This is a genomic window from Olsenella intestinalis, from assembly GCF_023276655.1.
GTDB classification, from domain to species: Bacteria; Actinomycetota; Coriobacteriia; order Coriobacteriales; family Atopobiaceae; genus Olsenella_J; species Olsenella_J intestinalis.
Genome location: NZ_JALGRK010000002.1, coordinates 807,400 through 865,070, shown reverse-complemented (window position 1 = coordinate 865,070; position 57,671 = coordinate 807,400). Strand labels below are relative to the sequence as shown.

Sequence of the window (57,671 nt, the reverse complement as noted above, 5' to 3'; positions counted from 1 at the left end):
CGAAGCGCATGGTGAGCACGTTCTTCTCGTCCACGCGCTCGTAGGCGATGTCCTCGGTGACCTTGCGCACGAGCATGAGGCCCATGCCTCCCTGGTCGAGCTCGTCGAACACGAGCTCGTGCCTCTCGCGTGCGAGCGGGTCGAAGGCCGCGCCGTCGTCGGATACCGCGACGGTGAGCGATCCGCCCTCGCGCCTGATGGAGATGCCGACGCCGCTTGCGCCCGAGTAGCTCACCACGTTGGTGAAGATCTCGTCGCAGGCGAGAAGGACCATCTTCGTCTTGGGGCTCTCGCCGCAGATCTCGCGCACGTGGTCGCTGATCTCGTCGAAGGCGTCGAGGCTCGGCTCGACCGTGGCCTCCCAGGTCTCGCTCTCGTCGCCGGTCGCGAAGAGCGCCAGCAGCGTGAGGTCGTCGAACTGCTCGCGACCCTTCGCGAAGACGTCGACGGCGTCGACCGCGGCACGCACGGCCCCCTGGGCCCCCACCTGGTCGCGGACGGCCTCGGCGAGGCGCTGCTCGCCGAAGAAGGAGTCGTCGGCGCTCACGGCCTCGGTCGCGCCGTCGGTGTAGAAGAGGATGCCCTGGCCGGGCTCGAGCGTGACCCTCTGGCACACGATGCCCGCGTCCTCGAAGACGCCGAGGGCGAAGCCGGGGTCGACGTCCACGTACGCGCCGCCCACGATAAGCGGCGGCGTGTGACCCGCGTTGGCGAAGGTGAGCTCGCGCGTGGCGGGGTCAAAGATCGCCGCGACCAGCGTGACGAACATGTTCTCGGGGTTGTTGGCGGCAACGAGGTCGTTCACCTCGTTGAGGGCGACGGCGGGGTCGTCGCAGTCCACGAGCTTCTCGTGCAGCAGCGTCAGCACCATAGCCATGAAGAGCGCCGCGCTCACGCCCTTGCCGGACACGTCCGCGATCATGCACAGCACGCGGCCATCGCCGAGAAGAGCCAGGTCGTAGAAGTCGCCGCCCACGGCGCGCGCGGTCCTCTCGAATGCGAAGGAGTCGAAGCCCTCGCCGGAAAGCTCGCGCACGGGCGGAACGAGGCCGAGCTGGATGCGGCGGGCCACGTTGAGCTCGGCGGCGGCGCGCGACTGCTCGTCGGTCATCTTGCGGATGTGCTCGACGAAGAGCTCGATGTCGTGGGACATCTGGTTGAAGGACGCCTCGATGCCGGCGATCTCGGAGGTCTTGCTGACGGGCTTCTCGTCTCTGGCATGCACGCCGTCCTGGATGAAGCTGCGCATGCGCGCGGAGAGCTTCTTCAGGGGATCTGCCACGTCGCGCTTGATGGCCAGAAGGCCGAAGAGGATGACGAGGCCGATGATGATCGCGAGGGGGATCGCGAAGGCGAGGGCGTAGCCCACGATCTCGGTGCGCTCGTGGTCCGCGTCGAAGAAGACGCCAAGCACGTAGATCTTGTCGCTGCCCTGCAGCTGGATGGGGAAGTACCAGCCAATCGAGGAGCCCAGCGACGACGTGCTTATGAAGTCGGGGTCGTCGGAGAAGCCGTCGCGGGCGGCCGCGAGCATCTGCTCCGGCACGCCCTCCACGTTGCCGCCGTGCGCCCACTCGCCCGGAAGCTCCGCGTCAACCTTCTCGTTGACCGTGGCGCTCTGGACGGTCGAGGCCGTCGTTGCGTCGGGGTTGACGTCGTAGATGGCAAGCACCTCGCCGTCCACGGCGATGCAGAGGTTGCGCAGCTTGCGCTTGAGGAGGGCGAGCGCCTCGTCGTCCAGGTCCGCGGGCTTGCTCGTGGCCGAGCCTCCCGTGCTTGCCACGGCCGTCTCGCCTGAGGCGCTGGAGCCCGAGTCGCCCTCGCCCTCCGCCGATCCGGGAGAGGGAAGGTCGTCGACCTGGCTGCTGACTTCCATGGGAAGCGCCGACCCGCTGCCGTCCGTGTCGGTGGCGAGCAGGAGCATCTGCGCCTCGCGCGCCGTCACCACGGCCTCGGTCTGCTTCCTGTCGATCACGGCGTTGGTGCTGTACATGAGGCTGATGCCGACGGAGGCGGCAATCGCCAGGATGAGCGCGATGGCGCTGAAGCGAACGTAGCGCCTGAGGATCGAGCGGCGCATTGCTTCCTCCTAGGAGATGTTGAGTCGCTTGTCGAAGCCGGCCATGTGCAGGACCGTCATGACGTCGGGCGAGACGCTCTTGATCATGAGCTCGCCGTTCATCTTCTTGTGCGCGCTCACGAGCACGCGCAGGCCGGCCGACGAGATGTACTGAAGCTTTGCGAAGTCGAGCACGAGCCTCTCGCAGGAGTCGTCCAGCTGCCCGATGGCCTCGGCGAGCTCGGGCGCGGTCGAGGTGTCGAGCCATCCGTCCAGCTCGATGGTGGTCGTGGCTCCTTCGGTGGTGGAGGTGATGTCCATTGGTGCCCCTTTCTGAATATGGACACAGTATAGGAGACGCGGAGCGGCCGCAGCCGCGACGTCCGCCCGACGACCTCGTGCGCGCCGCGGGCGCCGGGCACCCGTGTGGGAAGCGGCAGGCCCCGCTGGCGGCCCCCATTGCGCGTACGGCGACCGCACATCGCGCCTGAGCTGGTGCTCTGGTAGCTTTTCATACCAATGCAGCTAATTTGTGGCACAGGGCGCCCGCGCGCCAGACGCCCCGAAGGGACGCATCACATGAGAGGTAACGCGACAAGGTCGCTCGTTTCGCTGCGCTTGCGGCCGCGTGCGCGTCGCTGCTTGCGCTTGCGCTCGTGCTCGCCGCGCGGCGCCTGAGGAGAAGGAGGAGCGAGTGAGCTTCATTGCGCGTCTGAAGGGCGAGGAGCCCGGACTGTTCAGGAAGGTCGTCGTCGCCATGAGGGAGGGGACGGGCGGCCTGGGCGAGTACCTCATCGAGTACGGCATCGAGCACGGCAAGCTGCCGGGGCGCATCGAGGTGTTCCGCAACGTGCTCGTGCCGCGCAAGAAGGGACCGACCGACGAGTCCGAGGTCGACGTCCTGCTCCTCCACGAGACGGGCCTGTACGTGATCGAGTCGAAGAACTACAGCGGGTGGATCTTCGGGTCGGAGGGCCAGCGCCAGTGGACGCAGACGCTCGAGGGAGGCAAGAAGGAGCGCTTCTACAACCCCATCATGCAGAACCGCGCGCACGTGCGCGCCCTCGCGGCGTGTTTGGGGGTCGAACGCGAGCAGATGCGCTCGTACGTGGTCTTCTCGGAGCGTTGCACCTTGAAGAAGGTGCCCGACGACTGCGAGGAGTACGTGGTCTGCCGTCGCCCGCGCCTGCTCGAGCGCCTACGGGCCGACATGGCCTCGCGCGGGACGGTCTTCGACGAGGCTCGGATGGACGAGCTGGTCGAGAAGATCGCCGCCCTGGTCGAGGGATCGACCAAGGCGGCGAAGGATGCTCACGTGGAGCAGGTCAAGCGCTACGTATCGGGGCGCTAGAGCAGCTGGATGCCGGCGTCCTTGCAGGCGGCGACCGTGGCCGCGTCCCACACCGAGGCCTGGACCTCGCCGACGTGCGCCTTGCCGAGGAGCAGCATGCACAGGCGGCTCTGGCCGATGCCGCCGCCGATGGTGCTGGGGAGCTCCCCGGCGAGCAGCATCTTGTGGAAGGGCAGCTCGCGACGGTCGTCGGCGCCGGCGAGGGTGAGCTGGCGGTCGAGCGACTCGGGGCTCACGCGGATGCCCATGCTGCTGGCCTCGAGCGCGCAGCCCAGGACGTCGTCCCAGAAGAGCAGGTCGCCGTTGAGGTCCCAGTCGTCATAGTCGGGGGAGCGGCCGTCGTGGGGCTTGCCGGAGCGGAGCTTGCCGCCGACGCCCTGGACGAAGGTGGTGTGGTGCTCGCGGACGAAGCGCTCCTCGCGCTCCTTCGGCTCGAGCTCGGGGTAGAGGTCCTCGAGCTCCTGGGCGGTCACGAAGGTGATGTCGCGGCTGAGGTCGCACTCGAGCTGCGGGTAGTACCACTTGAGCTCGTCGAGGGTGCCGCAGATGGCCGTTACGATGCGGCCCACGGTGTCGTGCAGGTAGTCGATGGTTCGCTCGTCGTCGGCGATGACCTTCTCCCAGTCCCACTGGTCGACGTAGATGGAGTGCAGGTTGTCGAGCTCCTCGTCGCGGCGGATGGCGTTCATGTCGCAGACGATGCCCTTGCCTACGTGGAGGTCGTAGCGCTTGAGCGCGAAGCGCTTCCACTTTGCGAGGGAGTGCACGACCTCTGCGTCGGCGCCGACGGCGGGCACGTCGAAGCCGACGGGGCGCTCGACGCCGTTGAGGTTGTCGTTCAGGCCGGTCGCGGGATCGACCACGAGGGGTGCGGTCACGCGCACGAGATGGAGGGCGGCGCACAGCTTCGCGAGGAAGACGTGCTTGATGCGCTCGATGGCACGCTGGGTGTCATACTGCGCTAGCTGGGGGGTGTAGCCCGCGGGTATGGTTGTCATATCCTCTCCTTTGGTTGGCCTGACTTAGCGACACACGATAGCGCCGTCCGGGCGCCCGTGGGAGGCTTTGGCCGAAATGGAAGCCAGTCTGCAATCAAACGGCAACGACGGTCGATGTGCGCATCCGAGAGGGCGCCAGTGGCGTATCATTTTGGGACATCAATTGTGCGCGATTCGGGAGGGGGAGCGCACGTGACAAGCTTTGTCATCAACGGGATCATCGTCGCTCTCACGCTGGTCGCCTGGGTCATGCTGCTGTCCGGCGTTGGCTCCGATAACATCGGCGGCGTCGAGGCTCCGCGCAGCCTGAGGCGCTTCGCCGTCCTCTCGAACCTGTTCTCCGCCGTGGTGTCGGTGCTCTACATCGTCTGGACGATCGACAACGCGACCGCGGCCCCGGAGTGGTTGCTCGCCCTCAAGCTCTCGGCGGCGTCCTCGCTTCTGCTCACGCTCGCCGCGTCGGTGACCATCCTGGTGCCCCTCGTGGGCTGGCGCCAGCTCTTCGCCGGCGGGAACCTCCTCACGAGGCTCGTCCTCCCGCTGCTCGCCTGCGCCGACTGCGTGCTGTTCGCGCCCGTGGGGGAGCTTTCGCTTCCGGCCACGCTCGTCTCGATCGTGCCCTGCTCGCTCTACGCGATCTGGTACCTGTTCTGGATCATGCGCCACAGGGACGAGCGCGACCTCTCGCGCTATGACATCTACCTGCTGCTGCGCTGGGGATGGACCAAGGCCCCCGTCGTGACGGGCGGCATCGTGTTCGCCTCGTGGCTGCTTGGCCTCGTGATCTGGGCGCTCAGCGGCCTCTTTGCGATGGGGTGACGCATCGCCGCGTGCCGGCCGCGGGCACGGCCGTGCGCTCCTCTCGCCCGCGCTATGCCTGCCCGGCGGCGGCCATCTCCTCGGCACGCTGCGCGTCCATGGCCGCGGCGGCCTCCTTTGCACGCTCCTCTTCGAGGACGCGGCGGACGATCCTCTCGACGCGCTGCGCCTCGGCCCTGCGCGCGATGAGGGTGCGGCCGACCCAGACGACGGCCTGGATCCCGACGATGGTCACGCCCGCGACGATGAGTGCGCGCTTGCCCAAAAGCTGGTAGTTCTCGGCGATGTTCCTGCCACCCTGGCGCTCGGCGAGCTTGTTGATGTGCTTCACGATCTCCGTCGCGTCGTCGCCGAAGGCCTCGTGCATCGCGTTCTGGACCGCGTTCTTGATCGCGTTGTCCATCTTGTTGTCGAGCATCAAGCCACCCATCGTGACCTCCCGTGAGAGTCGACTGCCGCGCCTCGTGCGCGCGCCCTTCCTACAACCGTGCCGCATTTGGCGTGCGTGGCGGCTGCCCTTTCGGCGGGCGAAGGCAAGGCGGCGGCCGAGAAGAGCGTGCGGCCTCTTGCGCCCGTCCGCCGTGGCGCGCGGGCGCTCGCCCCTAGCGCCTGAGGTACCTCGCGGAGACGGGGAAGTCGAAGTAGGTGTCGGGGTAGGGCTCGTCGGCGAGCGTGAAGTGCCACCACTCGCAGTCGATCGGCTCGAAGCCGTTGCGAAGCATCGCGCCCCTGAGCAGCATCCTGTTGTCGTACTGCTCGTCGGTGATGCCGCGGAAGTCGGGGTGGGACTTCTCGCTGAAGAGGTCGAAGGGGCTGCCCATGTCGAGCTCGCGCCCGGTGGCCATCTCGAGCAGGGTGAGGTCGACGGTGCTGCCCCTGCTGTGGCTCGACCTCGTGGCGATGTAGCCGCGCTCGAAGAGCGTCTCCTTCTTGAGGTCGGGGTAGAAGAAGGGCTTCATGCGCATGTCGAGGTCGTCGAGGCCCCACGTGACGAAGCGCTTGACCGCCGTCGCGGGACGGTAGGCGTCGAAGACCTTGAGGCGATATCCCACGAGCTCCATCTCGCGCGCCACGTCCGTGAGGGCTCGCGCGGCCTCGCGCGTCAGGAGGGCGACGGGCTCCTCGTAGCCGTCGATCCTGTCGCCGATGAAGTTGTAGGTGGAGTGGTAGCGGATCTCTTGGATGATGCCGGGCACCACGTTGCCAAGGACGACGAACCCCGAGGGGTCCCTCTCCGCCATCTTCCTGAAGTTCGTCTCGTCGGCCATGGGGTGCTCCTGGATGTCGTTGGATGATGGGCACATTATACGGAAAGGGCCGGGGCGCACCCCATGGGGTCGCCCCGGCCGCGTGCGACTGGTGCCGGATCCTTGTCGCTAGTTGTCCTTGGCGGTGCCGCCTGACACGGTCAGGATCTGGGCCTGCAGCTCGCTGTCGATCTGCTCGAGCTCCTGGTCGATCCTTTGCGTGCGCTCCTTGATGCCGTCGCGCAGGCTCTGGGGCGCGTCGGTCGCCTCGCCGACCCTGTCGCCGAGCGCCCGGTTGCTATCGCGCGTGATCTCCTCCATGGTGACGATGCTCTCGAGCTGCTGCCTCTTCGTGTCGTTGGCCTGCTCGTTGATGGCGTTGGCGTCGATGCCCGCGGGAGGGCTGATCGCGTAGAGCGAGAAGAGAATGCCGCCGGCGATCGCGACCACCACGCAGACGATGTTCATCGTGGCCGGGCGCACGCGTGCGATCATGCGCTCCATGGCGGGGTAGAGCCACCACGCGATGACCGACGACGCGATGGCAAAGCCGACGGCGTTCTGGAGGCACACCTGGCCCATGAAGTTGAAGGGCATGTTCGAGTAGTCCCAGTTCTCGAGGTGCGCGTTGAACATGAGGCCACCGCAGAACTCGATCAGGGTGCAGACCAGGCCGTTGATGACGAAGCTCATCACGTAGGGGGCGAACTTGCTCTTGAGCTTCTTCTTGAGGAGCTCGAACAGCGGGTTGAGGATGAGCGCGATCAGGATGACGGCGGTGCCGTGCATCGGGTAGGGGTAGAACCAGTCGCGCCAGAGCATCGTGTTCTCGGGGTGGAACTCGCCCGCCACGATGCCGAGCCTGATGAGCTGGCAGAAGGCCGCCTCCATCCAGTGGCCCAGGACCGAGAAGACCACGAAGTAGATGATCAGGTTGCGGATGAAGGGCCAGCCGGTGCGGTCGATGACGAAGTTCTCGTCGGCGTTGCCCTTGTCCTGCGACAGGTCGTTGATCAGGACGGACTTGACGCGCTTCGAGAACGTGAAGTAGAGGATCAGGAAGATGTAGTACGCGTTGCGCCACAGCTGGTCGGCGAAGATCAGGCGGTTGCTGATGATTCCCGACGCTATGTTGCCGACGATGGCGATGGCCGCGATCGCGATGACCAGGGGGCGCGCCAGCTTGTAACGGTTCCAGAAGAAGTAGAACGCAACGCCCTCGAGGATCACGGTGATCCAGTCGATGTAGGTCGCGGAGTTGTAGACGATGGTGTCACGTGACGTCATGACCAGGAGGAATAGGGTCGCGATGATGTGCACCAGAAACATGATCTGGACGAAGCGCATGAAGCCGAGCTTCGTGGGGTCGCTGAACTTGATCGCCTCGTAGGCCTTGCGGGCCGACTTCGTTGCCGAGGCGTGGTCCTCCTTGGCCTTGCGCCTCGCCGCACGCTCTCTCGCCCTCGCGGCGCGTGCCTTCTCGCGGTCGCCCATGCCGGACGCGATGACGGAGATGCGCGCCGCCTCGTCGGCAGCCTCGTCCGACTCGATGGCGACGTCGGCCATCTCCACGGCCTTCTCCGCGTCTGCCTTCGCCTGCCTGGTGACCGCTGCTCGGTCGCCCCGGCCTGTGGTGAAGGCCCTGCCGACCGCACGCTCCGCGGCGTCGATGTCCGTTTGTGCCATGTTTTCACCTCATTGGTTCAGCTCGGGCCGCGCCAGCGGCCGCATGTCGTCAGCCTGTAGCCATTGTACGAGGGGCTTTCCGCCCGTGGGGTGTCGCGGCGGCGAGCGGGGGGCTTGCTTGGGCGCCGTCCGTGGAGAGCGTCGCGGCGTCGGGGCCGCCTCATGCGACAATGTCCCCATGTCATTCGCCCGGACGCGGGAGGGGGTTCGAGATGCTTGGCTCCTGGTATGCCTACGGCGCGGCGTCGGACCCTGACGCCCTTCCGTACGACCTCAGCTTCTGGCGCGCCGGTGCGAGCGTCGTGGGCTCTGCGCTCACGGCGTGGCTCGCGCACCGTCGCTCGAAGGCGGCGCTTCCCGTCGCCGTCGCGACGGCCGTGGGCACGGTCGCGCTCGGTGCCATCAACAGGCGTCGCACGGGGGCCTACGTCACGCGGACCTGGCGGCGCGACTCCGTGCGCGAGGGGGTCTTCAACAGGGCCATGCCCGTCGCCCACGCGGCCGCCTCGGCGGCCCTCGTCGGCCTTGCCGCCTATGCCGAGCGCGACCGCCGCAGTGGCGCGCCGACGCTTGTCGGGCCCCTCGTCGACGTTCCCGTCTGGCCGCTCGCGCGCAAGCTCGGCCTCTACTACATGACCTTCTCGATCCTCGGCCACTGGGTCGAGATCCTCTTCTGCCTGGGCATCAAGCACGGCATCTTCAAGGGTGGCTACGACCGCGGGAACCACATGCTCTGGGACCAGTGGCTCTTCCCGTTCCCGGCCGAGGGCACCGCCGCGGTCCTGGCCGAGCTCACGCTGCTGCCCGTCCGCCGCGCCCTGCATCGCAGGATCGGGCGGCAGAGCGAGATGGGCTACATTGCGGGCCGCTACGTGAAGCCGCTTGCGATTTGCCTGAGCTTCCTGTTCAACCAGGTAGTCTGCACCTCGATCGACTTCGGCACCGGCATGGTCGCCAACCGCAACTACGAGCTCTGGGACTACCGCGACATGAAGTTCCACTTCATGGGGCAGGTCTGCCTGCAGAACTCGCTCTTCTACTCGGTGATTGCCACGTGGGCGACCTGGAGGCTGCTGCCGCGCCTCGACGCCCTCGTCGACGGCGCGAGGGACACCGTGCTCGACGGCACCCTCGTCGGCCTGGGCTCCTTCTTCGTCTTCCTCGAGCTCATATACCATGTCATTCCCAGGAACCGCGCGCTGCCCGCCGACACCGCCGGCGACGCCGGTGCCGGCGCCACTTGTGACAGGGAGGATTCATGAGAGTCAAGTCAAAGGCACTGTCCATAGCGTGGAAGCTCGCTCTTCTCGTCTTCGCGACCTGGGGCCTGCTCGATGGATCGGGCATCCTGGCGGGTCACTACCTGAGCGGCTTCCCGAACATGTTCACCAACGTCTCGAACCTCTTCGCGTGGGGCTACTTCGCCTGCGCCACCGTGTGGCTCGTCGTGCGCCGCGCCGACGACGACGCCGTCACCTTCGCGCCGGCCGTCAAGTACACCGCCATGGTCTCGCTCGTCGTCACGATGCTGATCGCGCACTTCATGCTCTTCGACGCTATGTTCCAGAACGGCCAGCTCGTGCTCCATCTCGTCGTCCTGCACTACGTGGTTCCGATCATGGCGCTGCTCGACTGGCTCCTGTTCGACGAGAAGGGCCGGATGCCCCTCTGGGGACCCCTCGCGTGGATGTCGCTCGTCTTGGCCTACCTCGTCGTCGTCATGGTGCGCGTGGGCCTGCTCGGCCACGACATGGGCGGCGGCACCACCGCCGACGTCACGCGCTACCCCTACACCTTCCTCGATCCCGCCCTCTCCGGCGCCGGTGGCGTCGCGCTGTTCTGCCTCTCGATGCTCGTCGCGTTCGTCGCCCTGGGCTTCGTGATGGTCGGCATCGACCGCCTGCTCGCGCGCCTCGCCCGCCGCTGACCCCGACCAGACGCCATCCGAGAAGAGCCTTCGCCATGATTGACGCTCGTCCCCAGACCCAGGCCCCTGCGGCCCTGACGCTCGAGTTCTGCGCAGAGAACCTCGTCGGCGTGGAGGACGCCATCCGCGCCGGCGCGAGCCGCGTCGAGCTCTGCGACGACCTCTCGGTCGGCGGCGTGACGCCTGCGCGGGACGTCATCGCCCGCGCCGTCTCGCTCGCGCACGGCCTGGGTGCCACCGCGATGGTGATGGTCCGTCCGCGCGGGGGAGACTTCGCCTACGACGAGGGCGAGCTGGCACGCATGGAGCGCACCATCGCGCTCGCCGGCGAGATCGGGGCGGACGGCGTGGTCTTCGGCTGCGTGCGCGACCGCTCCCTCGACGAGGAGGCGACCGCGCGCCTCGCGCACGCCGCGGCCGGGCTCGACATGACCTTCCACATGGCCTTCGACGAGATCTCGCCCGACCGGCAGGCCGCTGCCCTCGCGTGGCTTGCCGACGCGGGCTTCTCGCGCGTGCTGGCCCACGGCGGCGACCTCGCGCGCCTCATCGAGTCGTGCCTGCCACACCTGGAGGGCCTCACCCGCGCCGCCGCCGGCCGCATCTCCGTCATGCCCGGCGGGGGCGTCACCTGGGAGAACGTCGAACGCGTCTGCGAGGCGGTCGGCGCGAGCGAGGCCCATGGCACCCGCATCGTGCGCATCGCGCCCTAGCGACCTCGCGTCCCGGCGCCCTGGCGCGCCGCTCCCGACGCGCTAGGCCTGCGTCTGCCTCCACGCCTCGGCGACGTCGCGCACGTAGGCGCGCTGCGTCAGGAACAGCCTGGCCACGAGCTCGGGGAAGTTCGCGGGCAGCAGGTTCGCGCGCGGCTCGTAGGCGGCGCGGATCTCGTCGTCGAAGCCCTCCAGCACGCCGTCGTCGTACCAGCCCCAGTCCCACGTCGTCTTCAGGTTCGAGAAGACGCCCAGGCACAGCATGAGGGCGAGCTCGGGCGCCTCGCACAGCCACTCGACCGACATCGCGTCGGAGGGGAACCCCAGCGCCCGGTCGAAGTCGAAGGGCCGCGCCCCGCGTCGCGCGCCGGTCTCCACGTTGCGGATGATGCCGTAGTTGCCCTCGTGGAAGTCGGCGAGCATCACCAGGTTCCTCAGGGCCAGGGTGCGCGCCACGTGGGCCGAGGCGTCCCTCACCCCGGATCCCGTGATCGTGCGCTCGAGCACCGACATCGCGTTCGCGCTCTCGCCCTCGCCGCCGACGTCGACGCTGCTCATCCTCCGTAGCCTGCGGCCGCCCACGAGCTCCTCGTCGGGCCCGAGCAGAAGCGGGCTCGCCGAGACCCGCCTGCCGCCCAGCTCACAGACGGCGAGGGCTCCGGTCTCGCTCGGGCCGAACAGCAGGTCGCAGAGACGCGAGGCGAGAAGAGCCCCCTCGAGGTCGACGCCGTCCTCCCTCAGCGGCTCCTTCAGCAGGTAGATGCCATCGCCCTGGCGCCACCACGCCTTGCGTATGTGCCCCGCGCACGTCACGTCGGGCACGTCGGGCGAGCACGAGCGCAGGCGTGCGTAGTCGCCGGTCTCGAGGCAGCGCAGGAAACCGTCGTCCCAGTCGCGCCCGCGAAAGCTCACGTCGGCCCAGCGCACGCCCGAGCCGACCTCGCGGTACCACAGGTGGTCGGTCATCGAGGCGCCGCTTCCGCGCAGCACGAGCTCGAGCCGCCCCTCGGCGCCGAAGCCCTCCAGGATGCGGTCCAGGTCGAGGCGCATCGCCGAGAGGGTGCGCGACCTCACGAGCGCGTTCACGTCGTCCTCGAGCTCGCCCGCGTCGAGCCCCGCCGCCTCAAGCGCGCGGCTGCCCTCCTCGGGCGCGTCCACCACGCGCACCTCGCCTGCGGCGAGGTCGACCTCGAAGTCGAGAAGAGCCTCGTCCTCGAGCATGAGCGTCCTTCTCACCCGCGCCTCCCTCGCGCTCGCGCCTACACGCCCTCGAGGCGCTGGCGCCTCACCAGGTCGGCGAAGGCGCCGTCGGCCTCCATCAGCTCGTCGTAGGTGCCCTCCTCCACGATGTGCCCTCCGTCGAGCATGACGATGCGGTCGGCGAGCCGGATAGTCGACAGGCGGTGCGCCACGACGATGCGCGTGCACTTGAGGCCCGCCAGCGAGTCGCTCACGTGGCGCTGCGTCACGTTGTCGAGCGCGCTCGTGGCCTCGTCGAACATGAGGATGCTGGGCTTGGCGCAGACCGCCCGCGCGATGAGGATCCGCTGGCGCTGCCCGCCCGAGATGCCGCCCGAGCCCTCGCTCACGAGCGTCTGCATGTCCATGGGCATCTGGCGGATGTCGTCGGCCACGCCGGCCAGCTCGGCGGCCTCCCACGCGTCGTCGACGGTGGCGCGCGGGTTGGCCAGCGTGATGTTCGAGAGGATGGTGCCCGCGAAGAGGCTGCCGTTCTGCAGGCATACGCCGATGTTTCGCCTGAGGCTGCGCACGTCGAAGTCGGAGATGTCCTGGCCGCCGTAGTAGATGGCGCCGCGCTCGGGCGTCTCGAAGCCCAGCAGCAGGCGCAGAAGCGTCGACTTGCCCGAGCCCGAGGCGCCCACCACGGCGAGGTACTCCCCGGAGCGGATCCTGAGCGTGAGGTCGCTGAGCACGGGCGGCTGCGACTCCTGGTAGCGGAAGGTCACGCCCGAGAGCTCGATCGAGCCGCCCAGGCTCGTGACCTGGCGCCCCTCCCGATGCGTCTCGGGCGCCGCGTCGAGGATCGGCTGCAGTGCGTCGAAGAGCGACTGGATCCTCGCAAGCTGCCCGCCCGTGCCCGCCAGCGTCACCATGGCCGCCGAGATGGCCCCGTACGCGACGTTGAACGCCATGAAGTTCGCGACGCTGACGCCGCCCGTGCCCGCGAACCAATAGATCGCGACGGCGCCGAAGGCCGCCACGAGCGGCGGCACGCTGTCGGAGACCTTCTGCCACAGCGGCAGGTCGTACTGGGCCGAGAGGTAGCTCGCCTCCGCGTCGGCCCACTTCGCGAACGCGCGCTTCTCGGCGCCCGCGAGCTTGATCTTGCTGATCCCGCCGAGAAGAGCCGGCACCATGCCCGAGACCTCGAGCCCGCGTCTCATGATCTCGCGCTGGCGACTCATGCGGGCGAGCGCGCAGACGATGGCGATCGCGAGCTGGACGCCGACGATGGCGAGCGTGGGTCCGAGCAGCGACGGCGCGTAGACGCTGACCTGCGCGATGTAGACGAGGGAGAAGGCGGCGGTAAGGCCGCTCGTGACGATGAGGCCCGTGAGCAGCTCGACGATGGTCTGCGCGTCTGTGACGCGTCTCGCGATGGAGCCGGCCTCGTGACCCTTGAAGAAGGCGGGCGGCAGCTGCAGGATGCGTGCCATGAGCGCGGCCTGCAGCGTCTGCGAGACCTTGCTCGAGAGGCGCGCGGTCAGCATCGAGCGCGAGACGCCTATGAGGGCCGTCGCGAAGGTCGAGCCGAGCAGCATCGCGAGGATCGGCAGGAGGAGCCCCGGGTCGGAGGAGGGGATGACGTTCTCGAACAGCAGGTTGTTGGCGACCGGCATGATCATGCCCGTGAGCGAGGCCACGAGCGTCGCGAAGGCGACGCGCAGGTAGTCCCCAGCGCCCATCGAGGAGCGCATGAACCTGACCAGGTCCGTGGCCGTGAGGCGCTCGTTGGGGAGCGTGCGATAGAAGCAGAGGGCCTCGGGGAGGATGTCGGTCGCCGTCCGCGCGCTGACGTTGACCTTGCGGCCCGTGACGGGCTCGACGTAGGCGTAGCCGCGAAGGCCCAGCGGGATGATGGCGATGGGCTCGCCCGAGGCAAGCTGTCCGAGGTAGGCGCCAGCGGCGTCCTTCCACCAGGGGCCCTCGAGGCGCACGGGGCGCCGCATGAGGCCGCTCGCGCGGACCTGGTAGTCGATGCGCTCGTCGGCGTCGATGATCGAGGCGGGGATCTCGACGGGGGCCTTCCCGAAGTAGCGCAGGACCGAGGCGAGCGCGCTGTCGGTGGCGGCGATGCTGTCGAGCGTCAGGCGCGGCGCCCTCTTGGCGCCCGCGACGCCACGGGCGATGCGCTCGAACGCGTCGGCGACCTGCTCGTCGTCGAGGCGTCTGCGCGTCTCCAGCTGTTCGTCGAACCAGTTCATGCTCTTCTCGTCCCGTCCCTGTCCCTAGTCGCTTCTGACCAACCTGGCGTAGACGCCGTCTTTTGCCATGAGCTCGTCGTGCGTGCCGCGCTCGGCCACGCGTCCCCCGTCGAGGACGACGATCTGGTCGCAGTCGCGGATCGTCGAGAGCCGGTGCGCGACCACGATGCAGGTGATCTCGCGCCTGCGGATCGCCTCGAGGACGCGCTGCTCGGTCTTTGCGTCGAGCGCGCTCGTGGCCTCGTCGAGGATCGCGATGGTCGGGTCCTGCGCGAGGACGCGCGCAATTTCGAGGCGCTGGAGCTGACCGCCCGAGAAGTTGCGCCCGCCGGGCAGCACGGGCCCGCGGTAGCCGCCCTCGCGCGCGAGGATCTCGTCGTGCATCTCGGCGTCGCGGCAGGCCATGATGACCTCGAAGTCCTCGACGGAGCGGTCCCAGAGCGAGACGTTGTCCCTCACGGTTCCCGAGAAGATCGAGATGTCCTGGTCGACGACGGCGACCGAGCCGCGCAACTGCTCGAGGGGGAGCTCCGAGGCAGGCGTGCCGTCGAAGCGGATCTCGCCGGACCAGGGCTGGTAGAGGCCGCTCACGAGCTTGGCGATCGTGGACTTGCCGCTGCCGGAGCTGCCCACGAGGGCGACCCACTGGCCGGGCTCGACGTGGAGGTCGAGCCCCTCGATCGTGGGTCGCTCGAGCCTGGAGTAGCCGAAGGTGAGGTCGCGTATGTCGATGGCGCCCGTGAGCTTGCGAAGCTCGCCGTCATGCTCGCGGGGCCCGCCCTTCTCGGCCTCGCCGACGTCGGGCCTGTAGTTCAGGACGTCCTGGACGCGCTCCATCTCGGTGCGCGTCTCCTGGACGGTCTGGCCGAGGTTCACGAGGGAGGCGACGGGCGCCATGAAGGCCTGGAGCAGGCCCTGGAAGGCGAGGAGCATGCCGGCCGTGAAGTGGCCGGCCATGATCAGCAGGGCTCCGACGGCGAGCACGAGGACGTTCGCGACCTGCACGAGCAGGCCGGGGATGGCGCCCATGTAGGAGTTGAGGCGGGCGAATTGGCTCAGGCCGTTGCTGACGAGCGCCTGGATGCCGCTCCAGCGCTCGAAGTAGCCCTCCTCGGCGCCGGAGGCCTTGATCGTCTCGATCATGGCGACGCCGGAGACGGTGGAGGCGCTGAGGCGCCCGGTGTCGCGGACCTTCTGGCGCATGACGTTGACGCGCCGCCTGGAGATGTGGCGGGCGACGAGGGTGTTGAGCAGGACGCAGCTGATGCCCACGAGCGCGAGCGGCACGCTGTAGAAGAGCATGACGGCGAGGTAGAGCACGATGAGGACGCAGTTGAGAAGCGCCGGGGCGAGCTGCTGGACGACGGTCATGGCGATCGTCTCGTTGGCGGCCTGCCGCTGCTGGAGGTCGCCGATGTATCGCTGCGCGTAGAACTCGACGGGCAGGTGCAGGAGGTGCCAGAAGAAGCGCGAGGCGGCGACGGCCTCGAACTTGCCGCGCATCTTGAGCAGGTGGACGGCGCTCGTGAAGGACATCGCGGTCTGGAGGAGGGCGAGGATGCCCATGAGGGCGGTGAAGTAGTAGAGGGCGCGCTGGTTGGTGGCGTCGCCCGCAAGGACGCCGTCGAGAAAGACGCGCGCCATCGACGAGTTGAGGATCCCGATGACCGAGACGATGGCGCTCACGAGGGCCACGAAGGCGATGGGGGCCGCCATGCCGCGCATGCTCTCGCGCAGGAAGGCGACGGTCGAGGGGGCGCTGCCGCCGGGCTCGAAGGCCTCGGTGGGGCGCATGAGCATCGCGATGCCGGTGAAGGACTCGTCGAACTGCTCGATCGGAACCTTGATCTGGCCCTTGGAGGGATCGTTGAGGTAGGCCCACCTGCCGTTTCTCGAGAAGCCCGTGAGCACGACGAAGTGGCGGAAGTTCCAGTAGATGATGCAGGGGAGCTGGTCGTTGTCGAGGATGCCCTCGAGGTCGAACATGTAGCCGTCGGCCTCGAGGCCGTATCCGCGCGCGGCGCGCAGGATGTTGGAGGCCTTGCTGCCGTCGCGCGAGACGCCGCAGGCGCCGCGGACCTCCTCGAGGGGAAGCCAGCACCCGTAGTGGGCGAGGATCATGGCAAGGCAGGCGGCGCCGCACTCCGTCGCCTCCATCTGCATGACCTGGGGGACGCCCCTCACGCGGCGTGCCATGCTAGCTGCGCTCCATGCCAAGGAGGAAGGCCATGGGGGTCACCGTGCGCGTCGTCACGGTCACGGGTACGTCGTCCCCCTCGTCCCAGGACCTCATCTCGTCGGGCACGTTCACGACCACCTTGTAGCTCCACTGCGAGAGGCCCAGCGAGGCCACGGTGTAGTCGCTGCCGATGACGGCCTCGACCTCGCGCTGGGAGTAGGGCTCCTCGTCGATCGAGGCGATGGTGGACGCGTGGCCGGCGACGCTCACGTCGCTGGCGGCGGTCGCGCGCGTGCCGTCGCTGCCCGGCAGGAAGGAGACGATCTGGCCGTCCTTGATGACGCCGGTGGTGGAGTAGCGAATGGGCAGGGAGGCCGTGCAGGCCCAGATGGCCGCGGCGACGAGCAGGCAGGCGACGGCCCCCGCGAGGACCCATGCAGACGGGTTCACGAGGCGCAGGTACGCGTCGAGGTCCTCGGCGGAGTTCATCTTCTTGAGCGCGGACTCCCTGAACATCTGCCTGCCCAGCGACCCCTGCCTGTCCGATGATGTGGCCACGTGCGTCACCCCTCTCTTTGGTGCCCGGCGAGCGCGCGGCGCCTACGTTCCCGACTTCTCGTCGAGGACGAACTCCACCCGGTCGACGTTCTCGACGTGAAGGCGGATGAGCTGCTCGGCGCTCTGCCTGTCAGAATCGCTGAGGTTCGACTTTGAGCCTACGATAGCGACTGTCCGCTGCTCGACGTGGCTCGTTTCGCTGTTGTACTCGTTTTCGACCCCCACGCGGTAGGACGTGACGTTGGGGTTGAGGATTTTGAGCTCCTCCGAGGTCATCTGCGTCTCGTAGGCGTCCTTCTTCTCGACGGTGCCGCTCTGGGCGGACTGCGACTTCTCGATGTGGCGGGCGGAGATGGCGAGGCTGGGCACGGCGATGACGAGAGACGCTATCACGAGGACGGTGCGAAGAAGGCCGCTGCTCTTCTCGGCCGCCTCCATGTCGTCGAGGGTGAGGGTGACCTTGCCGTCCTTCTCGCGCATCGGCGGGATGCGCAGGATGAGGAAGACGATCTCGGCGCCGATGGCGATGAAGGCGACGTTGATGACGAACTCGTAGGCCGCGGCGAGGGCGAGGCGGAAGTCGCCCGAGGCGATGCCGAAGCCCGTGGCGCACAGGGGCGGCATGAGCGAGGTCGCGACGGCGACGCCGGCGAGCAGGACCGACGGCTCGGACTTGCGCGATGTGCCGAGGGCGCCGGCAAATCCGCCCGTGATGGCGATGACTGCGTCCCAGACCGTGGCTGTCGAGTTGGTCGTGAGCTCGGAGGTCGTGATGCCGAGCGGGGAGACGAGGAAGTAGAGGGTCGAGGTGATGAGGCAGACGATGAACTGGAAGATCAGCTTCGAGATGGCCTCGCGAAGGAACGAGAGGTTGGCCGTCGCGACGGAGTAGGCGATGGCGACGACGGTGCCCATGAGCGGGCAGATGAGCATCGCGCCGATGACGGCCTCGGTTGAGTCGAGGTTGAGGCCGATAGAGGCGATGATCATGGCCGCGATGAGCTGGCAGATGTGCATGCCGTCAATCGCGGCGCCCTCGCGGACGCGCTCGTGTATCTGGGTGTAGCGCGCACGGCCCTTGCGGACGTTGAGGAAGCGCTGCGATATGGCCTTGACTCTCTCTCTCACCATAGGTAGGTCCCGCCTTGTCGTGGTCTGCAGTGGCCTATGGTAGTGCGACGGCCGCCTTGCGTGCGTCGCGCGTCTGCCTTTCGGCAGGAAGTGCGCCTCGTTCGGACTGTGCAAGCGCCTGACGGCCGCGCCGGGGCTATAAGATTCTCCTATGAATCGCGCTCAGACGACGGGGGGCACCTATGTCAGACGAAGACAGGGTCGACCAGAACGAAGTGATGTCCGCAGGTGAGGCTCAGGAGCCCACGGCGCCCGGAGCGAGGCCGCCCCGCCCCGTCCTGGGTGACGAGGGCGAGGGGGCGGGCGCATCGAGAACCAACGCCCTGAAGCCCATGCCCGACCTGGGCGGCGGCGACGGCGGAGAAGAGCCCACGACGCGGCTCGAGGGGCCCTCGGACGCGACCGCGCAGGCCGAGCCTGTCGCGCTGCTTGGCGACGACCCCGAGATGCAGGCGGCCGCGGCGGCGCTCGAGGAGCGCCACGCCCGCGACCGCCGCGCCCGCACCATCAGGATCGCGATCGGCGCGGCCGCGCTCGCGGCAATCGTGATCGCGCTCGTGGTCTCGAGCATCCTGGGAAGGGGCTCGACGGGCACCTCGACCCAGTCTGAGACGATCGCGGTCGAGCGCGGCGACCTGGTCGGCGACGTCCAGGCGAGCGCCAAGATCGCGTCCGCGCGCAACGTGGACGTTGTGGCCGAGGTCGCGGGCACCGTCCAGGAGGTCAAGGCGAGCGAGGGCCAGCACGTTGAGGCCGGCGACGAGCTGTTCGTGCTCAAGAGCGACGACGTCTCGCGCGGCGTCGACTCGGCGGGGACGGCCCTCGAGCGCGCCCGGAACGACGCGAACGCTGCCAACATGAGCGTGGCGAACGCGCAGCGCGACTACGATCAGGCCGTGAGCGACTACAACGCCGAGGTCGCGGCTCGCAACAACGCGATCTCCCAGGCCGAGGCGGACGCCGATGCCGCCTACCAGCAGGCCTACAACGAGGCCGTCGCGGAGATCCCCGCGACGGCCACGTCCGCCGAGCGCAACAGCCTCCTCTCGCAGGCGCGAGACTACGCACAGGAGGCCTACAACGACGCGTACAACGCGGTCTACATCCCGGACCCGGGGACCTTCGACCACACGATCTACACCGATGCCATCGCCGCGGCACAGTCGGCGGCCAATGACGTGAACCTCAGCCTCACGGAGGCGCAGCGCTACTACGACGCCGCCGTCGCCGAGGGCAACAAGCTCGTCGTGCGCGCGCCGAATGCCGGCACGGTGACGTCGGTCACCACGAAGGTCGGCGCGTCCGTGGGAGGGCTTGCCGGCACCGGGGCGCTCTGCCAGGTCATCGACACCAACTCCCTCTGCGTCGACGTCGAGGTCGGCGAGGCCGACGTCGCGGCGATCAAGAACGGGCAGAGCGTTACCGTGACCCTCCCGGCGCTGCCCGGCGTCACTCTCGACGGCAAGGTGACCAAGGTCGCGACCACCTCGACGACGCTTGCCTTGGCGGGCTCGGTCGCCACCTCGGACCCAGTCTCCTATCAGGTGGAGGTGACCATCACGAAGGGCGACGAGCGCGTGAAGCCGGGCATGAGCGCCGACGTGAGCATCAGGACCCAGGACGTCCCCGACACGCTCCTCGTTCCGGCCACGGCCGTGGTCGTTAAGGGAGGCGACTCCTACGTCATGGTGCCCCCGGCCTCCGGCAAGGGCGCCCTCGAGTACAGGTCGGTCGTCGTTGCCGGCAGGTCGAGCACGCAGTGCGCGATCTCGAAGGGTCTCAGCGAGGGCGAGCTCGTGCTCGTCTCACCCATCGAGGGGGTCGAGTCGTCGACGACGAGCACCACCTCGGCGTCGACCGGCGCGCAGGGCGGCGGCGCGCAGGCAACCACGACCTCGCAGGGCACCTCTGGTGACGCGAGCGCCACGCAGACCTTGACCGTGACCGGCGCGACGACTTCGGGCAAGGCGTCCTAGCATGGGCGCCGCCGTCATCAGCATGCAGGGGGTCGCGCGCGTCTTCGAGACGGCGGCGGGCCTCGTGCGCGGGGTGTCGGACATCTCGCTCGAGGTCGAGCGAGGCGAGATGGCCTGCGTCATCGGTCCTGCGGGGTCGGGAAAGACCACGCTCGTCTCGATGCTCGCCCTGCTCGACCGGCCCACCTTCGGCACGTATCGCCTCGAGGGGCTCGACACGGCGACGCTCTCGGACGCGGATTGCGCCCACCTTCGCGCGACGCGGCTGGGTCTGCTGTCGGCACGCGTCGGCCTGCTTCCCCACGAGACGGTCCTTCAAAACGTCGCGCTCCCGCTCGCCTATGGCGGCGTCGCGCGCGCCGAGCGCCTGCGCCTCGCGGAGGAGGCTCTTCTCGCCGTGGGCCTTCCGAGCGCGTGCTTCGACGTCCGCGCAGAGGAGCTCGCGCAGTCGCAGCGCTGTCGCGTGGCCATCGCGCGGGCCGCGGCCTCCAAGCCTTCCGTCGTGCTCGCCGACGAGCCGACGAGAGGCCTTGGCCGCGAGGACGAGGAGATGGTGCTCGAGGCCCTCGTGCGCCTGTGCGACGCGGGGGCGACCGTCGTCGTTGCGACGTGTGACGAGGAGGTCGCCGTGCGATGCGACCGCCGCGTGCGCCTGTCCGGCGACGGGAGGCTCGCCGGGAGGGTGCCGCTCGCCTCGGGCGAGGGCGCGGGCGAGAGGGGGAGCTCATGAGGCTCGTCGACACCGCATCCGAGGCGCTGCGGTCGATTCGCCCCGGGCGCACGCGCGGCGCCATGGCCGTGCTGGGGATCGTGCTCTGCATCGCCGCCGTGGTCGGCCTGGCCTCCGTGCTCGGTGGCGTCCGCGAGGCCTATGTGGGCAAGGCGGCGCAGTCTCGCGCGCGCCTCGTCAGCGTGTCCACCGCCTTTGAGGGCGGCATGGGCGCGTCGGACGTCCGCGCGATGGGGCGCGAGCTCTCGGGCTACTTCGAGACCGTCTCGCCCTCGAGCAGCACCGTCCAGATGATGGCCTGCCAGGACAGGGTCACCAACGTCATGCTCGTCGGCTGCGACTCCGAGGCGTTCACGCTGCTCGGCGTCAAGGCCGCGCACGGCAGGTTCTTCACGCGCAGCGAGGCGCAGTCGGGCGCGGCGGTCGTCGTGCTCGACGAGGTCAGCGCGCGCGACCTGCTCGGCGGCGATGGCGCCGACGCCATCGGCAGGAGCGTCAGCGTCGGGGGCGTCGACCTCGAGGTCATCGGCATCGCCCCGATCGGGGGCTCGTCTCTGCCGGGGCTCGGCCGCGCCCTCGTGCCGTTCGAGACCCTCACGCAGCAGCTCGGCAGGGGCTCGAAGGTCGACGAGGCCCGCGCGGTCGTCCGCGAGGGCGTCGACGTAAGCGAGGCGGCCGACGCCGCGGAAGACTGGCTCGCCGCGCGCCTCCAGATTCCCGACGAGAGTCGCGCCTGGGAGGTGGTGGCCTCCACCACGCAGGCCGACGTCGACCGCTTCGACTACGTCTCGCGGATTCTCATGACGCTCATGGTCGTCAGCTCGTCGCTGACGCTGGTGCTCGGCGGCGTCTCCGTCATGTACCTGATGCGCGCGATCGTCGCGGAGCGCAGGGACGAGTTCGCCTGGCGCCGCGCCCTCGGCGCGACGCGCGCGGACGTCGCCTGCCAGGTCGTCCTCGAGGCGCTGGCCCTCACGCTCTCGGCCGGCCTCATCGGCGCGCTCATCGGCCTTATCGGGGCCAATCTGCTCGTCTCCGTCATCAGCGGCCTCGTCGCGCCCGATTCGGGCATGCTGATCGTGCCAACCATCGGCATCGGCGGGATTGCGCTCGTGCTCGGCATCTGCCTCTTCATCGGCCTCGTGTTCTCGTCCGGCCCCGCCCGTCGCGCCGCGCGCATCGACGCGGCCGAGGCCTTGCGCGGCAGATAGGGGAGACGCGTGACCAGGCGGATGACGAGAGAGACCACGGATCGATCCCGCATGCGCCGCGCTCGCTCGCGACCGCGGCGCCGCACCGGCGCCGCGAGCGCCGACGCCGAGCCTGCCGCCATGCCGCAGACGTCCCCTCGGCCGAGAAGAGCGCTCGTCCGCGAGGTCGCGGGCGCCACGGGGGCCATCGACGTCATGTCCTCGCGACTCGGCATGGTCGTCCTCGCGCTCGCCTGCGGCCTCGCGGTGGGCGTCGTCGTGTCGCTCCTTCTTCGCGCGACGACCGCCGTCACCGATCTTGTCTGGAAGGGCGCGGCCTCGCTTCTTCCGGTCCCGTGGTTCGCCCTTCTCGCCTGCACGGTCGGCGGCCTCGTCATCGGGCTCTGGGCCTGGTGGTCGGCAGACCGCGTCCACTCGCTCGAGGAGGTCATGGGCGAGTTCCGCCGCACGGGCTCGTTCAGGATGCGCGGCCTCCTCAGGCCCACGGTGTCGTTTTTGCTGCCGCTTGCCTTCGGCGGGTCGGTCGGCTTCGAGGCCGGGCTCACGGGCATCATCACGTCGGCCTGCTGCTGGGTGCGCGACCGGCTCAAGGCCGCCGGCCTGCGCGTGGCGGTCGTGGCCGACGTGACCATCGCCGCCTGCGTGTCCGCGATCTTCGCCACGCCGCTCGCGGGCATCGTGTGCGGCGTCGAGGGCGGCCACGCCCCGACCGACCCCGAGGCCGCGATCCCCGCCGAGCCCGACTCCGCCGTCGACGACTTCGAGCTCGCCCGCGGCGCCAAGGTCGTGCTCTACGCGGCCGCGGCGGTCGGCGCCCTCGGCGGACTCGTGGCGACGGGCGCCGTGCTCGGGCCCTCGGGCGGGCTGCCCCGCTTCGAGGCGATCGGCGCGCATGGCGTCGAGCTCGCCTGGGCCGTGCCCGCCGTCGCGCTCGGCTGGGCGCTCTCGATCGTCCATCACGGATCGGCGAGGCTCTTCTCGCACGCCGCCAAGGCGCTCGCCCCCTCGGGCGAGAGGAGCCTGGCCTCGGTCGTCCTGCCGCCCGTGGCCTGCGGCGTCGTCCTGGGAGCCGTGGCCTGCGTCCTGCCCTACGTGCTCTTCCCCGGCGAGGTGCAGTCCGAGGAGCTCATGGCGAGCTGGGCCGCCATGGGCGCTCCCGTGCTCATCGCGACCGGCCTCGCCAAGGCGGCCGCCACGCCCATGTGCCTCTCGATGGGGTGGATGGGCGGCTCCTTCTTCCCGTCCATCTTCTCGGGCGTGGCCGCCGGCTTCGGCCTCGCGGCGCTCACGGGCTGCGACCCCATGCTCGCGGTGACGGTCACCACCTCGGCGCACCTGGCCGGCGTCACCCGAAAGCCCGTGGTCACGATCGCGATCCTGGCGCTGTGCTTTCCGGTCTCGGGCGTGCTGTGGAGCGGCCTTGCGGCCGTGGTCGGCTCCGTCCTCCCGGTGGGCGCGCCGCGCCGGGGCGAGGGCGAGTGACGCGCTGGCAGACGTGGATGCGCGCCTGTCGGACGGCACGCTCGTCTCGCCCGTCGCGGCCTCTTTGAATACTACAATCACACCAATGCCAACCTGCGCGTATGCGCGTGAGGACGAGAGGGGTGGTGCGCGTGAAGCCCACTCGTGCACTCGAGACCCTCGCGAACATCCGGGTGAACCTCGTCGCGTTCGTGTCCATCGCGATGTTCGTCGGCCTGGGCATAGCCGTGTTCCTCGGCATCCGCTGGGGCGGCGAGGCCATGCGCCTCGGCGTCCACGGCGCCATGGAGGCCGGGTCCGCCCATGACATCGAGGTGGCCTTCCCCTACGGCCTGACCGACGAGGACCTCGCGCGCCTGCGCGAGGTCGAGGGCGTGAGCGACGTCGAGGGCGGCTACAGCGCCTTCGCCACCATCTCCGGCACGTCCGGCGACATCGTCATCAGGCTCCAGTCGCTCACCGAGCGCATGGACCGCGCGACGGTGGTTGACGGACGCCTGCCCGAGGCGGACGACGAGGTCGCGCTCGTGCGCCACTGGGCGAGGCGCGCCGGCATCGCGGTGGGGGACACCATCGAGCTCAAGCGCGGCCAGGGCACGACCGGAGCCGACTGCATGCGCTCCGGCAGGCTCAAGGTCGTCGGCCTCGTGCAGCACCCGTCGTACCTGGGCGTCAACAACGGCGCGCTTGGCATCTCGCCCACCACGTCGGGATCGGTCGAGTGCGCGGGCCTCACGACCAAGGGCGCCTTCGACCCCGACAAGCTCTTCGGCGCCTACACCAACGCCTACATCCGCTGCGACTCGCTGGCGGCGCTCAACACCTTCCACGACGACTACGTCGCGAGCGTCCGCCAGATCGCCGACCGCGTGGACGCCCTGAGCGCCGAGCGCGCGACCGCGCGCTACGACAAGGTCTACGCCGAGAGCCGTGACAAGGTCGAGGACGCCCGCCGCCAGCTCGACGACGGGACGCGCACCCTGGACGAGCTGCGCGAGACCCTCTCCTCGGGCGAGAGGGACCTTGCGGCCGGCCGCAGCGAGCTCGCCCGCGGCGAGGCCGCCCTGCTCGACGCCCGGCTCACGCTCGCCGACACGCGCGCCGTGGGCGCAGAGCAACTCGCCGATGCGTACCGGACGCTTCTGTCCTCCCAGTATGACCTCGAGTCCGCGGGCGCGGCGCTCGAGAAGCAGCAGGCCGCCTTCGACGCGCAGGTGGCCGGCTTCGATGACATGCGCCCGTACTACGACGCCATGATGGAGGGGTACAACGAGGCGTCCTCGCGCATCGACGCGCTCGAGGGGCGCCTGTCGGACTTCGACGCGGCGCTTGGGGCATGGCGCGACGCGCCCGCCGCCGAGAAGGACGCCCAGTGGGGCCAGGTCACGGCACGCTACCAGGAGTTCTTCGTCGAGTACGCGAATGTGTGCACCGCCGAGGCCGTCATGTCCGCGTCGGCCTGGATCGTCTCCTCCGCCCTCGGCTCGCCCCTCGACATCCCGTCGCCGCCCGAGCTGCCCTATCCCATCGCCCCGGAGGGCGCGGAGGCGACTGTCGCGAGCGCGCGGGGCGCCGTGGGCACGGCGCGCGAGGCCATCGGCGTCGTGGGCGCGGCGAGCGTCACCGTGGAGGGCGAGACCGTCCCCATGATCGGCATCCCCGAGGCGCTTGACCGCATGGGAGGCACGCTCCTCTCGGCACGCGAACAGCTCGACGCGGCGCGCACGCAGCTCAGTGAGGGGTGGGCGCTCTACTACGAGCGCAAGGCCGCCCTCGCCGCGGGCACGGCCGACGGCACGAGCCAGATCGCGGAGGGCCAAGGCACGCTCGACTCGCTGCGCGGCCAGCTTGCCGACGGGGCCGAGCGCATCCAGGAGGGGTGGAAGGCCCTGGACGAGAAGGGCGGCGAGCTCGAGCGCGCCCGCCCGGACGTCGAGGCGGCCGAGCGGAGCCTCTCGAAGATGGAGCGCTTCGACTGGGCCGTCCTCACGCGCAACGAGGGGCCGTGCGCGATCCCGGTGTTCACGATGGCCAAGATGATCGACAGCGCGTGCTGGGCGATGGCGCTCCTGTTCGTGCTCGTCGGCCTGTTCGTCTGCTACTCGGCCGTCGCGCGCCTCGTGCACGAGCAGGTCGTCCAGATCGGGACCAAGAAGGCGCTCGGGTTCACCGCACGGGAGGTCTCCCACGGATACCTGCTCTTCTCGGGCATCGCCGTGGCGGCGGGCCTCGCGATAGGCGCGGTGCTGTCGGTCGTGCTCGTGCAGACCATCATGAACCCGTCGGTGAACCGCCAGTTCGACATCGGCACCTACCCGCCGTTCTTCAGCCTTCTCGAGTTCGTGGCCATGGGCGCCGTCGAGCTCGCCCTGATCCTCGCGTCGACGCAGTTCGCGATTCGTGGCGTCCTCAGGCGCGAGGCGGTCGAGCTTCTGGCCGGCGGACCCCAGGGTTCGGCGCACGGGCGCTTCTACGAGCGCTGGGCCATCTGGTCGAAGATGTCGCTCTACGCGCAGACCATCGTCAACAACCTCGTGAACGACAAGCGTCGCGTGATCGGCACGCTCGTGGGCATCGTCGGGTGCACGGGACTCATCGTCACGGCGCTCACGCTCTCCGACGACGTTGCGCGCAGCCTCGCGTCCCACTACGAGAACGTCTACTCGTTCGACACCATCGTCTGCTGCGACGTGGCCGAGGGGGAGGCGCCCAAGGAGATCGAGAACGCCCTGTTCGAGCAGGGGCTCGCGGGTGTGCCGGTCTACCGCCGCGGCATGCAGGTGCGCAAGTCCGACGGCGGGCGCGGGTTCGCGACGGTGTACGTGCCCATGAACGAGTCGGTGTTCGACCGCTTCTACCGGGTGCGCTCGCATGGCGACGGCGAGGACGGCGGGCGCTCGGCCGACGACGGCCTGTGGGTCTGCGTCGGGTTCGCCGAGCACAACGGCATTGCCGTGGGCGACACCGTCGAGCTGCTCGAGGCGACGGGCAAGAGCCGCGAGCTCAAGGTCGCCGGCATCTACGACTCCTACCTCATGCGCAACGAGTTCGTCCTCTCGGCGAGCGCGTACCGCGAGGCCTTCGGCAGCGAGGCCCGCACGAACTGCTTCCTGACGGACCGCGAGGGGCAGGACGTCACGCAGCTCCAGGGCGCGCTCTCCGGCGTCAAGGGGTTCCAGTCGATCGAGGACGACCGTGGCCTTGCCGAATACGGCTTCGGCCAGATGAAGTCTCTTCTCGACACCGTCGTGAAGGTCTACCTGCTGCTGTCGGCGCTCATGGCGTTCATGGTGCTGCTCAACCTCTACAACATGTTCGTGAGCGAGAAGAAGCGCGAGCTGATCGTGCTCATGATCTGCGGCTACTCGGTGCGCGAGGCCAAGGCCTACATCTACCGCGACTCGATCGCGCTCACGGTGCTGGGCATCGTGGTCGGCATCGTCTTCGGCTCGTTCATGGGCTCGATCGCCACGCAGGCGCTTGAGCCCGAGGTCGCCTTCTTCCTGAAGGACTTCAGCCTGATGGCCGCCGTCGGCGGTGCCGTGGCCACGTTCGCGTTCTCGATGGGCGTGCTGCTGATGTCGCTGCGACGCATCCCGCGCTTCGACCTCACCGACATCAACCGCTTCTAGTTCGCGCGAGGCGCGCGTGCGCGGTCACGTCGTTGGCCGGCCGTTGGTCGTGCGCTACTCGCAGAGGCGCAGGACGCTCTGTGCGCGGCGGGCCGCGTAGTGGCTGGAGGTGCCGAGGCTCTCGAAGAGCAGGCGCAGGCCGACCTCGCCCATGCCCATCTTGAGCGCGTGCGCGACGCAGAGGTTCTGCAGGCCGACCGTGGACGAGACGATGTCGAGCCCGGTGCCGCCCAGCTGTCGCTCTGCGAGATCGAAGGCGCGCTCGGAGTCCTCGTCGACCATGCGCTTGAGGTCGCCGATGGTGCTGAACTCGAGCATCTCGAACGCGGGGAGGTAGCCGAGCATGTCGACGTCGTAGATCTCGGAGTCGTTGATCTTTGCGATGCGCTCGTTGAGCTCGTCAAAGGGGTGCGTCTCGAGCCACGCGTTCCAGGTGTCGCCGTCGAGGGCGACCTCGTCGAGGCGGCCGTGTTCGATCAGGACGTGCGCGTCGTGGCGGTAGCGGTCGAGGCCGTCACGGATGCGGACGAACTCGTCGTCGGCGAGCTCGAAGAGGCTGGCGACGCGGCTGAAGGAGCGCCTCCACGTCCGCGGGCACTCGATCTCGGCCTTGTAGCCGGTGTCGTGCTCGATCTCGGCCCAGACGTGCTGCAGCGCCGAGCGCATCTGCACCTCGAAGCGAAGCGTGCCCGAAAGGGGATAGGCATCCTCGTCGCACATGCCCTTGGGGAGGCGGCAGAGGCAGTGAAGGGAGAGGTAGCCGAACTGGGTCGCGGCAAGCTTCGAGCGCTTGTCCTCTATGTCCTTCTCCTCCACGTCGAAGAGCTCCTCGACGATTTGGGCGACGCGTTCGACGTCGTCGACGAAGTAGGTGATGACACGCAGACCCACGAGGTCGGTCACGTCGAGCACGGACTTGTAGGTGCCCTTGCGCGTGAGCTTGCCCGCGAGCGACTCCTCGGCCTTGACTCGGCCGGTCACGCCGGCGCACATCATGCCGCTCTCCTCGACCTTCTTCTGGAGGGCTGCCCACGCCGTGTCCGCGACGAACTTGAGGGTGGGCTCGAGCTCGTGGTAGCTCTCGATGATCTTGGCGTTGGTTTGCTCGGACATGGCCTCTCCCGTCTGCCGCGCTCGTCGTGCGGCATGGGTGTGCGTGCTGCCCCGGACGCGTCGCGGCCGGGGGCAAGCTCTTCTCATCTGCCTTGAGTATAGTCAAAGGGGCATCGTATCCGCAGGTCGAGCGTGCGGTGATGCGTCCGCGGACGCAGTCGCCCGTCCAGCGGAGTGGGGGTGGTGGGCCTGCCCGTATTCTGTGGGTCGTATGGTAGCGTATAGATGTCGTGACCATGGCCCCGGCGTGCCCGGGACGTCGCATCGGTGGTGGCATGGAGAGGTATCGCTTCGAAGAGTCGGCGCTGTGCCTCATGGAGGCGTCGTGCATCCCGTTCGCGGTCTACCAGTTCGTCGACAGGCGCGTCGTGACGCTCGCGCTCTCGAGGGGGTTCTGCGACCTGTTCGGGTTCGACGACCGCGACGAGGCCTACTTCGTGATGGACAACGACATGTACCGCGACACGCACCCCGACGATGTGTCGCGCATCGCCAACGCCGCCGTGCGCTTCGCGACCGAGGGCGGCCGCTACGAGGTGGTCTACCGCTCGAAGGCGCCGGGGGCGAGCGAGTTTTCGGTGGTGCACTCCTTCGGCGAGCACGTCTATACCCCCGACGGCGTGCGACTGGCCGTCGTCTGGTACACCGACGAGGGCGTCTACGAGCGCGACGGCTCCGCTGAGAGCCCGATCACGTCGACGTTCAACCGGCTGCTGCGCGAGGCGAGCCAGCTTCGCGAGGGGCAGTACGACTCGCTGACGGGCCTGCCCAACATGACCTACTTCTTCGAGCTCGCGGAGGCGCGCCACCAGAGCTATGCGGACGAGGGCCGCACGCTCGCGGTGCTCTTCTTCGACTTGGACGGCATGAAGGCCTTCAACCACAAGTACGGGTTTGCCGCCGGCGACGAGCTCCTGCGCGCGGTCGCCAAGGTGCTCGTGGGGTTCTTCGGCAACGAGAGCTGCGGTCGCATCGGCCAGGACCACTTTGTCGCGTGCGCCGACGCACGAGGCATCGAGGCGCGCCTCGAGGAGCTGCTCGTCGCCTGCAAGGAGGCCAACGGAGGCCGGTCGCTTCCCGTGAGGGTTGGCGTCTACGTCTGCGAGGACGAGGGCATCAGCCCCAGCGTCGCCTGCGACCGCGCCAAGATGGCGTGCGACCTCAACCGCGGGACGTACGTCTCGACGTACTCCGTCTTCGACGAGGCGCTGCGCGAGCTCGTGCTGAGGCGGACCTACATCCTCCAGAACCTTGACCACGCCATCGAGCGCGGGTGGATCCAGGTCTTCTACCAGCCGATCGTGAGGTCGGCGACGCGGCGCGTCTGCGACAGGGAGGCGCTCGCCCGCTGGGTCGACCCCGAGCGCGGGACGATCTCGCCCGCCGAGTTCATTCCGATCCTGGAGGATGCTCGTCTCATCCACAAGCTCGACCTGCACGTGCTCGACCTCGTGCTCGAGCAGATGGTCGCAAGGAAGGCGGCGGGGGAGGAGGTCGTCCCCGTTTCGGTGAACCTCTCGCGCGCAGACTTTGATGCATGCGACATCATCGGCGAGATCTGCCGCCGCGTCGACGAGGCCGGCATCGACCGCGCCCTCGTCAACATCGAGATCACCGAGAGCGTGGTCGGCAGCGACTACGTCTACATGCAGCAGCAGATCGACCACCTGCACGAGCTTGGGTTCAGCGTCTGGATGGACGACTTCGGCAGCGGCTACTCGTCGCTCGACGTCCTGCAGCGCCTCGACTTCGACCTCATCAAGTTCGACATGCACTTCTCGCGCGAGCTCTCCAACTCACGGAAGAGCCGCGTCATACTCATGGAGCTCATGCGCATGGCCGAGAGCCTCGGCATCGAGACGCTCGCCGAGGGCGTCGAGACGCGCGAGCAGACTGACTTCCTGAGGGGCATCGGCTGCGGCAGGCTGCAGGGGTACTTCTTCGGCAAGCCCGCGCCGGATGGAGGCCTCGATCTGGCTGGCGAGTCGATCGCCTAGGCCCGAAGGGCCCGCTCGCACTCGATGACGGCGTTGCGCACGCAGTCGTCGCAGGGGCAGAGCATGACGCCGGTGTCGCGGCCCTTGAGGTCGGCGCAGCGCTCGGCGCCGCAGCGCTCGACGAAGCGGTCGAGCAGCTCCGAGGCGTCGCGGCGCATCTGGCCGCCGTCGGAGCGGGCGAGGCCGAGCACCATCTCTGCGCCCACGAGCGCGCCGCAGGTGCCTTCCATGGCGCCCATGCCCAGACCGAAGGGCGAGCCGAGCTGGCGGAGCTGCTCCTCGGTCATGCCGAGCTCGTCGGCGAAGGCCAGAAGCACGGCCTGGCAGCAGTTGTTCTTGCTGTGCTTGATCTCGACGGCCCTGTCCGCGCGCTCCATGTCGTCCTCCCTTGCAAGGCGCAGGCTCTTCTCGCCCGCGCGTTTTCTCGTCTCTAGCGACATGGTATCCCACGTGCGGCCTCGACGGCCATCGGGACCAGCCCCTTTCGCCAGCCTCTAGATCGCGAACCGGCACCCTGGTAGGATCAATTCTGCTGTACGGGAAGCGACGGAGAGAGGGCAGATGGGCAGGGCGGACATGCGCGGGGTGCTGGGGCAGCAGGGTCGCAGCTACGACGTCGAGGCGTTCGAGGAGCACTGTCACACCATTACCGACGAGCTCTTCGACTACGTCACGTCGGGCGCTCAGTAGGGGAACAGGCGGAGCGGCAGATTGCCAATCCCTTGCGCGACTCCCTTGCGCTCGATGGTCTTGATTGGCGCGTTGATTCGCTAAAGGGTCTTTGTGTCCTGCTCTTGCCACCAGAGGTAGTCTGCCCAGTACTCGTCGGAGAAGTTCTTATTAGTCCTCATCTACCAGCTCGCGCGCATGACCCATGCCGGCGTCGAGCTGAGCGATCGAGCGGCGAATGTGGGCGAGGTTCTCCTCGCCGTAGAAGCCCTGCTGCTCCTTGAGGGCCTCGACCACCTTGACGTCGGCGGGAAGCCAGTCGACCGAGTCGATGTGCTCGGCGTCGAGCCAGCGCGCATCCTCGTGCTCGAGCAGGGTGAGGTGCCCCTCCTCGACCGAGCAGAGGAAGCAGTCCATGTCGAGGTGGAAGGTCTCGTAGTCGTGCTGCACGTTGCACACCAGGCGCTCGGGCCTGACGGTGCAGCCCAGCTCCTCGCGGATCTCGCGGACGATGGCCTGCTCGGGCGTCTCGCCCTCATCGATCTTGCCGCCAGGGAACTCCCAGCCGTCCTTGAAGTCGCCGTATCCGCGCTGCGTCGCGAAGATCTTATTGTCGTTCTCGATGATTGCCGCGACGACCCTGACCGTCTTCATGCTGCCTCCGATTGACGTGTGCCCACGAGGCCACAGTCTACTCCGCGCACGTCAGCGCCCTCGGCCCGTCTTTCGCAAGACGAGAAGATCTCTACGATTCGCGCTGGCGGGGGAGGGCGGGGCAGCGCACGCGCTCATTGCGGGCAGGCTGAACCAGGTGAGTCCGTCTTGTTTCCGTCGCATGCCTTGACCCGCGAGCGACCCCTGTTTTGCCAGTTGTTTAGTTGATGACCACGTATAATGACCCTGCATTCGCATATCCGCTCGTGGCACCGGCCGCGACGCCGCCTTGGATGGAGGAGACCGTGACCCCAGCGAACGAAGTAGCGCGCACGCCATCGCATGTGCGCACGCGCCTGAGAAAGATCCTGTCGGTATTCCTAGCCGTGACCCTCGTTTCGGGCCTCGTGCCTCAGGTCCCGCAGGCGCACGCCGCGTCGAGTGACCGGCCTGACTCTGCCAAGCTCAAGGTGGTCGGAAGCAGCGCGAAGGAGATCGACGTCACCAAGGAGGTCGCCACGCTCGACTCGAGCATGGCGAAGGGGACCGACATCACCCTCGACGTGTCTGACGCCTACAGCAGCCTGGGGCCTGGCGACCGCCTGCGCAAGCTCGTCCTCGAGGACTCGTCGGGCAAGCAGACCGAGCTGTGCAACCTCAACACCAACCCCATCAGCTTCAAGAGCGACAAGCTCGTCGAGGGCCAGAAGGTGAAGCTGATCACGTCCACCAAGGACTCCAAGGGCAACTACGTGAAGCGCTACGAGCGCCAGCTCAACGTGCGCATCACCAACGGCAAGGCGGCCGAGCAGAAGCCCGCGGGCAATAATTCCATCCCGGGCATGAGCTCCGACGGCGGCCAGTGGTCCTTCTCCAACGGCCTGCAGTACACGTTCAAGAACACAGGCTTCAAGTTCCTCGACGGCACGACCATGAACCTCGGTGCCATCAAGCTGCCGATCCAGTACAAGCACAACCCCGACGGCACCACCATCGCGGGAATCAACGTCAGCCCCGAGGACAAGGACTTCTACAACGCCGTCAAGAACGGCAACGTCTGGCAGAAGTACACCGACGAGGCCGTTGCCAAGAAGACCTCCGAGATGGACAAGGGCTGGAGCGGCAAGAAGCTCGGCTCCTGGGGCGGCAAGAAGTTCGACTGGAACATCTGCGGCTACATGGAGTTCAACACCAAGGACCCCGCCGCACCCCGCGCGGTCAACCTCATCATCTCCACGGGCGTCAAGGCCGAGGGCCACGCCCAGTACCTCATCTTCACGGGCACCGTCACCTTCACGCTCGGCGGCAAGGCGGTCCTGTCCGGCAAGCTGACGCCGGGCAAGGGCATCGAGGGCAAGTTCGGCCTGGGCGCCTACGCCGGCCTCGAGCTCTACGTTGGGCTTGGCCTGCAGTACGTCGCCTCGGTCGGCGCCTACGGCAAGGGCCGCATCGACATCGACTTCCAGATCCTGCCCGAAGCCTACCTCGACTCCATCGTCCTGAACGGCGAGCTGGGCGCCAAGGCGAAGGTCTTCGGCTTCACGGTCTACACGTGGAAGATCCTCGAGGGCAAGAAGGTCGTCTACACCTCCAAGAAGGGCAAGAGCCTCCCGCGCGGCGTCAAGGGCGCATTCCCGCTCGACGCGAGCGCGCTCGGCGAGTCTCCGCTGGCTGTCTCGGCCGACGAGGCCTACCCGCTCGACTCGCGCGACTACCTGCTCGCGGCCAGCGACGACACCGACGCCACCGGCTCCGTCATCCGCAGGGGCATCTACGGGGAGACCGAGCTCACCTGCGCCACGACCGACGCCGGTCCCGTTATCGCCTACATCGCCGACGCTGACCAGGTTCCGGGCGCCGAGGGCCGCGACGACGAGAACCGCAGCATGCTCGTCTACTCCCGCCTGGTGAACGGCGAGTGGACCGAGCCCAAGCCAATTGACGTTTCCGAGAAGAGCGGCTCCTTTGCCGACTACACGCCCACGATCACGACGGACGGCGAGAACTGCTACGTCTCGTGGCTTGCCGCGGACAGCTCCATCGCCGAGGGTGCGAGCATCGCCGACGTGGGCTCCAAGCTCGACGTCAACGTCGCGACCATCACGCCTGAGGATGTCGTCACGGTCGAGACCGTGTGCGAGGAGAGCTCCGAGGAGGGCACCATGCCCTCCAATCCCATGGCGATGAGCGTCGGCGGCGACCTCTACGTCGGCTGGTACACCAACCAGACCACCGGCGACAGTGGCGAGGTCCTCGGTGCGGCCGGCGAGCACACGGTGCGCCTCTACCACCGCGCGTCTGACGGAACCTGGGAGAAGTCCGCAGAGTCCCAGACCCTCACGGGCGCCATGTCCTCCTTCGACATCGGCGTCTTCGACGGCCAGCCCTGCTGCGCGTGGTCGCTTGAGGAGGGCGTCGACCCCGCCGCGGGCGAGACGACGATCGAGCCCGGCGCGCGCCTCGCGACCTCCTCGGTCAGCGTCCTGACGGCCGACAAGGAGAGCCTGATCGCGCAGCGCGCCGGCAACGCCCAGTTCGCCAAGTGCTCCGGCGAGGACCTGCTGACCTATGCCATCCTGAGCGAGCCCGGCGACGACGCCGTGAGCCCGCGCATCTCCATCAACGGCTCAAGCGGCTCCGATGACCAGGGCAGGGTCGTGCTCGACGGCGCCGCGGTCGACCTCCCCACGTCGAGCTACCGCATCGCCGGCGACCTCGGGAGCAACTGCAACGGCAACGTCTCGTTCCTCGTCACGTCCGGCGGCACGACCGACATCCAGTCGCTCGTCACGACCGGCAACGGCGCCGACGACTGGACGTCCGTCGTCGAGGCGACGGCCGACAGCGACGTGGTGACCGACTACGCGGCCACCTATGCCGACGGCCTGCCCCTGTTCATCTTCGCGACCGAGCCCACCCTCGACGGCATGGGCGAGGCCGCAGACGACGGCGCGGTCAACCTCAACCAGTCGACCGCGGCCTCGCTCAGCCACCTGTGCGTGGACGACGTCGACTACGACGAGTACGCCTACGACACCGGCGAGTCCATGCCGGTCGACGTCCACTTCGTCAACGACGGCATGCTCGACGTCGACGGCTCCGACATCTGGGTCCTCGAGGACGGCATTGCCACCAAGGTCGCGAGCACCGACGAGGCCGTCGCCATGGACGGGGAGGGCAACGCCACCTTCGACTACACGCTGCCGCCGCGCGACTTCTTCGACAAGGCGCGCGAGTTCACCGTCTACGCCGCGCCCAAGGGTGCCGAGGTGACGGCCGGCAAGATCCAGCGCGAGAAGGACGCGGGCTCGGCGCAGACCGTCTCCTTCGGCGCCCCGTCGCTCTCGCTCGAGGTCGACCATCGCGTCGTGGACGACCAGGAGTCCGTGGCCGCGACCGTCACCAACGACGGCATCGTGCCCCAGGGCGCCCGCCTCGTCTACGCCAATGCCGACACCGGCCAGGAGCTGCGCGCCGTCGAGGTTCCCGCCCTCGGCGAGAACGAGACCTTCTCCGACACGCTCGACGCCGCGGACGGCTTCTTCCGCAGGGCCGGCGTGGAGAACATCACGATCACACTGCAGAACGACGGCTCCGACAACGGCAGCTACGACATCAACAACACCGAGTTCGTGAACACCTGGGAATTCACCGACGACGAGACGAGCGAGCAGTCCATGCCCGAGGAGCAGCCCTCCCAGCAGCAGGAGCAGCCTGCCGCGAGGCGCCTGCCCGACACCGGCGACGTCGCCCCCAGCGCGGCTGCCGCCCTTCTCGCCCTCGTGGCGCTCTGCGGCGCGCTCGCCCTGCGTCGCGGCAGAGTGGACGGCGAGCTCTAGCCACCCAGGCACCACGCACCAAGCGGGCGCCCCGTCGGCCGAGACAACCCCTCGGCTGGCGGGGCGCCTTTCGCGTGGCGGTGCTCGCGGGCGACCCTGGCTGGGTGGTACCATTTCGAGAAGAGCCTGGACGTCTTCCTTCGAAGGGAGTTTCGCATGAGGTATCCCGCCAAGTTCGCAGTCGCCATGGTGACCGCCGCGCTCACCGTCGCCGCGGCCATGCCGATCGCCCTGGCCGACACGGCCATGCCGTTCGAGCCCGACCCCAAGCTGTCGGAGGACCAGCCCGTCGACCCCGTCGACCCCACCGACCCGTCCGAGGACCCCAAGCCCATCGTCATCCGCGCGTATGACATGCTTCGCCTGTACAACCGCTACACCGGCGAGCACTTCTACACCTCCAGCACCTACGAGCGCGACAGCCTCGTCAACGTCGGCTGGACCGACGAGGGCATCGGCTGGCATGCTCCCGCCAACTCCAAGACGCCGGTCTACCGCCTGTACAACCCCTATGCCGACGGCGGCGACCACCACTACACCACGAGCGCGACCGAGAGCCTCTCGCTCATCGAGGCCGGCTGGTCCTACGAGGGCATCGGCTGGTACTCGGACGACAACGAGACCACGCTCATCTACCGCCAGTACAACCCGTTCGCGGTCTCAGGCACCCACAACTACACCCCGAGCAAGTTCGAGAACGACGAGCTCGTCAAGCTCGGCTGGAAGGAGGAGGGCATCGGCTGGTACGGCGTCGAGTTCACCGACGAGGTCTAGCGGGGCGCAGGGACCCGCGCCCCGGCGCGACAGTCAACACGCAGTTTGCCTACGGCGGCGGGCGACCTTGGGGTCCCCGCCGCCTTTCTGTGAGAAGATGATGCCCACGCGAAGCGACGGCGCAAGGCCGGAGGAGCCCGCATGCTGTACACGCCCAAGACCAAGGTCGCCCTCAGGATCTGCTACGAGGCCCACGCCGGCCAGCTCGACAGGGCGGGCGCGCCCTACGTGTTTCACCCGTTCCACGTCGCCGAGCAGATGGAGACCGAGGACGAGGTCTGCGTCGCCCTCCTCCACGACGTGGTGGAGGACACCGAGCTCACCCTGTACGACCTGCGCGCGGCCGGCATGGGCGACGAGGTGCTCGCGGCGATCGACCTGCTCTCGCACGACCCCGGCGTGCCCTACCTCGAGTACGTCGCCTCGGTCGCCGAGAACGAGCTCGCGCGCCGCGTGAAGGTCGCCGACCTCAGGCACAACTGCGACCTCACGCGCCTCGACGCGCCGACCGAGCGCGACCGCGAGCGCATCAGGAAGTATCACAAGGCCCTGGAGGTGCTAGGTGAGCATGTCTGACGAGACGCGCGACCCGCGCAAGGACAACGCCGAGAAGAGCGTGCCGCCGGTGCCCGCTGGCATGGGCGTGCCCATGGAGGAGGACGTGATCGGCTCGGTCGACGCCAGCGTCCCCGAACCCGCGGCCGCCCCCGACTCCGCCTCCGACCCGAAGTCGGCCGCCGACCCCGCCGCCCCCGCTGTGCCCGCACCCGCCGGCCCCGTCCCGAGTGCGCCCTCCGCACACGACGACGCCGGCGCGCCCGACCCCGACCCCGACGGCCCCGCCGCCGCGACCGCCGATCTCTCGGCCGCGGGCGCGGACAAGCCAAGGCGCCGCGGCGGCACCGCCAAGCGCGTGCTCGCCCTCGTCGCCGTGCTCGCGTTCGCGGCGTTCCTCACCTTCGGTCCCAGCGTGCTCAAGCCGCCCTCCGTCGACGCGCCGGCCACGGCCGAGCAGCAGCAGGAGGAGGCCGAGCGCGAGGAGGAGGCCGCGGCCTCGACCGTGCACACCGGCGAGCGCCCGCTCGTCCTCGTGGTCGTCGGCTTTGACGGCGACGAGTCGGGCCAGGGCGCCTGCGCCTACCGCGACGACTTCGACTGGCACAAGCTCGCCTTCGAGGACGCCGACGGCGCGAGCGCCTACTACACCGGGCAGTCCACCGGCTCCTTCACCTGGGTTCCCGCCACCGAGAAGAGCGCCTATGGGACCGACGGCAACACGTGTGTGGCGGACAGCGCGAACGACGGCATCGTGCACGTGAGGCTACCGCGCGCCCACGGCCACTGGTTTGCCGCCGACAGCTCCGAGCTCTCGGGGGAGGACGCCGCGGCGGAGCTCGCTGACGACGACTTCGACGCCTGCGTCCGCCAGGCGGTCACCGCGGCCGAGAAGTACGTGGACCTCGGCTCCTACGACAAGGACGGCGACGGCCTTCTCGGTAACCGCGAGATGGGCGTCGGCATCATCATGGCCGGCTTCGAGCGCGACGGCGACTGGATGACGATGCTCGACGACGGCGAGTTCCCGCGCATGCAGGCGCACGCCAAGTGGTTCGGCAGCGCCGGGCGCAAGAGCGGCCTGGCGGCCTTTCCCAAGGACACCATCGTCATGGGCGAGCAGGTCACGCGCGTGCCCGACAGCCGCGTGGATGACGCGGAGGTTGACCGCGGCGTGCTTGCGGTCGAGCCCAACAGCCTGGGCACCATGTGCCACGAGCTGGCGCACAACCTGGGCCTTCCCGACTACTACGACATCGACTACCTCGAGGACGAGCCTTGGGTCGGCTGGACGCCGGGCTACCTCTCGATCATGGACATCGGCTCCCTCGCGCGCGTGTCGCGCGGCGACGGCACCTTCGCGCAGCGGCCGAGCGCATTCGACCCGTACTCGCTCGCGCGCCTCGGCTGGCTCGAGCCCCAGCAGGTCACGGCCTCGGGCACCTACGAGGTGCGCGCCGCCGGGGCCGAGGGCGGCAAGAGCGTCCTGCGCATCGAGAGCGGCACGCTCGGCGAGTACTTCCTGATCGAGAACCGCGAGGCCACTGGGCAGGACGAGGGCCTCCTCGACGCCTTCGAGGACGCCTCGCTGGGCACGGGCACGCTCCCGGACGGCTCGAGTGCGCGCGGCGGCATCGTCGTCTGGCACGTGGACGAGCGCGTCTTCGCCGACCAGACCGTCGACAACACCGTCAACCTGGCCACGCACCGACCGGGCATCACCGTGCAGTACCTCATGGCGACCAACTGGGAGAACCCGACCGCGGGCCACACCCTCGACTTCGCCCTCGAGGAGGTGCCCGACGTGGAGTCCGCGTTCTGGAGCGCCTCGCTCGCGCGGCAGCGCTACGACGAGCTGGGCGTCGGCAGCTTCCAGCTCTGGCGCTACGGCGAGGGCTCCGCTGCCGACGACACGAACGCCCGCGCTTACATCGGGGCGCACCTCGACTTCGCGGACGAGCCCGGCCCCATCATGCACGTGAGGGTCGACCTCGCCAGCTAGGCGCGACCGGCGCGCCCGTGCGGGCCGGACTGTGCCATACTTCACATGTTGCCTGACACGAAGCGGGCGCGGGGGCGCTGGGCGCTCTTCTCGCCTGCTGAAGACAAGGGGAGAACATGAGAAGTGACCTCGTCCACCTGGTGGATGAGCTGGCCGAGCGCCGCGCGCTTCCGGTCGAGGGCTACCAGGCCCTCGTGGAGGGCGCCGACTCCGAGCTCCGGGGCCTGGCGGCACGCCGCGCCTTCGAGGAGCGCCGGCGCGTCTTCGGCGACGCGGTGTACGTCCGCGGCCTCATCGAGATTTCCAGCCACTGCAGAAACGACTGCCTCTACTGCGGGCTCAGGCGCTCCAACGCGAGCTGCCAGCGCTACCGCCTGTCCACCGAGAAGATCATGGCGTGCGTGGACGAGGGCTACGAGCTGGGCTTTCGCACCTTCGTGCTCCAGGGCGGGGAGGACCTTGCCTTCGACGACGAACGCCTCTGCGACGTGGTGGCGCGCATCAAGCGCGCGCACGGCGACTGCGCCGTCACCCTGTCGGTGGGGGAGCGTCCGCGTGAGGTCTACCAGGCGTTTCACGACGCCGGCGCCGACCGCTTCCTGCTGCGCCACGAGACGGCCGACCCCGCCCACTACGCGCGCCTGCACCCGGCCGAGATGTCGCACGCGCATCGCCTCGCGTGCCTGCGCGACCTGCGCGAGGTGGGGTTCGTGATCGGCTGCGGCTTCATGGTGGGCTCGCCCCACCAGACCGCGCGCAACATCGCGCTCGACCTCAAGTTCATCGAGGGGCTCCGCCCGGAGATGTGCGGCATCGGCCCGTTCGTCCCGCACCACGCGACGCCCTTTGCCCACGAGCCGGCGGGCTCGGCCGACCTCACGTGCTTCCTGCTCTCGCTTTTGCGCCTGCAGAACCCAAACGTGCTGCTGCCGGCCACGACGGCGCTCGCGACCGTCGAGGGCGACGGGCGCGAGCGGGGGATGCTCGCGGGCGCGAACGTGGTGATGCCCAACCTGTCGCCTGCCGACGCGCGCGAGAAGTACCTGCTCTACGACGGCAAGGCGAGTTCGGGAAGCGAGGCCGCCGAGGGCCTGGCCGACCTGCGGCGCCGCATGGCCGGCATAGGCCTTCGCGTGGTGGTCGACCGCGGCGACCCGCCGCACGCGACCGCCGCGGGCACCGCCATCTGAGCGGCGCCGCACCCACCGCACCCACCACAACCAACGGCGCACGCGCGCCGACACCCACAAGGAGAGGAACGAGCATGGCCTACAAGTACGACCCGAAGTCACGGTGCGCTGACGAGTTCATCAACCACCAGGAGATCCTCGACACGCTGGCCTACGCCGACGAGCACAAGAACGACCTCGAGCTCATCCACCAGATACTCGAGAAGTGCAAGCCCAACCTGCACCCCGACAAGGACCACTGCGCCGTTATCTCGCACCGCGAGGCGTCGGTCCTTCTCGCCTGCGACGACCCCGAGGTGAACGAGGAGATCTTCCGCCTGGCCCGCCAGATCAAGCTGGCCTACTACGGCAACCGCATCGTCCTGTTCGCCCCGCTCTACCTCTCCAACTACTGCATCAACGGCTGCAAGTACTGCCCCTACCACGCCATCAACAAGACCATCCCGCGCCGCAAGCTCACGCAGGACGAGATCCGCGACGAGGTCATCGCCCTGCAGGACATGGGCCACAAGCGCCTCGCGATCGAGGCCGGCGAGGACCCGGTCAACAACCCGATCGACTACATCCTCGACTCCATCCACACCATCTACTCGGTCAAGCACAAGCGGGGCGCCATCCGCCGCGTCAACGTCAACATCGCCGCGACCACGGTCGACGAGTACCGCGCCCTCAAGGAGGCCGAGATCGGCACCTACATCCTGTTCCAGGAGACCTACCACAAGGAGAACTACCAGGAGCTCCACCCCTGGGGCCCCAAGCACGACTACAACTGGCACACCGAGGCCATGGACCGCGCCTTCGAGGGCGGCATCGACGACCTGGGCCTCGGCGTCCTCTTCGGCCTCGACGGCTATCGCTACGAGTTCGCGGGACTGCTCATGCACGCCGAGCACCTCGAGGCCGTCAACGGCGTCGGCCCGCACACCATCTCGGTCCCGCGCGTGAAGCCCGCCGACGACATCGACCCGACGGCCTTCGACAACTCGCTCACCGACGACATGTTCGCCAAGATCATCGCCCTCATCCGCATCGCCGTGCCCTACACCGGCATGATCATCTCGACGCGCGAGAGCGAGGCCGTGCGCAGGCGCGCCCTCGAGCTCGGCATCTCGCAGATCAGCGGCGCCTCGCGCACGAGCGTCGGCGGCTACACCGAGGAGGTGCGCCCCACCGACACCGAGCAGTTTGACGTCAGCGACCAGCGCACCCTCGACGAGGTCATCGCGTGGCTCATGGAGTGCGACCACATCCCCAGCTTCTGCACCGCGTGCTACCGCGCCGGCCGCACGGGCGACCGCTTCATGAGCTTCTGCAAGAGCGGCCAGATCCACAACTACTGCCACCCCAACGCGCTCATGACGCTCTCGGAGTTCCTCTGTGACTACGCGAGCCCCCACACGCAGGAGCTGGGCTGGAGCCTCATCGAGCGCGAGCTCAAGAACATCCCGGACGAGGGACGCCGCCGCCTCTGCGCCGAGCACATCGAGCAGATCCGCACCGGCCAGGGCAACGACTTCAGGTTCTAGCGATCTGCGCGAGCGCCGCGCGCACGCCAGCGCGCGCCGGCCGCCGCGCGTCAGGCAGGGGAGAGGAGCCTCATGAGCCTTGCAGAGACCCCCTCGGGGGAGCGCGTCCACATCGGGTTCGTCGGCAGGCGCAACGCCGGCAAGTCGAGCCTGGTCAACGCCGTCACGGGACAGGAGCTCGCCGTGGTCTCGGACGTGGCCGGCACCACGACCGACCCGGTGCGCAAGGCCATGGAGCTTCTGCCCGTGGGCCCCGTGGTGATCGTGGACACGCCGGGCGTCGACGACGCAGGCGGCCTGGGCGAGAAGCGCGTGCGCAAGGCCCGCGAGGCGCTGCGCCGCTGCGACGTGGCCGTGCTCGTGGTCGACGCCACGCGCGGCCCCGGCGACGTCGAGCGCGACCTCGCCGCAGACCTCGCCCGCCGCGGCGTCCCGTTCGTGGTCGCCCGCACCAAGGCCGACCTCGCCGGCGCGCCCGCAGGCCCGCTGCCCGCAGGCGCCGCGCCCGACGACCTCCCCGGCGCCGCGGCCGTAATCAGCGTCTGCGCGCCTGAGGGACTCGGCGTCTTCGAGCTGAAGGAGGCCATCGCCGCGGCCGCCTCGGGCGCGCGCCCGCAGCGCCGCCCCATAGCCGACCTGATCTCGCCCGGCGACGTCGTCGTCCTCGTGGTCCCCATCGACGAGTCCGCGCCCAAGGGCCGCCTCATCCTCCCGCAGCAGCTCGTCCTGCGCGACATCCTCGACGCGCACGCGAGCGCGCTGACCTGCCAGCCCGAGGAGCTCACGGCCACGCTCGCCACGCTCGTCTCGCCCCCGCGCCTCGTCGTCTGCGACTCGCAGGCCTTCGAGCGCGTCGCCCGCGACGTGCCCGAGGACGTCCCCCTCACGTCGTTCTCGATCCTCATGGCGCGCTACAAGGGAAGCCTTTCCGCGCTCGTTCGCGGCGCCGGCGCGCTCTCGACGCTCACCGACCAGAGCCGCGTCCTGATCTCGGAGGGCTGCACGCACCATCGCCAGTGCGCCGACATCGGCACCGTCAAGCTGCCCGCCTGGATACGCGCCCACGCCGGCGCGAGCCCCACGTTCGCCTTCACGTCCGGCGGCGAGTTCCCCGACGACCTCACGCCCTTCGACCTCGTCGTCCACTGCGGCGGCTGCATGCTCAACGAGCGCGAGATGGCCCACCGCATGGCGCGCGCGGCCGCCTGCGGCGTGCCCATGGTCAACTACGGCGTCGCGATCGCCCAGATGCGGGGCATCCTCGAGCGCAGCCTCGAGCCCCTCGGCGGCATCGCGCAGATCCTGGGGGACTAGCCATGGAACTTGCCGAGAAGAGCGATACCCTCGCTCGTGCCCGCGCCTTCGCACACGAGTGCCACGCTGAGGCGACGGAGATGCTGCGCGAGCTCGCGGCCATCGGGGCCCCGACCCGCCACGAGCAGGCGCGTGCCGCATGGGTGCGCGACTGGGTGCTCGCCCAGACCGCGGGCCAGGCCGACGTCGCGATCGACGACGCCCTCAACGTGGTCTGGCACATCCCCGCGCCCACGCATGGCCTCGCGCCCACGCGCGACTCGGCGACCGAGGGCGCTCTCGTCATCTCCGCGCACACCGACGTCGTGTTCGGCGACGAGCGTCACGTCGTGCGCGAGGAGGGCGGGCGCATGTACGCCCCCGGCGTGGGCGATGACACCGCGAACCTCGTCGTCATGCTGCTCGTGGCCCGCGACCTCTGGCTCTCGCGCTCGCACCTCGAGCGTGACGTGATCGCCGTGGCCAACTCCTGCGAGGAGGGGCTGGGCAACCTCGACGGCACCAAGGCCCTCTACGAGCGCGAGGCCGACCGCGTCGGCGAGCACGTCGCCTTCGACGTTCACCTCGGCGAGGTCGTGGGCCTGGCCGTCGGCTCGCACCGCTGGCGCCTGGGCGTCTCGTGCGCCGGCGGCCACTCCTACTTCGACTTCGGCGCGCCCAACGCCATCCTCGAGCTGAGCCGCCTGATCGAGGGGCTCTACGACCTCGAGCGAGGTGCGTCCACGACGGTCAACGTCGGCCGCATCGAGGGCGGCACCACCGTGAACGCCATCGCCGCGTCCGCGAGCGCACTCGTCGAGTACCGCAGCACCAGCGAGGCCGAGCTTGCCGCCATGCGCTCCGGCCTCGAGTCGCTCGTCGAGGCGGCCACGCGCCCCGGCGTCGACGTCACGCTGGAGGAGATCGGCGTCCGCCCGGGCGCCGCCGGGGTGGACGAGCGCGCGCAACGGGCCCTGGTCTCGCGCGCCCTCGCGGCGTATCGAGCGACCTGCGGCGAGACGGTCGAGCCCGAGTCCGCCTCCACCGATGCGAACGTCCCGCTCAGCCTCGGCATCCCCGCGATCTGCGTGGGCACCGTGGCGGGCGACGGCATGCACACGCGCGGCGAGTGGGTCGACCTTGCGAGCCTCGGGCGCGGCCTTGCCCTCGCGCACCTCCTGGTCTGGGGTGAGACCCGCCCCGCCACGCCATAGCACGGGGCCGCGTCGGGCCGCCATCGGTCCGCTCGCTACAGCGCGAGCTCGTACATGTCGAACGCCATGAGGCCGGTGTCCTCGTAGAAGATCTCGTGGGTGCAGGCCAGCGAGAAGCCCGCCTCCTCGTAGATGCGGCTCGCCGCAAGGTTTCCGGGCACCACGTCGAGGTGCATCACGCGAGCCCCGCCGCGCCTGGCGATGTCGATGGCCGCCCGCACGAGCTCGGCGCCGAGGCCTCGCCCGCGAAAGTCGGGCGACACGGCGAGCAGGTGGATGACCGCGACCTCATCGGGTGCTGCCTTTAGCTTCCAGGGCACACCCGCGTACTCGGGGTCCTCGTGCGGTGTTACGACCATGGCACATGCGATCTTCTTGCCCGCGTGCCCCACGTACAGGTCGCCCGCCTCGATGTGCCCCTCGATGTCGGAGCGCGCGGGGTAGACGCCCGGCGTCCAGCGCGGGCCGTACGCGTCGAGGTCCTGGTGCGCGCACACGTTCTCGTAAAGCAGCCAGGTCGCCTCAAGGTCACCCGCAACAGCGGGTTCGATGCGGTCGAGCATGGTCGCTCCTCCCTCGCGCGGCTTCGCGCCTCATGCCTGACGCCACCCTTTCATCCCACATGATAGGCGAGGGCGGGGCATCCCACTGCCTCCGCCGCCTTGCCTGTTCCCAGGGGTTAATCCAATCTCGCTGACAATGCCCCGCATGCCGGTCCCTGCAGCGCAACTGTGCCTCGACGGCTTTTTGCGCAGCGGGCCGACGGCCGCCTGGCGGCGATGTCCCCCAGTCGGCCCTATGGCGTCGTCTGCCGCGCCGCCTGCGGTTATGTTCGCAGCCGCTGCCTGCGTGCATGCTAGAGTCACTGGCATGGTAAATCGCAATCTAAGGTGGTCGACATGTCACGCAAACACACCTACCAACGACCTCTTGCGATGACGCTGCGCGCCCTCGTCGCCTGCGCCCTCGTACTCAGTTGCGCGATGCCCTCGCAACTCGCGCGCGCCCAGGACCAGGCCGCAGAGCCTGCCGGGCAGACGGCTCCTGATGACTCCTCCGCCGAGCAGGCGACCCCCGACGCCCCGTCTGTCGCTCAGGCCGCTCCTGCCGAGCAGGCGGCATCCGGCGACGCGTCCGCTGCTCAGGCGCCCGCCGAGTCGACCTCGCCCTCCAAGGAGCTCGTCGCGGCTGCGGCCCTCGCACCTGCGACGGACGTCGCTCCCCAGGCCTCGCGCATCGACGAGATCCTCGCCGGCCTCCCGCTGAAGGAGCGCATCGCCCAGATGATCATGCCGTGCTTCCGCACGTGGAACGGCACCGACGTCACCGAGCTCAACGAGGAGCTCGCGGCCGCCCTCAGGAGCCACCAGTACGGCGGCGTCCTTCTCTACGGCTCCAACGTCAAGGGCGCAGAGCAGACCGCGCGCCTCATCTCGGCGCTGCAGCAGAACAACGCCCAGATCGCCGACGTCGCCCACGTCCCGTACCTGCTCCCGGTCGACGAGGAGGGCGGCATCGTCACCCGCCTGTCCATGGGAACCCGCATGAACGGCAGCATGGCCGTGGGCGCGACGGGCGACGAGGCCCTCGCGAACGCCATCTCCACGGGCGGCGTGATTGGAAGCGAGCTCGCGGCCCTCGGCTTCAACGCCGACTTCGCCCCCGACGCCGACGTCAACAACAACCCGCTCAACCCCGTCATCGGCACGAGGTCCTTCTCGGACGACCCCGCCAAGGTCGCCGAGCTCGCCCCGGCCTTCGCACGCGGGCTGGCGCGCAGCAACGTCGTGGGCACCTTCAAGCACTTCCCGGGCCACGGCGACACGGCGGCAGACACCCACATCGCCTCCGGCGTCGCGGTCGACAAGACCATCGACGAGCTCAGGTCCTGCGAGCTCGTCCCGTTCAAGGCGGCCATCGACGGCGGTGCCGACCTCATCATGACGGCCCACATCACGCTGCCTAAGTACGACGACGAGGTCACCTTCGGCGACGGCGTCACGCGCGGCTACTTCCCGGCCACGATGTCGCCCAAGATCATGGGCGAGCTGCTTCGCGGCGAGCTGGGCTACCAGGGCGTCATCGTCACCGACGCCCTCGAGATGGACGCCGTGAGCAAGGCGGGCCTCGTCCCCGGCGAGCAGGGCTCGGTCGAGTATGCGGCAAACGTCGCCGAGAAGGTCATCGGCGCGGGCGTCGACATCCTCCTGCTGCCGAGGGACCTCACGAACGAGGACGCGGCCACCTTCTACGACGAGTACATCGACGCGATCGCCGCGAAGGTCGAGGCGGGCACCGTCTCCGAGGACCGCATCAACGAGAGCGTCCGCCGCATCCTCACGCTCAAGGACAAGTACGGCATCCTCGACACCGACACCTCGGGCGACAACATCGACCAGGTCGTCGAGCGCGCCAAGGCCGTCGTCGGCTCCGACGAGAACCACGCGACCGAGCGCGGCATCGCTCGCCAGGCCGTGACGCTGCTCAAGAACGACGACCTCACGCTGCCCGCATCGGGCCACCACGGTCGCCGCGTCCTTCTCGGCCGCGTCCCGGCGGACTGCGTCGCGATCCAGAGCGCCGTGGACGACCTCATCGCCCGTGGCGTAGTCGCGGAGAACGCACATGCCGTGAACCGGGCGACGGGACAGGAGAGCGGGGACGCCGACTCGCCGGTCAGCATCGTGATCGACTACTACTATGACCCCGAAGCCGGCGCGTCGCGCGTCGACGGCGAGCTTGCGGAGGAGATCCGCGGCGCCGACACCACGCTCGCGATGACGAGCACCTCGGGCGTCGGCACGCTCCAGGACGACTCGCCCCTGTGCCAGGGCGTCATGAGTGCCATGGCGATCGCGCACGAGGCGGGCGGGAAGTTCGTCCTGCTGAGCGGCAACCTGCCCTATGACGCCGCGCGCTACCAGGACAGCGACGCCATCCTGCTTGCCTACATGTCCGCCGGCACGGGCGTCGACCCGACCGACCGCAGCGCAGGCAACGCCGGCGCCTTCAACGCGAACATCGCCGCCGCCATCGGCGCCGTCTTCGACGACGTGCAGCCCTCCGGCAAGCTGCCCGTCCAGATTCCGCGCATGGTCCAGGGCGACGACGGCTCCTGGTCCTTCGACACCGCAAGCACGCTCTACGAGCGCGGCTTCGGCCTCGGCTTCGACTACGTCGTGACCGAGGGGGCGGGCCAGACCTACCAGGCCGGCTCGGGCCTCGCCGCCGTCTTCGAGGCCAACGCCCGCCACGACCTGCTCTCCTCCGTGATGGTCGATGGCCAGGGCGTTGCCGCCGATGACTGCAGCGTCACCACGGGCTCCACCGTTCTCTCGCTCCACGACGACTACCTCGACACGCTCGACGCCGGCGAGCACTCGCTCACGCTCTCTTACGACTACCCCTCGGGCGCCGTCGACGTCAACACGACCTTCACGGTCGAGAAGAGCAACGCGAACATGCCCAGCGACAACAGGGGATCCTCCGACATGCCCAAGACCTCCGACCCGACCCTCGACGTGCTGCCGATCCTGATCGCGGCGCTCGTCCTGATCGCCATCGGCGGGGCCGTCTACGTCATCAGGAGGAAGCGCCAGTAGCGCTAACGCCTGCCTAGCGGACTGACCGGGGGCGCCTGCGGGCGCCCCCTCCTCGTGGCGGGCGGGACGGGAGGGCGACCCGGGCGTCAGGCGGTCTGCGGGAAGATGTTCTCGGCGTTCATCGACTCGAGGTAGCGACCGTCGATTCCCTGTAGCTCGCGCGTCAGCAGGATGAAGCGCGCCCGGTCGTTCCTCAGGGGCGTGAACTCGCCGATGCGCTGCGGCAGCGGGTCGGTCACGTGCTGGTCGTGCGAGATGCAGCGGCCGCAGGTCTGCCAGATCCCGTCCGCGAACGACAGGCGCGCGTTGAGGGTGCCCGTCGCCCAGAGCTCGCGGCCCGCGATCATGGGGTCGTGCACGATGAAGTCCTGGCAGGTGGACTGTTCCCTCAAGAGCGACAGGCCGTGCTCGCGGTCCTGCTCGATCACCCAGAAGCTCGAGAAGAACTGCGTGTCGGCCAGCTGCTTGAGGCTGGGGTCCTCGGCCGCGGCGTCCTCGAGTACGGTCGTGCCTGCGAAGGGCGTGCCCGAGGGGTCCGGCTCGAGCACGAAGTCGTAGAAGCACCACTCGGTGAAGGAGCAGTTGACGGCATTCACCTGGGCAGAGGTCGGGTTGGGCATGTAGTTGATCGCGGGGTCGACGAAGGTCGAGAAGAGGTCCTTTGCGCGCTCGATGTCGCGTGGCCTCCTCTGCTCGAGTCGCCTGAGGATCCTGAGCGCCTCGTCGTGGTCCGCCGGTCTCTGCTGGTCCTTGTAGCGAATCATGTGGTCCCCCTTTGCGAAGTGGCCTCCAACGCGTGGGTGAACATGGTGGACTGCGCGACTTGTCCAAACGTGGCCCTCGGCTTGCGCCAGTCTGGCGCGCGCGGCGCGTAGCTGCGGATATGCGCGGGGGTCGGGAGGCAGGCTCTTCTCGGCTACTTGAAATCTCCTCATTTGGAAAAGGGGACGGGGCTGTGAGCTGGGGATATGTGGGGTGGTTGTCGGGTGGGGAGGCGCGGCGGGGCGGGGTGCGGTCGATTGCGGGTTTTTCTGTCCAAAGTCGCGCAGAATGCGTATTCTCGTAGAGCTGTGAGACGATTTCGCTCGCGGGCGCGCAGGCGCTTGCGGGCGTGGACATTGGAGGAAGCGTGTCGACAGACGAGCGTGCGGTGCCCATGGACCAGGCGAGCGTGACCGAGGCGGGCAATCCCGCCAAGCCGACCGGCGAGTTCGGCGCGGCCATGCTGCGGCGCATGAACGAGAGCCACGGCGACGTGACCGACTGGGCGCTCGACTACCTGGACTTCGACTCGAGCGACAACGTACTCGACATCGGCTGCGGGGGCGGTGCGACGCTCGCCAGGCTCGCCGGCCGGATGGGCGAGGGGTCGGGCCGCGTGACGGGCGTCGACCACAGCGAGGTCGCGTGCGCCGAGTCGCGCGAGCTCAACGCGGCCGAGATCGAGGCCGGGCGCATCCGCGTGGTGTGCGCCTCGGTTGCGGAGCTGCCGTTTGCGGACGCGTCGTTCGACGTGGTCACGACCATCGAGAGCTTCTACTTCTGGCCCGAGCCCGAGAAGAGCCTCGCCGAGGTCAGGCGCGTGCTCGCGCGCGGCGGGCGCTTCCTGCTCGTGGCGGACATCTATGAGAAGGACGACCTCGGCGAGGAGGAGCGCGCCAACATCGAGCGATACGGGCTTACCGTGCTCGATCCCGAGGGGTACCGCGCGCTCTTCTCGGCGGCGGGATTCGCCTCGTGCGAGGTGCACACGAAGGCCGGGACCGACTGGATCTGCGTCGAGGGCGTGGCGTAGGCGAGTCCGGCGACCAGGAGAGGCGAGGGGAGGACGACATGGCCGGCGACCATCTGCGACGGGCGCGCGTGAGCGTGGACGACCTGCCGCGCAGCTACGTGTGCTATGACCTCGAGACCACCGGGCTCGGAGCGGCGGCGCACGTGATCGAGATCGGCGCGGTGCGCGTGTTCGACGGGTGGGAGGACGAGCGCCTCTCGACCTTCGTGGCGCTGCCGGCAGGCGCGCGCATCGAGCCCGGGGCGCAGGCCGTGCACCACATCAGCGAGGCGATGCTTGCGGGCGCGCCGAGCCAGCGCGAGGCGTACGAGACGTTCTCCGAGTTCGTGGGGGAGCTTCCGCTCGTGGGGCAGAACATCGTGTCGTTCGACAACGGCTTCATCGACCGGATGGCCGCGCGCGCACGCATGCGCTCGGTGGTGGAGAACGGCAGCTTCGACACGATGCTCATCTACCGCGAGCTCGTGGGCAGGCCCGCGAACCTCGCCGCGATCTGCGCGCACTACGGGATCGAGAACGACCAGGCGCACCGCGCGTGGGCCGACGCCCGCGCCACGAGCGACTGCTACCAGGCGATCATTCGCGACATGCGCTCGCGCGCGGCGGTCGCCTTCGACCCTGAGGTCGGGCCCGTGGCGCACGAGCTGGACGGCGAGCTGGTGTGCTTCACCGGCAACACCTACGAGCACCCGAAGCGGCTCTTCGAGGAGATCGCGCTTCGGCACGGGGCGCGCCTCCACGAGCGCGTCATCAAGCGGGTCACGATGCTCGTCGACCTCGAGGGTCGCGAGAGCGCCAAGGTGAGGCGCGCCCGCGAGCTGGGGACGCCTGTGGTGTCCGCCGACGCCTTTCTCGCCCGCATGGGCCTGACGCAGGAGGACCTGCGGAGGTAGGCGCGCCTCTGGCGGCGCATGCCGCGTCTGCACGCGGTCGTCGCACGGCGCTGCTACACTGCACGTGACAGCCAAGGCCGACGTGCGAGGGGGAGCGCGATGCAGAGGGACGTGCCGGATTCGATCCAGGTGAGGGGCGCCCGCGTCCACAACCTGAAGGACGTCGACGTCGACATCCCGCTGAACAGGCTCGTGGGCATCGCCGGCGTGTCGGGATCCGGCAAGTCGAGCCTTGCCCTGGGCGTGCTCTACGCCGAGGGGTCGCGCCGCTACATGGACGCGCTCTCCACCTACACGCGCCGCCGCATCGGCCAGCAGGGCAAGGCCGCCGTCGACGAGGTTCGCCACGTGCCGGCCGCGCTCGCGCTGCGCCAGCGCCCGGGCGTCGGCGGAGTGAGGTCCACCTTCGGCACCTCGACCGAGCTCCTCAACCACCTGCGCCTGCTCTTCTCGCGCGCGGGCACCTACCGCTGTCCCAACGGGCACGAGGTCGGCCCGGGCATGAACGTGGCGCTCGAGGTGCCCTTCGTCTGCCCCGTCTGCGGCGAGGAGTTCTTCGGCCTCGGCGCCGAGCAGATGGCCTTCAACTCCGAGGGGGCGTGCCCGACCTGCCAGGGGACGGGCGTCGAGCGGCAGGTCGACCTCGACGCGCTCGTGCCCGACGAGTCGCTCACGATCAACGAGGGCGCCGTCGCGCCGTGGGGCAACCTCATGTGGGACCTCATGAAGCAGGTCTGCGGCGAGATGGGCGTCCGCCTGGACGTGCCGTTCCGCGAGCTCACGCAAAGGGAGCGCGACATCGTCTTCAACGGCCCGGCCGAGAAGAGACACATCCTCTACAAGTCAAAGAGCACCGACACGTTCGCCGAGATGGACTTCACGTACTACAGCGCGGTGCGCACCGTCGAGAACGCGCTGGCCAAGGTGAAGGACGAGAAGGGCATGAGGCGCGTCGAGAAGTACCTGCGCGTGGGGACCTGCCACGACTGCGGGGGAACGCGCGTGAGCGAGTCCGTGCGGCAGGTCACCATCGGGGGCATCAACCTGCCCCGGGCCTGCGAGAAGACCCTCGACGAGCTGGCCGCGTGGCTCGAGGGCGTGCCGGCCTCGCTTCCCGACGACGTGCGCCAGATGGCGGAGGCGATCGTGGACGAGATGCGCGAGCCCATCTGCCGTCTGCAGCAGCTGGGGCTCGGCTACCTCTCGCTCGACCGCGCGAGCGCGACGCTCTCGACCGGCGAGCGCCAGCGCGTGCAGCTCGCGCGCTCGGTGCGCAACCGAACCACGGGCGTGCTCTACGTGCTCGACGAGCCGTCGATCGGCCTGCACCCGTCGAACGTGGAGGGGCTGCTGGGCGTGGTCGACGACCTTCTCGCCGACGGCAACTCCGTCGTGCTCGTCGACCACGACGTGCGCGTGCTGCGCCACGCCGACCACCTCATCGAGGTCGGCCCCTCGTCGGGCGCGGGCGGCGGGCAGATAATCGCGCAGGGCACGGTCGAGGAGGTCGAGAAGAGCGCGGCCTCGAGGATCGCGCCCTTCCTCAGCGGCAGCCGCAGGGTGCGTGTCCGCGACCGCGCGCCCGTCGACGAGGTGTTCGCGCGCGGGTCGATCCACCTCGAGAGCGGGCCCATCCACACCGTGCGACCGCTCTCGGTCGACGTGCCGGTCGGCCGGCTCACCGCGGTCACGGGCGTCTCCGGCTCCGGCAAGACCACGCTCGTGCTCGAGAGCCTCGTGCCCGCGCTCAAGGCCGCGGCGGAGGGCGGTAGGCTGCCTAGCCACGTCCGCTCCGTCGACGCCTGCGGCATCCGGCGCGCCAACCTCATCGACGCGACGCCCATCGGCGCCAACGTCCGCTCGACCGTGGCGACCTACTCGGGCGTCCTCGACGACCTGCGTCGCACCTTCGCCGCGACGACCGATGCGAAGGCGGCCGGCCTCAAGATGGGAGCCTTCTCCTACAACACGGGCTCGCTGCGCTGCCCGCGCTGCGACGGCACCGGGCAGATCTCGCTCGACGTGCAGTTCCTGCCCGACGTCGAGGTGCCGTGCCCCGACTGCGCCGGCTCGCGCTACGCGCCTGAGGCGTGGAAGGTCCGCCGCCACACGGCGCGCACCGAGGCGGGGGAGAAGGACGATTACGTCTCGCTTCCCGAGGTCATGGGCATGACCGTCGACGAGTCGCTCGTGCGACTCGGCACGCTCAAGAAGGTGCGCACCAAGCTGCAGACCCTCTCTGACCTCGGGCTCGGCTACCTCACCCTGGGCGAGGCGACGCCTGCGCTCTCCGGCGGCGAGGCGCAGCGCCTCAAGCTCGCAAGCGAGATCGGGCGCCGCCAGGACGACGCGCTCTTCGTGTTCGACGAGCCCACGATCGGCCTGCACCCGCTCGACGTCGAGACGCTGCTGCACGTGCTCCAGCGCCTGGTGGACAACGGGGCCACGGTCGTCGTCATCGAGCACGACCTCGACATGATCGCGAACGCCGACTGGGTCATCGACATGGGGCCTGGCGGCGGCGAGGCCGGAGGCCGCGTCGTGGTCGCAGACGCGCCCGAGGCCGTGGCCGCCTTCCCCGAGAGCGTCACGGGTCGCTACCTCGCCGAGGAACTGAATTAGCTAACAAATCGCCGATTTCTTTAGGCTTTATAGCTAATACTCTCTAAAAACGATGATACCCTTCTGATCGTCTGGGGGCTGGGGAGCAATCCCCAGCCCGCCCCACGAGAGGAGTGGCGATGAGATACGTCTACGATGCTGTTATCGAGCGTGATGAGGACGGGTATGCAGTGAGCTTCCCGCAGTTTCCCGAGGCCGTCACCTTTGGAGCGACTCGCGAGGAGGCGTCTCGTCGAGCGGCGGAGGTTCTCGTCCTTGCCCTTGCCGAGCGAATCGAGGAAGGTGGGGAGATTCCGAGCCAAGAGAGGGTGGCGGAGGTTCTCTCGGTTGGAGTCGAGGTCACGGGAGATGACATCGACAAGAGCAAGTGTCTTACCATCGATCAGGCCGCTCAGGAGCTTGGGGTCAGCGCGGGCCGCGTGAGCCAGCTTGCCAGTTCGGGAAAGCTGACGGCCGTGACCTTCGGAAAGAGGCGCATGGTCACCATTGCGAGCGTGAATGAAAGGAAGGCCAATCCGCCTCTGCCAAGCCGCCCTCGCAAGGTCAAGACGGCTTAAGGTCCCTCGATCCACGTGACATGTAGGCGTGTTCAAAACCTAAGTCCCTTCGCTATAGGTTTTCTGACTTCCCATGAATAGCATCCGGTCGTTCGGGTATCTCGTATACCGTTGACTGCGAACGAGCGCCAGAAGCGGCGCACGAAGGAGAGAGGAAGTCGTTTTCGCATGAAGAAGTTCAAGACCGAGAGCCAGAAGCTCCTCGACCTCATGATCAACTCGATCTACACCAACAAGGAGATCTTCCTGCGAGAGCTCATCTCCAACTCCTCCGACGCCCTCGACAAGCTCTCCTTCACGAGCCTCACCGATAAGGACGTCAACGTCGACGAGCAGCTCGCGATCAACCTCGCGTTCGACAAGGACGCCCGCACGATCACCGTCTCCGACAACGGCATCGGCATGAGCGCCGAGGACCTCGACAAGAACCTCGGCACCATCGCCCACTCTGGCTCCGAGCAGTTCAAGGAGGAGAACTCCGACCACCAGGGCGAGGACGTCGACATCATCGGCCAGTTCGGCGTCGGCTTTTACTCCAGCTTCATGGTTGCCGAGAAGGTCACGGTTGCCAGTCGCGCCTATGGCCAGGACGGCGTCAACGTCTGGGCCTCCGACGGCATCAAGGGCTACACGGTCAGCGAGGCCACGGGCGACGACGTGCCTGAGGCCCTCGCCGCGCCTGGCGCGCACGGCACCGTCATCACGCTGTTCCTGCGCCCCTCGACCGAGGAGGAGGACACCGACCAGTTCCTCTCCGAGTGGAAGCTGCGCGAGCTCGTGCGCCAGTACTCCAACTACGTTCGCTACCCGGTCCAGATGATGGTCGAGAAGAGCCGCGAGAAGGAGAAGCCCGCCGACGCCGGCGACGACTACAAGCCCGAGTACGAGACCTACCAGGAGCTCGAGACCATCAACTCGATGACGCCGATCTGGAAGAAGCGCTCGAGCGACGTCGAGCAGAAGGACTACGACGAGTTCTACAAGACCACCTTCCACGAGTGGCAGGACCCGGCCCGCACCCTGAGCTTCCACGCCGAGGGCGCCCTCAGCTACGACGCTCTTCTCTTCATCCCGTCGGCTGCACCCTTCGACCTCTACAGCAAGGACTACGAGAAGGGCCTCGCGCTCTACACCTCGAACGTCCTCATCCAGGAGAAGTGCGCCGACCTCCTGCCCGACTACTACAACTTCGTCCGCGGCATCGTCGACTCTCCCGACGTCACGCTCAACATCAGCCGCGAGACCCTGCAGCAGAACTCGCAGCTGCGCGCCATCGCCCGCCGCGTCGAGAAGAAGATCCACTCCGAGCTCGAGTCCATGCGAGACAACGACCGCGAGGCGTACGAGAAGTTCTTCGAGAACTTCGGCCGCGGCCTCAAGTTCGGCATCTACAACAGCTACGGCTCCAAGTCCGCTGACCTCGCGCCGCTCCTGCTCTTCTGGTCGGCCAAGCACGAGAAGATGGTCACGCTCGCCGAGTACGCCGCCGAGATGGCCGACGGCCAGGACAAGATCTACTACGCCGCCGGCGACGACCGCGACCGTCTCGCCAAGATGCCCGTCGTCAAGAACGCCCTCGACCACGGCTTCGACGTGCTGCTCTGCACCCAGGACGTCGACGAGTTCATGTTCCAGGTCATGAGGAGCTACCACGTCGAGGGCACGGCCGGCGATTCCGAGCATGCTGGCACCGAGGCCCACGACGTCGACTTCGCCAACGTCTCCGCCGCCGACCTCGACCTCGCGACCGAGGAGGAGAAGAAGGAGGCCGAGGAGGCCAGCGAGAAGAACAAGGACCTCTTCAGCGCGATGTCCGAGTCCCTGGGCGACAAGGTGACGAGCGTCCGCGTCTCCGCCCAGCTCGGCGAGGCGCCCGCGCGCGTCTCGGCCGAGGGTCCCGTCTCCCTCGAGATGGAGCGCGTCCTCGAGCAGGGTCCCGACGCCGCGCAGGCCCCCAAGGCCCAGCGCGTGCTCGAGGTCAACGCCCAGCACCCCGTCTTCGAGAAGCTCGTCGCGGCCAAGTCCGCGGGCGACGACGACAAGCTCGCCCTCTACTCGAGCCTCCTCTACGACCAGGCGCTCCTCGTCGAGGGCCTTCCCGTCGATGACCCCGTGGCCTTCGCCCGCAACGTCTGCGAGCTGATGTAACGACCACAGGCGACAACAAGCCCGAGACCACGGGCGAGCGCGAGCGGCACCCTGACTGAATCGTGCGACCTTCCAGGCGCTCCGGACAAAGCTCCGGGGCGCCTTGTTTGTTGCGATGAGTGGACGGTCATGCTGTTGAGGCTTTCTCAGCCCGCACAACCTTGAATTTGCCATTAGTATTATGAATTCGTTATACTTTTGACATGACGAAGTTCGATGACATATATGGGTTGGCTGCTGACAACCACGGTCTCATCACCTCCTTGGAGGCGCGCTCTATAGGTGTGTCTAACAACGAGTTGGTACAGTACGCGCGTAGGGGCTCCCTCGAGCGCGTCGGTCAGGGTGTGTATCGCCTCTCTCGTCACGTCCCTACAGAGGCGGATCCTTATGCGATTGCGGTTGCACTGGTAGGCGAGGGGGCGTTTCTCTATGGTGAGGCGGTCATCGCGCTGCTCGGGCTCGCCCCAACGACGCCCGGCAGGATGCGGGTTGCAACAGCTAGGCGCGTACGGCGAACGCTTCCGGACTATGTCGAGGTGGTGCCCGTTCACAAAGGAGACCCGGTTGTTCGCTACGAGGGCGTTCCCTGTCAGCGGGTGGACGACGCCATTCGCGCTGAACGCGGCCGCATGCCAGACGATCGTCTTGCGGCTGCTGCGCGAGCGGGTCGTGCGAAGGGCTACATTACAAGGAAGGCATTTGACAGGCTTGTTGAGGACCTCGGAGGTGACGTTGGGTGAAGGTGCCGAATAGCAGGAGGAACCTCGACATTGCGATTCAGCGAATGTATGGTCTCGGAGACGAGTACATCTTGGAGGCGTTGAGGCCGCTGTCAACTGGACTAACGGGTTGATAGCACGAATTGCCTCCGCCAAATGACACGTCATGTCATCTCGACAAAGCTCATCGCAGTTTTGTAGCATGCCTGCCTACTCGGCGAACATGTTCCTCTCGGCGAACTCCGCCTGCACGGTCTTGAACATGAGGTCGACGTCCTCGAGTCCCAGGTGGCGCTCCTTCTCGTCGGCTGCCAGCACGCCGCGGCGGCGCGCCCACGACTCGAGCGCGGCGGGCCGCGAGTCGTGGGGGAGGGTCTTGTACTCGGGGTCGACGCGCCGGCAGATGTCGCGCGAGTCGATCACCACGATCTCGCCGGCCTTGCGCGCCTCGGCGTAGCCGTCGAGATGCAGGCGCAGCCACGAGTCCTCGAAGGCCGCGTTGTGCGCCATGATCGGGAACGTCTTGAAGGCCGCGAGCAGCGCCTCCTGCTCGCGCCTCGCCTCGCGGAACGGCACCTTGCCCTTGAGGTCGCCCCACGTGATCTGGTGGATGTCCGAGAGGGGCACGCCCTTCTCCTCGTACATCTTCGGCAGGCCGAAGTAGGCCGTGTGCCCGTCGTGCGGCTTGGTGGAGGGTGAGAGCTCCATGAACTCCATGCCCAGGTTGATGATGTAGCCGCGGTCGGGGTAGCGGTCGGTCGTCTCGATGTCGATGCCCATGACGAGGCCAGACACCGGCGCCTCCGTGTATGCCACGTTGAGGTCGGCGAGCATCGGGCCCGCAGACGCCTCCACGTCCGCCGGGCTGCGGTGCTGCATGCACGCCACGGCGCGCACCAGGTCGCCGTCGGCCATCTTGCGGTCCAGGTTCACGCCGTTCTCCCTGCGCAGGCGGTCCGCGCCAAACTTGTCGCAGATGATGCGGTTCTGGTCGGCCAGGTCCTGGATCACCTTGAAGCTGAACGGCTCCTGCCCGGGCTCGGCCCCCATCCACGCCGCGACGAGCAGCGAGATGGCCTCCTCGTTCTTGCGTCGCTCGTCGGTCAGTGCCCCGTCGTCGGTGAGGAAGCCGGGGAAGGCGAGTGCGTTTGCGTGCTCGAGTGCCTGTGCGAGGTTCATGCGAGTCCTAACTGGTGCGGCCGCGCGGCCGGGTCCGTCCGTGCACACCAGTGTAGGGCACTTCAGCCCGCTCGTCTGCGCCATATGGCGGTTGCCGAGAAGAGCGTGCCGCCGTCGCTCACGATTCGTCTGGCGCGCCTGAGTTGCCGTGCCCAAGGACCTGGTTGCGCTTGGGACGCGCG

At 68.6% G+C, this 57,671-nt stretch carries 44 protein-coding genes (1 of these 44 running past the window's edge); 27 read left to right on the top strand and 17 right to left on the bottom strand.

Translation table 11 applies throughout. From position 1 onward, the window contains the following. Both M5D76_RS08400 and M5D76_RS08395 read right to left on the bottom strand, forming a co-directional pair. Positions 1 to 2,080 carry the 5' portion of an ATP-binding SpoIIE family protein phosphatase gene (locus tag M5D76_RS08400; protein WP_248922937.1) on the bottom strand. It extends 8 nt beyond the left edge of the window, so the window shows 2,080 of its 2,088 coding nt (coding positions 1-2,080); its start codon is at positions 2,078 to 2,080; its stop codon lies beyond the left edge, outside the window. 9 nt (positions 2,081 to 2,089) lie between these two features. After that, positions 2,090 to 2,380 (bottom strand): STAS domain-containing protein, encoded by a 291-nt coding sequence (locus M5D76_RS08395; protein ID WP_248922936.1) that lies wholly within the window; start codon positions 2,378 to 2,380, stop codon positions 2,090 to 2,092. Between the two features lie 373 nt (positions 2,381 to 2,753). Between M5D76_RS08395 and M5D76_RS08390 the strand changes: the two genes are divergently transcribed. Then, entirely contained in the window at positions 2,754 to 3,410 is a 657-nt protein-coding gene (locus tag M5D76_RS08390; RefSeq protein WP_248922935.1) for a nuclease-related domain-containing protein, read from the top strand. Here the strand turns inward: M5D76_RS08390 and asnA are convergent. Next, entirely contained in the window at positions 3,407 to 4,408 is a 1,002-nt protein-coding gene (gene asnA / locus M5D76_RS08385) for an aspartate--ammonia ligase (RefSeq protein ID WP_248922934.1), read from the bottom strand. The genes M5D76_RS08390 and asnA overlap by 4 nt on opposite strands. Positions 4,409 to 4,600: 192 nt before the next feature. Between asnA and M5D76_RS08380 the strand changes: the two genes are divergently transcribed. Further along, the gene (locus M5D76_RS08380) at positions 4,601 to 5,227 is read left to right on the top strand and encodes a hypothetical protein (RefSeq protein ID WP_248922933.1); all 627 of its coding nucleotides are present in this window, start codon (positions 4,601 to 4,603) and stop codon (positions 5,225 to 5,227) included. A gap of 52 nt (positions 5,228 to 5,279) precedes the next feature. Here M5D76_RS08380 and M5D76_RS08375 read toward each other — a convergent pair whose 3' ends face one another. The 3 genes from M5D76_RS08375 to M5D76_RS08365 form a co-directional block, all read right to left on the bottom strand. Then, a complete protein-coding gene (locus M5D76_RS08375; protein WP_248922932.1) occupies positions 5,280 to 5,657 on the bottom strand; it encodes a hypothetical protein in 378 nt (125 codons plus the stop codon). 172 nt (positions 5,658 to 5,829) lie between these two features. Next, on the bottom strand, positions 5,830 to 6,495 hold the full coding sequence (locus M5D76_RS08370) for a M15 family metallopeptidase (RefSeq protein WP_248922931.1): 666 nt from the start codon (positions 6,493 to 6,495) through the stop codon (positions 5,830 to 5,832). A gap of 108 nt (positions 6,496 to 6,603) precedes the next feature. After that, positions 6,604 to 8,160 carry a putative ABC transporter permease gene (locus M5D76_RS08365; RefSeq protein WP_248922930.1) on the bottom strand — a complete coding sequence of 519 codons (1,557 nt, stop codon included), beginning with the start codon at positions 8,158 to 8,160 and terminating at the stop codon, positions 6,604 to 6,606. 212 nt (positions 8,161 to 8,372) lie between these two features. On the opposite strand from M5D76_RS08365, the gene M5D76_RS08360 reads away from it, so the two are divergent. From M5D76_RS08360 to M5D76_RS08350, 3 genes are read left to right on the top strand one after another with little or no spacing between them, the layout of a single operon-like run. After that, positions 8,373 to 9,422, top strand: coding sequence for a putative ABC transporter permease (locus M5D76_RS08360; protein ID WP_248922929.1), 1,050 nt, complete (start codon positions 8,373 to 8,375; stop codon positions 9,420 to 9,422). After that, on the top strand, positions 9,419 to 10,087 hold the full coding sequence (locus M5D76_RS08355) for a Pr6Pr family membrane protein (protein ID WP_248922928.1): 669 nt from the start codon (positions 9,419 to 9,421) through the stop codon (positions 10,085 to 10,087). The genes M5D76_RS08360 and M5D76_RS08355 overlap by 4 nt, the downstream gene beginning before the upstream one ends. Before the next feature lie 35 nt (positions 10,088 to 10,122). Then, complete coding sequence (locus M5D76_RS08350; protein ID WP_248922927.1) at positions 10,123 to 10,800, top strand: copper homeostasis protein CutC; 678 nt, start codon at positions 10,123 to 10,125, stop codon at positions 10,798 to 10,800. A 42-nt stretch (positions 10,801 to 10,842) separates the two neighbouring features. Here M5D76_RS08350 and M5D76_RS08345 read toward each other — a convergent pair whose 3' ends face one another. The 5 genes from M5D76_RS08345 to M5D76_RS08325 are packed head-to-tail and all read right to left on the bottom strand — an operon-like array spanning position 10,843 to position 18,114. Further along, positions 10,843 to 12,036 (bottom strand): hypothetical protein, encoded by a 1,194-nt coding sequence (locus M5D76_RS08345; protein ID WP_248922926.1) that lies wholly within the window; start codon positions 12,034 to 12,036, stop codon positions 10,843 to 10,845. A gap of 23 nt (positions 12,037 to 12,059) precedes the next feature. Beyond that, entirely contained in the window at positions 12,060 to 14,246 is a 2,187-nt protein-coding gene (locus tag M5D76_RS08340) for an ATP-binding cassette domain-containing protein (RefSeq protein WP_248922925.1), read from the bottom strand. Between the two features lie 24 nt (positions 14,247 to 14,270). Further along, positions 14,271 to 16,442: an NHLP family bacteriocin export ABC transporter peptidase/permease/ATPase subunit gene (locus M5D76_RS08335; RefSeq protein ID WP_248922924.1), complete on the bottom strand. Its 2,172-nt coding sequence runs from the start codon at positions 16,440 to 16,442 to the stop codon at positions 14,271 to 14,273. A 1-nt stretch (position 16,443) separates the two neighbouring features. After that, complete coding sequence (locus tag M5D76_RS08330) at positions 16,444 to 16,983, bottom strand: hypothetical protein (protein ID WP_248922923.1); 540 nt, start codon at positions 16,981 to 16,983, stop codon at positions 16,444 to 16,446. A 42-nt stretch (positions 16,984 to 17,025) separates the two neighbouring features. Next, positions 17,026 to 18,114 carry a DUF389 domain-containing protein gene (locus M5D76_RS08325; protein ID WP_248922922.1) on the bottom strand — a complete coding sequence of 363 codons (1,089 nt, stop codon included), beginning with the start codon at positions 18,112 to 18,114 and terminating at the stop codon, positions 17,026 to 17,028. 182 nt (positions 18,115 to 18,296) lie between these two features. On the opposite strand from M5D76_RS08325, the gene M5D76_RS08320 reads away from it, so the two are divergent. From M5D76_RS08320 to M5D76_RS08300, 5 genes are all read left to right on the top strand, one after another. Continuing rightward, on the top strand, positions 18,297 to 20,090 hold the full coding sequence (locus tag M5D76_RS08320) for an efflux RND transporter periplasmic adaptor subunit (protein ID WP_248922921.1): 1,794 nt from the start codon (positions 18,297 to 18,299) through the stop codon (positions 20,088 to 20,090). A gap of 1 nt (position 20,091) precedes the next feature. Continuing rightward, positions 20,092 to 20,820 carry an ABC transporter ATP-binding protein gene (locus M5D76_RS08315; protein WP_248922920.1) on the top strand — a complete coding sequence of 243 codons (729 nt, stop codon included), beginning with the start codon at positions 20,092 to 20,094 and terminating at the stop codon, positions 20,818 to 20,820. After that, positions 20,817 to 22,031, top strand: coding sequence for an ABC transporter permease (locus M5D76_RS08310; protein ID WP_248922919.1), 1,215 nt, complete (start codon positions 20,817 to 20,819; stop codon positions 22,029 to 22,031). The genes M5D76_RS08315 and M5D76_RS08310 overlap by 4 nt, the downstream gene beginning before the upstream one ends. A 51-nt stretch (positions 22,032 to 22,082) precedes the next feature. Continuing rightward, positions 22,083 to 23,513 carry a chloride channel protein gene (locus M5D76_RS08305; protein ID WP_248922918.1) on the top strand — a complete coding sequence of 477 codons (1,431 nt, stop codon included), beginning with the start codon at positions 22,083 to 22,085 and terminating at the stop codon, positions 23,511 to 23,513. A gap of 131 nt (positions 23,514 to 23,644) precedes the next feature. Then, on the top strand, positions 23,645 to 27,145 hold the full coding sequence (locus tag M5D76_RS08300; protein WP_248922917.1) for an FtsX-like permease family protein: 3,501 nt from the start codon (positions 23,645 to 23,647) through the stop codon (positions 27,143 to 27,145). A 54-nt stretch (positions 27,146 to 27,199) separates the two neighbouring features. Here M5D76_RS08300 and M5D76_RS08295 read toward each other — a convergent pair whose 3' ends face one another. Beyond that, positions 27,200 to 28,258 (bottom strand): GTP pyrophosphokinase, encoded by a 1,059-nt coding sequence (locus M5D76_RS08295; RefSeq protein WP_248922916.1) that lies wholly within the window; start codon positions 28,256 to 28,258, stop codon positions 27,200 to 27,202. A gap of 275 nt (positions 28,259 to 28,533) precedes the next feature. Between M5D76_RS08295 and M5D76_RS08290 the strand changes: the two genes are divergently transcribed. Next, on the top strand, positions 28,534 to 30,255 hold the full coding sequence (locus M5D76_RS08290; RefSeq protein WP_248922915.1) for a sensor domain-containing protein: 1,722 nt from the start codon (positions 28,534 to 28,536) through the stop codon (positions 30,253 to 30,255). Here the strand turns inward: M5D76_RS08290 and M5D76_RS08285 are convergent. Continuing rightward, positions 30,252 to 30,695: a C-GCAxxG-C-C family protein gene (locus M5D76_RS08285; RefSeq protein ID WP_248922914.1), complete on the bottom strand. Its 444-nt coding sequence runs from the start codon at positions 30,693 to 30,695 to the stop codon at positions 30,252 to 30,254. The two genes, M5D76_RS08290 and M5D76_RS08285, sit on opposite strands and share 4 nt — an antisense overlap. A gap of 121 nt (positions 30,696 to 30,816) precedes the next feature. Between M5D76_RS08285 and M5D76_RS09205 the strand changes: the two genes are divergently transcribed. Next, positions 30,817 to 30,945, top strand: coding sequence for a hypothetical protein (locus tag M5D76_RS09205; protein ID WP_283102125.1), 129 nt, complete (start codon positions 30,817 to 30,819; stop codon positions 30,943 to 30,945). A 150-nt stretch (positions 30,946 to 31,095) separates the two neighbouring features. Here the strand turns inward: M5D76_RS09205 and M5D76_RS08280 are convergent, their stop codons facing one another. After that, positions 31,096 to 31,578, bottom strand: coding sequence for a (deoxy)nucleoside triphosphate pyrophosphohydrolase (locus tag M5D76_RS08280; RefSeq protein WP_248922913.1), 483 nt, complete (start codon positions 31,576 to 31,578; stop codon positions 31,096 to 31,098). 305 nt (positions 31,579 to 31,883) lie between these two features. On the opposite strand from M5D76_RS08280, the gene M5D76_RS08275 reads away from it, so the two are divergent. The 8 genes from M5D76_RS08275 (at position 31,884) to M5D76_RS08240 (ending at position 43,971) form a co-directional block, all read left to right on the top strand. After that, positions 31,884 to 35,417 carry a hypothetical protein gene (locus tag M5D76_RS08275; protein ID WP_248922912.1) on the top strand — a complete coding sequence of 1,178 codons (3,534 nt, stop codon included), beginning with the start codon at positions 31,884 to 31,886 and terminating at the stop codon, positions 35,415 to 35,417. Between the two features lie 156 nt (positions 35,418 to 35,573). Further along, a complete protein-coding gene (locus M5D76_RS08270; protein WP_248922911.1) occupies positions 35,574 to 36,191 on the top strand; it encodes a hypothetical protein in 618 nt (205 codons plus the stop codon). Between the two features lie 141 nt (positions 36,192 to 36,332). After that, positions 36,333 to 36,767 (top strand): GTP pyrophosphokinase, encoded by a 435-nt coding sequence (locus M5D76_RS08265; RefSeq protein WP_248922910.1) that lies wholly within the window; start codon positions 36,333 to 36,335, stop codon positions 36,765 to 36,767. Beyond that, positions 36,760 to 38,748 carry an immune inhibitor A domain-containing protein gene (locus M5D76_RS08260; protein ID WP_248922909.1) on the top strand — a complete coding sequence of 663 codons (1,989 nt, stop codon included), beginning with the start codon at positions 36,760 to 36,762 and terminating at the stop codon, positions 38,746 to 38,748. Before M5D76_RS08265 ends, M5D76_RS08260 begins: the two co-directional genes overlap by 8 nt. Positions 38,749 to 38,864: 116 nt before the next feature. After that, positions 38,865 to 39,938, top strand: coding sequence for a [FeFe] hydrogenase H-cluster radical SAM maturase HydE (gene hydE, locus M5D76_RS08255; protein ID WP_248922908.1), 1,074 nt, complete (start codon positions 38,865 to 38,867; stop codon positions 39,936 to 39,938). A 74-nt stretch (positions 39,939 to 40,012) separates the two neighbouring features. Beyond that, the gene (gene hydG, locus M5D76_RS08250; RefSeq protein ID WP_248922907.1) at positions 40,013 to 41,464 is read left to right on the top strand and encodes a [FeFe] hydrogenase H-cluster radical SAM maturase HydG; all 1,452 of its coding nucleotides are present in this window, start codon (positions 40,013 to 40,015) and stop codon (positions 41,462 to 41,464) included. Between the two features lie 72 nt (positions 41,465 to 41,536). Continuing rightward, positions 41,537 to 42,778: a [FeFe] hydrogenase H-cluster maturation GTPase HydF gene (gene hydF / locus M5D76_RS08245; protein ID WP_248922906.1), complete on the top strand. Its 1,242-nt coding sequence runs from the start codon at positions 41,537 to 41,539 to the stop codon at positions 42,776 to 42,778. Positions 42,779 to 42,780: 2 nt separating this feature from the next. Then, positions 42,781 to 43,971, top strand: coding sequence for a M20/M25/M40 family metallo-hydrolase (locus M5D76_RS08240; protein ID WP_248922905.1), 1,191 nt, complete (start codon positions 42,781 to 42,783; stop codon positions 43,969 to 43,971). Positions 43,972 to 44,006: 35 nt separating this feature from the next. On the opposite strand, the gene M5D76_RS08235 is transcribed toward M5D76_RS08240, so the two are convergent. After that, the gene (locus M5D76_RS08235; RefSeq protein ID WP_248922904.1) at positions 44,007 to 44,534 is read right to left on the bottom strand and encodes a GNAT family N-acetyltransferase; all 528 of its coding nucleotides are present in this window, start codon (positions 44,532 to 44,534) and stop codon (positions 44,007 to 44,009) included. A gap of 336 nt (positions 44,535 to 44,870) precedes the next feature. Here M5D76_RS08235 and M5D76_RS08230 point away from each other — a divergent pair, with 336 nt between their 5' ends. Then, positions 44,871 to 47,573 carry a glycoside hydrolase family 3 protein gene (locus M5D76_RS08230; RefSeq protein ID WP_248922903.1) on the top strand — a complete coding sequence of 901 codons (2,703 nt, stop codon included), beginning with the start codon at positions 44,871 to 44,873 and terminating at the stop codon, positions 47,571 to 47,573. An 86-nt stretch (positions 47,574 to 47,659) separates the two neighbouring features. Here M5D76_RS08230 and M5D76_RS08225 read toward each other — a convergent pair whose 3' ends face one another. Next, on the bottom strand, positions 47,660 to 48,337 hold the full coding sequence (locus M5D76_RS08225; RefSeq protein ID WP_248922902.1) for a hypothetical protein: 678 nt from the start codon (positions 48,335 to 48,337) through the stop codon (positions 47,660 to 47,662). Positions 48,338 to 48,702: 365 nt separating this feature from the next. On the opposite strand from M5D76_RS08225, the gene M5D76_RS08220 reads away from it, so the two are divergent. The 6 genes from M5D76_RS08220 to M5D76_RS08195 all read left to right on the top strand — a co-directional run bounded on the left by M5D76_RS08220 (position 48,703) and on the right by M5D76_RS08195 (position 56,331). Further along, entirely contained in the window at positions 48,703 to 49,368 is a 666-nt protein-coding gene (locus M5D76_RS08220) for a class I SAM-dependent methyltransferase (RefSeq protein WP_248922901.1), read from the top strand. A 38-nt stretch (positions 49,369 to 49,406) separates the two neighbouring features. Continuing rightward, complete coding sequence (locus M5D76_RS08215; RefSeq protein ID WP_248922900.1) at positions 49,407 to 50,261, top strand: exonuclease domain-containing protein; 855 nt, start codon at positions 49,407 to 49,409, stop codon at positions 50,259 to 50,261. 99 nt (positions 50,262 to 50,360) lie between these two features. Continuing rightward, positions 50,361 to 52,883, top strand: coding sequence for an excinuclease ABC subunit UvrA (locus tag M5D76_RS08210; RefSeq protein WP_248922899.1), 2,523 nt, complete (start codon positions 50,361 to 50,363; stop codon positions 52,881 to 52,883). Positions 52,884 to 53,002: 119 nt separating this feature from the next. After that, positions 53,003 to 53,440, top strand: coding sequence for a type II toxin-antitoxin system HicB family antitoxin (locus M5D76_RS08205; protein ID WP_248922898.1), 438 nt, complete (start codon positions 53,003 to 53,005; stop codon positions 53,438 to 53,440). 168 nt (positions 53,441 to 53,608) lie between these two features. Then, positions 53,609 to 55,588 (top strand): molecular chaperone HtpG, encoded by a 1,980-nt coding sequence (gene htpG / locus M5D76_RS08200; protein ID WP_248922897.1) that lies wholly within the window; start codon positions 53,609 to 53,611, stop codon positions 55,586 to 55,588. A gap of 203 nt (positions 55,589 to 55,791) precedes the next feature. Then, entirely contained in the window at positions 55,792 to 56,331 is a 540-nt protein-coding gene (locus M5D76_RS08195; protein WP_248922896.1) for a type IV toxin-antitoxin system AbiEi family antitoxin domain-containing protein, read from the top strand. A 189-nt stretch (positions 56,332 to 56,520) separates the two neighbouring features. Here the strand turns inward: M5D76_RS08195 and M5D76_RS08190 are convergent, their stop codons facing one another. Next, positions 56,521 to 57,489, bottom strand: a complete 969-nt coding sequence (locus tag M5D76_RS08190; protein ID WP_248922895.1) for a 3'-5' exonuclease — start codon at positions 57,487 to 57,489, stop codon at positions 56,521 to 56,523. Positions 57,490 to 57,671: the final 182 nt, after the last annotated feature.

Excerpts from the sequence above, each read along its gene's own strand:
- M5D76_RS08395 (WP_248922936.1), bottom strand. The coding sequence starts at position 2,380 with ATGGACATCACCTCCACCACCGAAGGAGCCACGACCACCATCGAGCTG.
- asnA (WP_248922934.1), bottom strand. The coding sequence starts at position 4,408 with ATGACAACCATACCCGCGGGCTACACCCCCCAGCTAGCGCAGTATGAC.
- M5D76_RS08375 (WP_248922932.1), bottom strand. The coding sequence starts at position 5,657 with ATGGGTGGCTTGATGCTCGACAACAAGATGGACAACGCGATCAAGAAC.
- M5D76_RS08370 (WP_248922931.1), bottom strand. The coding sequence starts at position 6,495 with ATGGCCGACGAGACGAACTTCAGGAAGATGGCGGAGAGGGACCCCTCG.
- M5D76_RS08365 (WP_248922930.1), bottom strand. The coding sequence starts at position 8,160 with ATGGCACAAACGGACATCGACGCCGCGGAGCGTGCGGTCGGCAGGGCC.
- M5D76_RS08360 (WP_248922929.1), top strand. The coding sequence starts at position 8,373 with ATGCTTGGCTCCTGGTATGCCTACGGCGCGGCGTCGGACCCTGACGCC.
- M5D76_RS08355 (WP_248922928.1), top strand. The coding sequence starts at position 9,419 with ATGAGAGTCAAGTCAAAGGCACTGTCCATAGCGTGGAAGCTCGCTCTT.
- M5D76_RS08350 (WP_248922927.1), top strand. The coding sequence starts at position 10,123 with ATGATTGACGCTCGTCCCCAGACCCAGGCCCCTGCGGCCCTGACGCTC.
- M5D76_RS08340 (WP_248922925.1), bottom strand. The coding sequence starts at position 14,246 with ATGAACTGGTTCGACGAACAGCTGGAGACGCGCAGACGCCTCGACGAC.
- M5D76_RS08335 (WP_248922924.1), bottom strand. The coding sequence starts at position 16,442 with ATGGCACGCCGCGTGAGGGGCGTCCCCCAGGTCATGCAGATGGAGGCG.
- M5D76_RS08325 (WP_248922922.1), bottom strand. The coding sequence starts at position 18,114 with ATGGTGAGAGAGAGAGTCAAGGCCATATCGCAGCGCTTCCTCAACGTC.
- M5D76_RS08320 (WP_248922921.1), top strand. The coding sequence starts at position 18,297 with ATGTCAGACGAAGACAGGGTCGACCAGAACGAAGTGATGTCCGCAGGT.
- M5D76_RS08315 (WP_248922920.1), top strand. The coding sequence starts at position 20,092 with ATGGGCGCCGCCGTCATCAGCATGCAGGGGGTCGCGCGCGTCTTCGAG.
- M5D76_RS08310 (WP_248922919.1), top strand. The coding sequence starts at position 20,817 with ATGAGGCTCGTCGACACCGCATCCGAGGCGCTGCGGTCGATTCGCCCC.
- M5D76_RS08305 (WP_248922918.1), top strand. The coding sequence starts at position 22,083 with ATGCGCCGCGCTCGCTCGCGACCGCGGCGCCGCACCGGCGCCGCGAGC.
- M5D76_RS08295 (WP_248922916.1), bottom strand. The coding sequence starts at position 28,258 with ATGTCCGAGCAAACCAACGCCAAGATCATCGAGAGCTACCACGAGCTC.
- M5D76_RS08290 (WP_248922915.1), top strand. The coding sequence starts at position 28,534 with ATGGAGAGGTATCGCTTCGAAGAGTCGGCGCTGTGCCTCATGGAGGCG.
- M5D76_RS08285 (WP_248922914.1), bottom strand. The coding sequence starts at position 30,695 with ATGTCGCTAGAGACGAGAAAACGCGCGGGCGAGAAGAGCCTGCGCCTT.
- M5D76_RS09205 (WP_283102125.1), top strand. The coding sequence starts at position 30,817 with ATGGGCAGGGCGGACATGCGCGGGGTGCTGGGGCAGCAGGGTCGCAGC.
- M5D76_RS08280 (WP_248922913.1), bottom strand. The coding sequence starts at position 31,578 with ATGAAGACGGTCAGGGTCGTCGCGGCAATCATCGAGAACGACAATAAG.
- M5D76_RS08270 (WP_248922911.1), top strand. The coding sequence starts at position 35,574 with ATGAGGTATCCCGCCAAGTTCGCAGTCGCCATGGTGACCGCCGCGCTC.
- M5D76_RS08265 (WP_248922910.1), top strand. The coding sequence starts at position 36,333 with ATGCTGTACACGCCCAAGACCAAGGTCGCCCTCAGGATCTGCTACGAG.
- M5D76_RS08260 (WP_248922909.1), top strand. The coding sequence starts at position 36,760 with ATGTCTGACGAGACGCGCGACCCGCGCAAGGACAACGCCGAGAAGAGC.
- hydE (WP_248922908.1), top strand. The coding sequence starts at position 38,865 with ATGAGAAGTGACCTCGTCCACCTGGTGGATGAGCTGGCCGAGCGCCGC.
- hydG (WP_248922907.1), top strand. The coding sequence starts at position 40,013 with ATGGCCTACAAGTACGACCCGAAGTCACGGTGCGCTGACGAGTTCATC.
- hydF (WP_248922906.1), top strand. The coding sequence starts at position 41,537 with ATGAGCCTTGCAGAGACCCCCTCGGGGGAGCGCGTCCACATCGGGTTC.
- M5D76_RS08240 (WP_248922905.1), top strand. The coding sequence starts at position 42,781 with ATGGAACTTGCCGAGAAGAGCGATACCCTCGCTCGTGCCCGCGCCTTC.
- M5D76_RS08235 (WP_248922904.1), bottom strand. The coding sequence starts at position 44,534 with ATGCTCGACCGCATCGAACCCGCTGTTGCGGGTGACCTTGAGGCGACC.
- M5D76_RS08230 (WP_248922903.1), top strand. The coding sequence starts at position 44,871 with ATGTCACGCAAACACACCTACCAACGACCTCTTGCGATGACGCTGCGC.
- M5D76_RS08225 (WP_248922902.1), bottom strand. The coding sequence starts at position 48,337 with ATGATTCGCTACAAGGACCAGCAGAGACCGGCGGACCACGACGAGGCG.
- M5D76_RS08215 (WP_248922900.1), top strand. The coding sequence starts at position 49,407 with ATGGCCGGCGACCATCTGCGACGGGCGCGCGTGAGCGTGGACGACCTG.
- M5D76_RS08210 (WP_248922899.1), top strand. The coding sequence starts at position 50,361 with ATGCAGAGGGACGTGCCGGATTCGATCCAGGTGAGGGGCGCCCGCGTC.
- M5D76_RS08205 (WP_248922898.1), top strand. The coding sequence starts at position 53,003 with ATGAGATACGTCTACGATGCTGTTATCGAGCGTGATGAGGACGGGTAT.
- htpG (WP_248922897.1), top strand. The coding sequence starts at position 53,609 with ATGAAGAAGTTCAAGACCGAGAGCCAGAAGCTCCTCGACCTCATGATC.
- M5D76_RS08195 (WP_248922896.1), top strand. The coding sequence starts at position 55,792 with ATGACGAAGTTCGATGACATATATGGGTTGGCTGCTGACAACCACGGT.
- M5D76_RS08190 (WP_248922895.1), bottom strand. The coding sequence starts at position 57,489 with ATGAACCTCGCACAGGCACTCGAGCACGCAAACGCACTCGCCTTCCCC.